Raw genomic sequence first — 57,671 nt, 5'->3', positions numbered from 1 at the left:
GTCTCTGAGCAAAAAGAGCGACCCTGGTGGTCGCTCTTTTTATTTGTCTGCTTTTTATGACTCTCCGCTGATCTTACGGCTGGATCACTCCTGCAGCCACATTCTGGCGCTGCGGGCGGGAATGGCGACCCGTACCCACTGGCTCTGCACGTTGACCACGGCGCCTTGGTCGAGCACGTCACGATAGTTGCGATACCAGTTCATCTCGAACCTGGCGGTATCGAGCCAGTACTCCTGCTCATAGTCGCACTTGTTGATACCGACCAGCCCCTGTTTGCCCCGTTTGAACAGCACGAAGCAGTCACCGCTGCCGACCAGCTGCATGGGTTGACCCTGCACCGCATTGTGGAAGCGGATCATCCCCTTGAGATCGGCTCGCTGGTAGTAATCCTGCCAGCGCAGTCCATCCTTGGCCTGGGTCTCGCCGTGATCCGAATAGACCAGTGGCGAGCCACCATCGCGCCCAAGCAGGTAGGCATAGGCCAGCTTCTCGTCAGTCTGGCTTAAGATCTGATAGCGGAAGCCGTCGTTGGTGGGGATGTCGTGGGTCACGGCAAAGGTGACGGCGCGATTGCCCGGTAGCGCCTGACCATAGGCGCCCGGATCCGCCAGCAGGTTCATGCTGCCACCGTAACTGAAGGCACCGCGCAGGGAGGCAAACAGCGGAAAGTCATAGGCTCCCTGGCCGCTGCTGTCGAGGTAGGGTTTGAGGAAGCGCTCGTAATCGGTGCTGCCTGCGCCCCCTGTGGTGATCACCTCGCCAAAGACATGCATCCCCTGTTTGATCTCGGGGGTGAACACGGCATTGATCTGGTAATCGCTCATGTGTTTGACCGCATCGACCCGAAAACCCTTGATCCCCATCCCCTTAAGCTCCTTGAGATAGGCCTGTTGCTGGCTCACTACCCAGTTGTTGGGATCCAGATCCGGCAGCCCCTTGTCACCGGCACCACCACAGAGTCGCCAATACTGGACATGACCCGGATCGCTCCAGTCGCTAATGCACCCTTCGGGATGAAAATCCTGACCGGAGAGGAAGTTTTGCCCGAGATCGCCAAACAGTTTCTGGCGCTCGAAATAGGCCGGGTTGCTGGCGTAGCTTTGCAGCAGCTCGTTGCCGGGATAGTTGAGATCGCTGCGTTTCCAGCTTTCGTTGGCCATGTGGTTGAGCACCACATCGGCATAGACGGCGATACCTCGCGCCTTCATGGCGGCGATCAGCTGCTCGAGATCCTGCTTGTTGCCAAGAGGGGAGTCGACAAGACGCAGATCCTGCGGCTGGTAACGAGCCCACCACTCGTTGCCTGATGACTTGAGAGGCGGCGAGATGAGTACCTGTTTGTAACCGGCTGACTTGATAAGATCGGCTTTGGCGGTCACTTCACTGTACTTCCAGTTGAAGGCGTGCAGTATGACGTCGGCGTGCGCCAAGGGGGCGATCAGCATACCTGCGATCGCCCATATTCCCGCTGTGTGTTTCATTATTGTGTCCCTGTTTTTATAGATGCCTGAATGGGCAACTCAGCTTTGGCGGGAACAGAGTGAGCTGCAATCAACAACCTGCAGATTTGTGACCGCTTTCAGTATGATTTCGCCGAATATGTGAACTGTTTCGGCTTTTCCTCGCCACCGCCAGTTGCCTTTTTACAAGTGATTTTTTTGTCATTTCCCTGTCATTACCAGCCGTTATCCTGCCGGGCGAGTGGTGGGTTGTTGCCATCACCTTCACCGTCAGGAGCTGCATATGACCAGTTGGATCACGTGGGAAATTTGGTGGAGCCGGGTATGGGGCGAGTCAGAGGTGCCACAGTATGAAGAGGATGAGCACGAAGTGGCTCATGAACCCTCGCGACTGCCGGTTGAAATGGTGCAACAGGGCCGGGATCAGCGCGCAGGCTAAGGCGTTAGCCTTCTCTTTACCGGGTAGCGCTTTCTTGTCGCGACATGACTACTTCGTTGGAAAATTCTGAAAAGCGGGGTTTCCACAGGATGTGTCGCGGCAGGTCTTCCTTTCAACCTCTTGGCACACCTGATGTGTGAAGGGCGTGAACAGGGGGATTAGAAGAGCGGCAGCTGCTCCCCGGGGCGGATAAACCCATCCAGTCTGAGCTGAATATGGCGTTTGCCCAGATCAAGTCGTTTGCTGATAAGGCGAAAGCGCTGGGCCAGCAGATCGGCAAAGTGCCCCTCACCGCGCATGCGGGTACCGAAGGCGGTACTGTTGAGCCCGCCACCGCGGCTGGCTCGCAACTGATTCAAAATAGCCTCCTTCTGGCCCGGATAGTGGGTATCGAGCCAGTCACCAAATAGCGGCGCCAGCTCGTGGGGCAGGCGCAGCAGAATGTAATCGGCGCAGCTGGCGCCAGCCTCGGCAGCCGATTTGATGATCTGCTCCAGCTCCGGCTCATTGAGCCGCGGGATCATGGGGGCGGCCAATACCCCCACCTGTATACCAGCGTTGGCCAGCTTCTCGATCACTTTCAAGCGGCCGGTGCCCGTGCTGGCGCGGGGCTCCAGCTGTCGGCGCAGGGTTTCGTTCAAGGTCGTCACCGACACCATCACCTGACACAGTCCCTCTCTGGCCAGCTCGGTCAACAGATCAAGGTCGCGCAAGATCATGGAGCTCTTGGTAATGAGCCCGACCGGATGGCGGTGGGCAAGCATCACTTCCAGCAACTGCCGGGTGAGGCGATAGCGCTGCTCGATGGGTTGATAGGGGTCGGTATTGGCGCCAATGAAGATGGTCTGTGGCTGATAGGCCGGTTTGGCAAACTCCCGGCGCAGCAGGTCGGCTGCATTGCGTTTGGCAAACAGCTTGCTCTCGAAATCAAGGCCAGGGGAGAGCTCCAGATAGGCGTGACTGGGTCTGGCATAGCAGTAGATGCAGCCGTGTTCGCACCCCTGATAGGGGTTGATGGAGCGACCAAAGGGGACATCCGGCGAGCTGTTGTAGCTGATGATGCTGCGTGCATCGATCTCCCGCACCTCGGTGCCAGGCACAGAGGGGGTGAATGCGGCATCCCAATCAGATGGTTGCCAGCCGTCATCGACCGCTTCGACAAGGGGGCCGCTAAAACGGTGATCGATATTGTGGGGGCTGCCTCGTCCTGCCATGGTGTGCACCGATACTGTTTATACATACAGTTATTTTGCAGGTGCACCGGATAAATGACAACAACTGCTGATCGACCGGGTGCAAAAAGGGTTGTCGCAGGGATCTCTTGCTTGATCGCAACGCTACATTTCGTTTACATAGACGAAATGAGAACTGGATCACGGAAATCATCATGAGCCCCACCACTTCCCGCTGGCTATTTATCGGTCTGATTGCGCTGGTTATCTGGCGTCTGCTTCCGCTCTCCACCGAGCAGGAGATGGCTGCTGCCAACCGTGCCTGGCGTACCGGTCATTTCGATGAGGCGACCCGGATCTGGTCGCCACTGGCCGATCAAGGCCAACCTCGGGCGCAAGCCTTGATGGGCTGGAGCCATGAAGTGGGGCAGGGGAGCGAGCAGGATATCCATCAGGCCATCACGCTCTATCGCCAGTCGGCGCTGGCAGGGGATCCCTTCGGCCAATATCGGCTGGCAGAGCTCTATCTGCGTGGTGTTGGGGTCAAGCGAGATCTGCGCCAAGCCTTTCACTGGATGGATCAGGCTGCCCGTAATGGTGATGTCCCGGCCATGCTGAAAGTCGGCGTCCTTCATCTGATGGGGGTCAGCGGCAGGGTCGATCTGCCTCAGGCGAAGCAGTGGCTCTATCAGGCGGCACAAAAGGGCAACAAGCTGGCGCTTCAGGTGCTGCAGGAGCTGGCGCTGGCCGAGGAGGGGAGCAGTGACTTTGATTTCAACTGGCAATCCCTGCTTGGTGAATAGTCGGCAGACGACTCATTTGACTGTAGAAAATATCTGCAAATCCGATACAGCACGCCCGACTTCTGGTAGCATGGGGCCGTTTTGGCTTGGTTTGTCACGTTAGACATGTGGTTTACGTGTCAGGCCGTCTTCGCAAAGTGCTGTGGAGAACCAAAACATCACCTTTTTGAATCTCTTTTCCATCCCGCATGTGACCTTTGGTAGGGGTCACCACTGTATAAGGAAACACATAATGCCAATCATTACTCTGCCTGACGGCAGCCAACGTCAATTTGCCCACTCTGTTTCCGTCATGGATGTGGCTGCGGACATCGGTCCCGGTCTCGCCAAGGCGTGCATTGCCGGTCGGGTAAACGGTGAACTGGTAGATGCGTGCGAGCTGATCGAAGCCGATGCTGCGCTGGCCATCATCACCGCCAAAGACGAAGAAGGTCTGGACATCCTGCGCCACTCCTGCGCCCACTTGCTGGGTCATGCTATCAAGCAACTCTGGCCCCAGACCAAGATGGCCATCGGTCCTGTCATCGACAACGGCTTCTACTATGACGTTGATCTTGACCGTACCCTGACCGATGAAGATCTGGCTGCCTTGGAAGAGCGCATGCTGGCGCTGGTAGCCAAGGATTACGACGTCATCAAGAAGAAAGTCTCCTGGCAAGAAGCGCGCGATGTATTCGAGGCGCGCGGCGAGTCTTACAAAGTCGAAATCCTGGATCAGAACATTGCCCGTGATGACCAGCCAGGTCTCTATCATCACGAAGAGTACATCGACATGTGTCGCGGCCCGCACGTGCCCAACATGCGTCACTGCCACCACTTCAAGTTGCTGAAGATGTCCGGCGCCTACTGGCGTGGCGACTCCAACAACAAGATGCTGCAGCGTATCTACGGTACCGCCTGGGCTGACAAGAAGCAGCTCAAGGCCTATCTGCAGCGCCTGGAAGAGGCCGCCAAGCGCGACCACCGCAAGATCGGCAAGCAGCTCGACCTGTATCACATGCAGGAAGAAGCACCCGGTATGGTGTTCTGGCACAACGATGGCTGGACCATCTTCCGTGAGCTGGAAACCTTTATCCGCGGCAAGCTCAAAGAGTACGACTATCAGGAAGTGAAAGGTCCGTTCATGATGGACCGCGTTCTGTGGGAGCGTTCAGGTCACTGGGAGAAATACGCCCAGGCCATGTTCACTACCCAGTCCGAAAACCGCGAGTACGCCATCAAGCCGATGAACTGCCCGGGTCACGTCCAGATCTTCAACCAGGGTCTGAAGTCCTACCGCGATCTGCCGCTGCGTATGGCCGAGTTTGGTTCCTGCCACCGCAACGAGCCGTCCGGTTCCCTGCACGGTCTGATGCGGGTGCGCGGTTTCACTCAGGATGACGCTCACATCTTCTGTACCGAAGAGCAGATCATGGAAGAGGTCTCCGGCTGTATTCGTATGGTCTATGACGTCTACGGTACCTTTGGCTTCGAAAACATCGTGGTCAAGCTCTCCACTCGTCCCGAGCAGCGTATCGGCTCCGATGAGATGTGGGATCGCGCCGAGAAAGCCTTGGCCGAAGCGCTGGAGCTCAACGGTCTGAAGTACGATCTGCAGCCGGGTGAAGGGGCGTTCTACGGTCCCAAAATTGAATTTACCCTGCACGATTGCCTTGATCGTGCGTGGCAATGTGGTACCGTGCAGCTCGACTTTGCCCTGCCTGGTCGTCTGGGTGCCACTTATGTGGGCGAAAACAACGATCGCCATGTACCTGTGATGATCCACCGGGCCATCCTGGGTTCTATCGAGCGCTTCATCGGTATTCTGACTGAAGAGTACGCCGGTCTGTTCCCGACCTGGTTGGCACCGACTCAGGCTGTGGTCATGAATATCACGGACAATCAGGCCGATTATGCGGTGAAAGTAGCCAAAGCATTGAATGATGCGGGCCTTCGCGCAAAAGCGGACTTGAGAAATGAGAAGATTGGCTTTAAAATCCGCGAGCATACTTTGAAGCGAGTACCTTTCATGCTGGTCTGCGGCGATAAAGAAGTTGAAGCCGGTAAGATTGCAGTACGGACTCGTAAAGGGGCTGACCTGGGCACTTATCCTGTTGAAGAGTTCATCGCTCTATTGACCCAGGAAGTTCAGACCCGCGGACAAAAGAAAGTGGAGGAATAAGCTATAAAAGGCGGAAAAAAACTGGGCAAGCAACCGCAAGCCCGCGCTCACCGGATCAATGAAGAGATCCGTCTGAAAGAAGTTCGTCTGACTGGTCTGGATGGTGAAGCCATTGGCATCACATCCATTCAGGATGCTCTGAACTTGGCCGCAGAGGCCGGAGTTGATCTGGTAGAGATCAGTCCAAATGCTGAGCCGCCCGTTTGCCGGATCATGGATTACGGCAAATTCCTCTACGAAAAGAGCAAAACAACCAAAGAACAGAAGAAAAAGCAGAAAGTCGTCCAGGTTAAGGAAATCAAATTCCGTCCTGGCACTGACGAAGGCGACTATCAGGTAAAACTACGCAACCTGGTTCGCTTTCTGGAAGACGGGGACAAGGCTAAGGTCACCCTGCGCTTCCGTGGTCGTGAAATGGCCCACCAGGATCTTGGTATCAAGGTTCTGGAGCGCGTCAAGAACGATCTGGAAGAGTTGGCCGTAGTCGAGTCGTTCCCGAAAGTCGAAGGCCGTCAAGCTGTGATGGTCCTCGCACCTAAGAAGAAATCTTAAGGCCCACAAGAAATTGACTCATGGGGCTTGCCTCATGACTTGGTTCGCCTTGCGATTTTGTTGTCACTCACAATGCGGAGTATGAAATGCCGAAGATGAAAACCAACCGGGGTGCTGCAAAGCGCTTCAAGAAGACTGGCTCGGGTCGCTTCAAGTGCAAGCACAACCACCTGCGTCACATCCTGACCAAGAAGAGCAGCAAGCGTAAGCGTCAGCTGGGACCGAAATTCATGGTTTCTGCTGCCGACCACAAACGTGTTGTCGCTTGTCTGCCGTACGCATAAGGGGGGATGTGAAAAATGCCAAGAGTTAAACGTGGTGTGACTGCTCGAGCTCGTCACAAGAAAGTAATGAAAGCCGCCAAAGGTTACTACGGCGCACGTTCCCGTGTTTACCGCGTAGCGGTACAAGCGGTAACCAAAGCTGGTCAGTATGCCTACCGTGACCGTCGCCAGAAAAAGCGTCAGTTCCGTCAGCTGTGGATTGCGCGTATCAACGCTGCAGCCCGTCAGAACGGTCTGTCCTACAGCCGTCTGATCAACGGTCTGAAGAAGGCTTCTATCGAGATCGATCGCAAGATCCTGTCCGATATCGCCGTTCACGACAAAATGGCTTTCACCGCCCTGGTTGAAAAAGCTAAAGCAGCTCTGGTTTAATCCAGTCCTGTTATAAACGCTAAAAGGAGGCTCAGGCCTCCTTTTTTGTATCTGTCATTTGCGGTTTTACATTACTTCTCCCTTTGTCCTATCCATATTCTGTCTACTGTTTTACACGTGCTACAGTTTTCTCCACACAAGGCGATATGTGCGAGATGCCCTGTTCTACAAATGCTTTATATGCCAACAAACTAAATGTTTGTTCCACTATTTCAGGAGTGGCGGTGAGCCGATGAGACTCGCTTGATATAACAAAATGATTTGTAGGGAGAAAAGCCCACCTTAGCTATGGTCAGCGAAGGGGCTTTTTTTGTATTATTCCCCTCTTGACCTTATTTAGCCTAAAGGCTCCTGTACCGGGAGTGGTGACGAGGAAGACATGCAACAGCTTGAAGAAGTAGTCGGCCAAGCCAGAGCCGAAATTGAGGGCGTGAGCGATATCGCGACCCTCGACGAAATCCGGGTCAAATATCTGGGTAAAAAGGGCTTTTTTACCGAGCAGATGAAGGGCCTGGGTGCCTTGTCTGCCGAAGAGCGTCCCGCCGCGGGCGCCGTGATCAACCAGGCCAAACAGCAGGTTCAGGATGCGCTGAACGAGCGTCGTGAAGCGCTCGAAGTCGCCGTGCTGAACCAGAAGCTGGCCGCCGAGACCATCGATGTCAGCCTGCCGGGCCGTCGCATCGAGAATGGCGGTCTGCACCCGGTAACCCGCACCATAGAGCGCATCGAGCGCCTGTTTGGCGAGATGGGCTTCAAGGTTGCCCGTGGTCCCGAGATTGAAGATGGCTTCCACAACTTCGATGCGCTGAACATTCCGGCTAATCACCCGGCGCGTACCGATCACGATACCTTCTACTTCAATCCTGATCTGATGCTGCGTACCCACACCTCGGGCGTGCAGATCCGCACCATGGAACATCAGCAGCCGCCGATCCGCATCATTGCACCGGGCCGCGTCTATCGTAACGACTACGACATGACCCACACCCCGATGTTCCATCAGGTTGAAGGTCTGCTGGTTGACGAGCATGCCAGCTTTACCGAGCTGAAGGGCATTCTGCACGACTTCCTGCGCAACTACTTCGAGGAAGACCTGACCATTCGCTTCCGTCCTTCCTACTTCCCGTTCACCGAGCCGAGCGCCGAAGTCGACGTGATGGGCAAGAACGGCAAGTGGCTGGAAGTGCTGGGCTGCGGCATGGTGCACCCGAACGTGCTGCGTTCGGTCGGTATCGATCCGGAAAAATACTCCGGCTTTGCCTTCGGCATGGGCGTTGAGCGCCTGACCATGCTGCGTTACGGGGTCAACGACCTGCGTGCCTTCTTCGAAAACGACCTGCGCTTCCTCAAGCAGTTCAAGTAAGGGCGAGAGAACATGAAATTCAGTAAATCCTGGGTGATGGAGTGGGTCCGCACCGAGTTGAGTGACAACGCACTGGCCGAGCAGATCACCATGGCCGGTCTGGAAGTGGACGCCGTGGACGCGGTGGCTGGCCAGTTCAACAATGTGGTTGTGGGTGAAGTGGTCGAGTGCGCCCAGCATCCGGATGCCGACAAACTGCGTGTGACCAAGGTCAACGTGGGCGAAGCCGAGCTGCTGGACATCGTCTGCGGCGCGCCAAACTGCCGTCAGGGCTTGAAAGTGTGTGTGGCCAAAGTAGGGGCGACCCTGCCGGGTGATTTCACCATCAAGAAAGCCAAGCTGCGTGGCCAGCCGTCTCACGGCATGCTTTGCTCTTTCAGCGAGCTGGGTATCGACGTTGAAGCCGATGGCATCATTGAGCTGCCGGCCGATGCCCCCATCGGTACCGATATTCGCGACTACCTCAATCTGAACGACGTATCCATCGATGTGGATCTGACTCCGAACCGCGCCGATTGCCTCGGTATCGCCGGTCTGGCCCGTGAAATTGGCGTGCTCAACAGCGTGGACGTGGTCGAGCCGACCTGGGCACCAGCTGTTGCAACCATTGATGCAACTTTCCCGATCCGGGTTGAAGCAACCGCCGATTGTCCACGGTATCTGGGGCGCGTCATCAAGGGGCTGAACTTGCAGGCCCAGAGCCCGCTCTGGATGCAAGAGAAGCTGCGCCGTGGCGGCATTCGTTCCATCGACGCCATTGTCGACATCACCAACTACCTGCTGCTGGAATACGGTCAGCCGATGCACGCCTTCGATCTGGCTACCCTGGAAGGGGAACTGGTGGTGCGTCGTGCCCACGCTGACGAGCCGATGACCCTGCTCGATGGCAACGAAGTGAAGCTCAAAGAGACCACCCTGGTGATTGCCGATGCCAAAGGTCCTGCCTGCATGGCCGGTATCTTCGGTGGCAACCGCACCTGTGTATCCGAGACCACCACCGACATCCTGCTGGAGTGCGCCTTCTTCGCGCCGCTCTCCATCACAGGTCGTGCTCGCGCTTACGGTTTGCACACCGACTCTTCCCACCGCTTCGAGCGCGGGGTGGATCCGCAGCTGCAAGCCAAGGTGATGGACAGAGCCACCCGTCTGCTGCTGGATATCTGCGGCGGTGAAGCGGGTCCGGTCATCGAGGTCAAATCCGATACCCATCTGCCCAAGGCTGCCCCCATCAAGCTGCGTCGCGCCAAGCTCGACAAGGTGATCGGTATCAGCGTGGCTGACGCTCAGGTGGTCGAGATCCTGACCCGCCTTGGCATGCAGGTGACTGTGGATGCTGACGGTTGGACTGCGCTGGCACCCTCCTGGCGTTTCGATATCGCCATCGAGGAAGACCTCATCGAGGAAGTGGCCCGCATCTACGGCTACAACAACATCCCGAACCTGAAACCGGCTGCCTCTCTGGCGATGGTTGAGCAGGCAGAAGGGCAGGTGACCTTGAAGCGCGTACGCGACCTGCTGGTTGACCGCGGTTTCCAGGAAGCGATCACCTACAGCTTCGTCGATCCCAAGACCCAGCAAACCCTGTTCCCGCAGAGCGATGCCATCGTACTGCCGAACCCGATCTCGGTCGAGATGTCCGCCATGCGCGTCTCTCTGTTCCCGGGTCTGGTGCAGGCCGTTGTTTACAACCAGAACCGTCAGCAGCCGCGTGTGCGTCTGTTTGAACAGGGTCTGCGTTTCATCAAGGATGAAAGCGCCGAGAACGGCATCCGTCAGGAGCCGATGCTGGCCGGTATCATCACTGGCAACCAGAGCGACGAGCACTGGGATATCAAAACCCGCGCAGCCGACTTCTTTGATTTGAAAGGGGATCTGGAAGCGGTGCTCGACTTGACCGCCGAAGGTGCCACCTTTAGCTTCGAGCGTACCGAGCACAGCGCCCTGCATCCGGGTCAGAGCGCAGCCATTCTGCGCAATGGCGAGATCATCGGCCACATCGGCGTGATCCACCCGAGCCTCGAGAAGAAGCTGGGCCTCAAGAGCCGCGCGGTGATGTTTGAGCTGGAGCTGGACAAGCTGACCCCGGCCAAGGTGCCTGTGGCAGCCGAAGTTTCCAAGTTCCCGGCGAACCGTCGCGACATCGCCGTCGTGGTCGATCGTCAGGTTCTGGCAGGTGATGTGCTTGCGGTAATTAAAAAAGTTGGCGGAAATCAGGTAGTTGGAATAAACTTGTTTGACGTATACCAGGGTGCTGGTATGGCAGAGGACAAGAAGAGCCTGGCCATCAGTCTTGTATTGCAAGACACCCAGCGTACCCTGGAGGAGAAAGAGATTGCCGAGACCGTAGACAATGTCGTGCGGGCCCTTGGTGAAGAGTTGAATGCATCCTTGAGGGATTGATCTATGGCGCTTACCAAAGCCGACATTGCAGAGCACCTGTTCACCCAGCTCGGGATGAGCAAGCGTGAAGCCAAAGATATGGTGGAAGCCTTCTTTGAGGAAATCCGACAGGCGCTTGAGCGTGGTGAACAAGTCAAGATTTCAGGCTTCGGTAACTTTGACCTTCGTGAGAAGAATCAGCGTCCCGGACGCAACCCCAAGACGGGCGAGGATATTCCTATCAGCGCCCGCCGCGTGGTGACCTTCCGGCCTGGCCAGAAGCTCAAGGCCAGGGTAGAAAATGTTGAACCCAACGAGTGATAAAAAGCCAGGCAGATGCCTGGCTTTTGTTTTCATATGACCAAATTCCCCATTTTTCTTCTGGGTGCCGCACTGGCACTGCCATTGCACGCCAAGCCTTTGCAGACCACAGTGCTGCCGTTGGAGCCGGCGACCCAAGCTTATGTAAATTCACTGAGTCAGCTTTCGCTCTGCTATCCTGCGACGCTTCCTCCACCATACCTGATGGCCGAGGGGGGTCTGCTCAAGGATCGTCTCGCCCGGTTGCAGGAGCTGTTCCCGATTCCGCTGGTGCTCAAAGAGCTGCCCGATTGGCAGACATTGCGCAACGGGCTCGCAGAGGGGGAATGCGACATCATTCCCTATGTCGGAACCCGCAAGAAGGCCGTGGAGGGCATGCGGTTAAGTCGTCCGATGATGGAGACCGATGCCGCCATCCTCTACAAGGGTGAAAATCTCAAACAGGCCCGCTTTCTGGTCTACTCGGTGGCAGACTCTGCCCGCCTGCTGCACGAGCTATATCCACAGGCGCGCATTATTTCCCTAAAAAGCGGAGAGAAGGTCTACGACGCGCTGCAGAGCGGCAAGGGTGATGCCTATCTGGGGGACTATCTGCAACTGCGCTATCTGATGCGCGAGTTTCCTGCCGATGGGTTGCGCCTGCGCCGCCTGTTTGGTGAGGATCGGATCATCAGCTATCGCCTGATGATGCGCGATCAGCCTGAGTTGGCCAATCTGGTGGACACCCTGATCCGTCATATGCCCGCCGGTACTATCTATACCGATCTGGCTCGCTATCTCGATCAGGGGTCGCTCTACGTCAACCAACCCCACTTCAGCGATACCGAGCAGGCCTGGTTATCCGGCCGCGGTCGCACCATTCGCCTAGTGGTCAATCCCGAGTTGATGCCCTATAGCGGCGTCAATGATCTGGGGGAGGCGAAAGGGTGGAGCGCGGATGTGCTGCGCTGGGTCACCCAGGAGACCGGCCTGAAATACAAGCTGGTGCCTGCCGCCAGCAAGGCGGAGGCCGTAGATAAGCTGCGCCGTGGTGAGGCGGATATGATGGCCGGCTTGCCGGAATCCCCGGCATTGACGGATCAGTTCATTTTCAGTCGGACGATCTCAACCAACCGCTTTGCCTTGATCAGCAAGCGCAAGCTGGCTGCCGATCGCATCACCCAACTCAAGCGGCAGCGTATTCTGGTGCCGGAATCCCTCTATGATCCCTCCTTGCTCGCCCTGCTCGGTGATCAGGAGTGGCTTCGCACCGACGGCCTTGAGCAGGGGCTTGCAGCGATCAAACAGGGCAAGGCTGACGCCATGCTGAGCGAGCTATATCAGCTGCAATATCCCCAGCGTACCAACTTGCTGGAAGGGCTCGATATCGAGGAGCTGGAAGATCGCTTCAGTCTTGGCTTTGCCATCAACAAGAGTCAGACCGAACTGGCCGGGGTGATGGATCGCAACCTGATGGCGCTGACCAGCACCCAGATCGACGAACTTAACCAGCGCTGGCGCCGCTTGCTCGTCGTGCAGCAGCCCGGCGTGAGCTACGCCGCCTGGTTTGGCTCCATTGCCATGGCACTGCTGATCAGCGGCATTGTCATCGGCGGGATCTGGCGCTCTCGCCAGCAACTGGCACGGGAAGTGGCCCAGCGTCACGCCGCCGAGAAGGCGCTGGCCATCGAGAGCGAGCTGCGGGAAACCATGTTTCAGGCGTTGCCGGTGCCCGTCTATCTGCGCAATAGCCAGGGCAAGGTAATCAAATCCAATAAACAGGGGCGACGTCTGGCCCTGCGCTATTCGCAGCAGTTGATGCTGCCGCCGGTACAGCCGCAAAAGAGCGAAGGGGAGCTGGTGCTGGGGGATCAGGTCTTCGCCTATGCCCAGCATCCGCTGCGGTTGGACAAGCAGGCACCTGCCACCGATCTTATCGCCCTGTCGGATATCAGTGTGCTGCGTGAGCAGGCCCGTTTTTTGCGTCAGGCAGAGCGCCGCCTGCGCGCCCTGACCAATACCGTGCCCGGCGTGGTGCTGCAGTTTATGTTCGAGCGGGGACGGGTAGGGGGGATCGAGTTTATCAGCCGGGGCTGTTACGAGCTGCTGGGGCTTGCGAGCCAGCAGATCCGTCGTGAGCCCAAACGGGTGCTCATTATGCTGGAGCGCGAGGATCGCCGTCGGGTACGCCGTGAGATGTTCGCCATGCTGCAGGCAGGCAAACCCTTCGCGTTCACCATGCGCTATCACCATCCGACCAAGGGTGTGCGCTGGTTGCAGCTCTATGGCCGTGGCCGCAGTCAGCCGCAGGGTTGGCGGATCTATGCGGTGATGCAGGATGCCACTATCAGGGTCGAGCAGGATCAGGCATTGCAGCACTCCCATGAGCAGGCGCAACAGGCAGTTCTGGCCAAGGGGCGCTTTTTGGCCGCCATCAGCCACGAGATCCGCACGCCGATGAACGCCATGCTCGGCTTGCTGGAGTGGCTGGCCAGCACTCCTTTGTCGAGAGAGCAAGACTCTGCGCTGGCGCGGGTGCGTCAGGCGGGGGATGAGCTGCTCGGCCTGCTCAACGATGTGCTCGACTTTAGCCGCAACGAAAACAGCAAACTCTCCCTCTCGCCGCAACCCACCGATTTTGCCGAGCTGTGTGAGCACGTGGCGGCAGTGCACTGGACCAAGGCGCGGGCCAAGGGATTGCAACTGCGCCTTAAGTTGGACCCGGCTCTGCCAGCCCTGCAGACCCTCGACCCTCACCGGGTACGGCAAGTGCTCCACAACCTGCTCTCCAATGCCATCAAGTTCAGCCTGCGTGGGGAAGTGGTGTTGTGGGCCGAGGTGGTCGCATCGACCTTGCGCTTCGGTGTGGATGATCAGGGACCGGGGATCACCGCCAAGATGCGCACCACGCTCTTTATGCCGTTCGAGCAGTTTGCCGTTGAAGGGCAACTGCGGGCGCCGGGCACCGGTCTTGGTCTGGCGATCTGCAAGCAGCTGGTCGAGCAGATGGGTGGTCTTATCGATGTCGAGGGGCGCGTCGGTGGCGGTAGCCGCTTCTATTGCGAGTTGCCCCTCAAGCGGGTGCAGCAGGAGCCGGACTGGCAGCCCAATGTGCGGCAGCTGGCACTCTCTTTACCCCACGATGAGGCGCAAGCGCTGTCGCCCTGGCTCAGCCGATTGGGGATCGCCACCGTCAGCAACGCCGTTGATACGCTGCAAGCGGAGGTGGACGAGAAGGGGCTCTACTATTGGGCCTGGCAAGGGGAGTCCTGGGTGCCCGGGACCATCATCACCCTGCTGCAGCCACGGCTGACCCAGGATCAACCGGTCGCAGGCACCCAGCCAGGGCTTGGCATGCGGGTACTGCTGGTTGAAGATCACGATGTCAATCGCGAGCTGATCAGCCTGCAACTGGGGCAACTTGGTGCCAGCGTTATCACTGCCGCCAACGGGCAGCTGGCGCTGGAGATGCTGGCGCAGCAGGAGGTGGATTTTGTGCTGACCGATCTGCAGATGCCGGTGATGAACGGGGCCGAGCTGTGCAGGCAATTGCGCCAATCCGCCCGTTGGGCCCGTCTGCCGGTCTATGTGATCACCGCAGATCTCAGTGATCAGGCGGCAAGGGAGCTGCAATCCTGCGGTTGCGATGGCCATCTGGACAAGCCGGTCGCCCTGAAGGAGCTGGCGACCTTGCTGCGCCATATTGCCAAAGAGGGGAGCAATGTTGTCGCCCCGACACCGGTTGCCTCGCTGCTGACCGATGAGCTGGCCGCCCTTTATCTGAAGGCTACCCGTGATGATTTGGCCGAACTTGAGCGCTGCAGCACAGAAGAAGATGAAGTTGGCGTGAATGCTGCTTTACACAAGTTGAAGGGGGCCGCCAGAATGGTAGGGGCGACTGCGTTGGTGGCGGCCATTGAAGAGTGGCAACAGGCGCCCCATCCGATGCTGCAAGCCAGATTGAACCGGGCACTGGATGAGTTCAGCCAGCAGTTTTCAAAGAGGGCTCAAGATGATCATCACTGATGAAGAATTACTGGCGTTGCTCGATTCGGAAGAGCAAGAGGCGGCAGGATTTTGCCCCATTGTGCTCTATGCCCTCGACAGCACCGCCCATGAGTTGGCCAGCACCATGACATTGCCCTCCTATGTCACGCTGCACCGTACCCGACCGGATGCCTGCTGGCAGTGGGAAGGGTTGTTTGCGGCAGGTGCCATTGCCCTTTACGACCCCGCCGCTCATCAGCAGGCGGACTATTTCCCCCAGTTGCAGCAGCATGAGGGGATCTACGCTATCGGCGAGGATTGGCTGGGGGGGCTTGCCGCCAGTTACCGTAACTGGTGCAACTGGCTGGCCGCTAACAAGGTGCTGCTGCTCGAGGATCACCCGTTTCAGGGGATGCAACTGCAACAGACCATCGCCGGGTTGGGGCTCTCCTGTCAGTGGGTACAGGATGAATCGGCCTGCCTTGCGGCATTGTCGGCGGGCGACATCAGCCTGCTGGTGTGCGATCTCAGTCTGGTGGAGCAAGATGCCATCAGTCTGCTGATGAACCAGCCCCAGTTGCAGGAGGCCGGGCTGCCCATCGTGCTGCTCTCGGCCCATGAGCAGACGCTGATCGACGGTGCCCGCCGCCTGCTGCACGATGCCGGTTTCAACATTCTGGCGGCACTGGCCAAGCCGCTTGATTGCGACGAGCTGCTCAGGTTGCTGCGTCGACTCTATCTGGGCCCGCTGCGTCAACAGCGCTTGAGCGGCCAGCGCCGCTCTATTCGCCGTTGGCAGGGGGAGGTGCAGGGTCAGCTAGGGCTGCTCTCCAGTCCCGCGACCCCTCATCCGGTCTGGCTGGCGGTGACGGGTTTGCCCAGCCGCTGGGAGGCGCTCAAGGATTGGCTGACGGAGCAGTCGCGCACCCCAGCCGAACTGACCCTGCTTATCCACCGTCGTGACCACCTGCTCGGCAACGCCGATCGCTTCGCGCTGGTGCTGCAAGCCAGTCTGGCGGGGAGCAAGCTGGCGCTGCTGCTCGATAACAGCCAGCATCTGCCATTCGATCTGCTGGAGCGTTTGCCGCTGCAAGCCTTGCTGCTGGGGCAGGGGATCTTGCCAGAGATGGAGTCCTTGACCGGTGACTCCCTGCTGGGGCGTTTTATGGCCCGGGTTCGGGAGCTGGGGATCGCCGTCTATCTGGATGATCCTTACAACCTGCTCGACGTCGAGGTGTGGCGAGAGCGCGGTATGACGGGGCGCTGGTAAGCCATGCCGCGCTACCTCTGCTGGCCCATGCACCGGGAGCGCCTTGACAAAGGGCTGGATGGCTGGCCTCATCTGGTTTCCCGGGCCGCGCTGCCACTGGCGATGGAGGTCTCCGGGGTGCCTTGCCTGCTGCGCGAGCTGCATGGTGTGGCGCCTGCCCGCATGCTGGCCGCTTACGATGCATTGAGTGAAGAGAGCATCTATCTGCGCTTTATGCGCCCGAAACGGACGCCGCCACCGGAACAGGTGGCCCAGTTTCTCAATTACCATCCCGAACAACAGATCTCGCTGTTACTGACCGATCTGGCCGGTGAGCCGCTGGCTCAGGCGCAATCAATCCGCCGCCGCCTTCATCCCGATCGGGCGGAGTTTTCTTGCATCGTAGCGGATCACTTTCAGCACAAGGGGGCGGGGAGGCGCATTCTGCTGGCGCTGGCACTGCTGGCCAGGGCAGACGGGATCCGGGAGTGGACGGCGGAAGTGCTGGCCCAGAACCGGCCCATGCTGACCCTGCTCAAGCGCCTTGGTTTGCCGCTGACCCTGGTGACCGGGCGGGAGATGGTCTTTGTCAGGCTGGATCTGTCGGTACTGGATGCCTGGTTACCCGCACCGCCAGCGGCGCCGCTTAAGACCAAGGGCGAATAGTGACACTATTTTCCCTGTGCTAAGGTCACATTTATTGTGCGGGGATAGACGGAGCAGCTTATGGCGCAGTCATATAAACATATCGTGATCCTGACCGGCGCGGGGATCTCTGCCGAATCCGGCATCAAGACTTTTCGTGCCTGCGACGGTTTGTGGGAAGAGCACAAGGTCGAGGATGTGGCGACCCCCGAGGGGTATGCCCGGGATCCTGAACTGGTGCTGCGCTTTTACAACTCCCGCCGCACACAGCTGCAACAGCCCCAGGTTCACCCCAATCCGGCCCACTATGCGCTGGCCCGCCTCGAGCGACTGCTGCCCGGTTCGGTGACTCTGGTCACCCAGAACATCGACAATCTGCACGAGAGCGCTGGCAGCAAGAACCTTATCCATATGCACGGGGAGCTGCTCAAGGCCCGCTGCCCGGAGTCCGGTCAGGTGATCGAGTGGCGTGGCGATCTCCATCAGGACGAGCTCTGCTCCTGCTGCCAGTTCCCCCAGCCGATGCGTCCCCATGTGGTCTGGTTTGGCGAAATGCCGCTCGGGCTGGATCGCATCTACAGCGCGCTGGCCCAGTGCGATCTCTTTATCTCCATCGGCACCTCTGGCGCTGTCTATCCGGCCGCCGGGTTTGTCCATGAAGCGGGATTGAACGGGGCGCACACCATCGAGCTCAATCTCGAGCCGAGCGAAGTGGGCAGCCAGTTTGACGAGAAACGCTATGGCCCAGCCTCCCTGCTGGTGCCCGCCTATGTCGATGAGTTGCTGGAGGCGTGCGGCATTCATCAACCGAGGCAAGTCGAGGGGCACAACTGGATGGAGATGCGCGGTCCCTGAGCTACTGTGCGACGGGACAGTTGCAATGGTTCGGTGAAATCGCCACACTGGCAACCATTTAAAAAATGGGACGCAGTTGGCGCAAATTACCATGACCGCAGTAAAGCAATGGATCGCTTTTTTTCTCCTGATGCTGGCCAGTGCCAGTGCATCGGCCTCCATCCCCCTGATGACCCTGGTACTGCCAGATGGCCAGCAGGTGAGCCTCGATGAGTCGGCCCTCTCCGTCTTGCCACAGACCGAATTCACTACCACTACCCCCTGGACTCAGGGCGCCCACCACTATCGCGGGCCTACCCTGTCAGCCGTGCTTGCGGCGCAAGGGATCCTGGATGCTCGCAAGATCGCCGTCTCGGCCCTCAACGGCTATCAGCAGGTGGTGGATCTGGCCCTGTTCGACGGCGTGCCGCTGACCCTGGTGCGTCAGGAGGACGGCAAACTGCTGACCCGGCGCAACAAGGGGCCGCTCTGGCTGCTCATCCCGTTCACCACCTATCCCAAGCTGGACGTCCCTGCCATTCACAACTGCATGGTGTGGCAGGTGACCCGCATCGAGATCGTCGATTGATGGGGCTATCCCGCCAAAATCTGCTGTTGGTTGCGGTGTCGCTGCTGTTTCTGCTCTCGTCGGGCAGCAGCCTCTATCTGCAATATCGGCAGGAGCAGCTGGTCGATACCTTCTACCGCAATGTCCACTGGAACATCAGCCAGGTGATGCTCGAATCCCAGCGTTTCCTCTACGACCTGCAGCTCTATCGGGCTGGCAGACAGTCGATGGAGACCCTGAGCCTTGATTACGATCTGCTGTGGAACCGGCTCGATATCTTCCTCATCAGCAGTGAAACCGCCGAGATGCGCCAGCGGCACGGGCTCGGCAAGGTGCTTGCCACCCTGTTCGAGCAGATCAAGCAGCTCGAACCCCAGATGGAGGCAGGTGCGCTGCGCGAGGGGGCTGAGCTTGCCCGCTTGCAGGAGGCGATCGCCAGCCAGACCCGTCTCGTCGAACAGATAGGGGATCAGATCCTCTCCGGCCAGGAGCGGGAGCATTCGGTCAGCCAGATCCGCAACAGCCTGTTCTGGCTGCAGATCTGGCAACTGATCCTGTTGCTGACCGGTGGCGCTCTGGTCGCAGCCCTCATTCGCGCCAATCTGGCGAACCGTCGGCTTGCCCTGCTCGATCCCCTGACACAGCTTGGCAACCGCCGAGCCCTGCAGGAGCAGCTCTCTCGCGCTCTGCATGCCGATGATGTGAGCGCCCTGGTGGTGCTCGATCTCAAGCGCTTCAAGCAGGTCAATGATTTGCTGGGTTATCAGGTCGGTGATCGGTTGTTGCAGATGGTGGCCAACAAGCTGCAACAGGCTCATGGCAGCCACGCTTACCGGCTCGGCGGAGATGAATTTGCCGTGGTGCTGACCAAGGCGAATGATGCGCTGGAAACCGCCATTCATGAGCTGGTGGATCTGCTCCATTTCGAGTTCGTGACGCGGGAGTGCAGCTTCGATCTGGCCTGTCGGCTCGGGGTCGCCAAGGCGCAACAACAGGATGCCGCCCGGCTGCTGGATCAGGCCATCCTGGCCCTTAACCAGGCCAAGCGTAGCCAGGAGGGGGCGATCAGCTGGTTTGAGCCCGCCATGCTGCAGCAGTTGCAGTTGAGTCAGCAGCAGCTTCATCAGCTGCGAGAGTGGCTGGCCGGGCGCGAGCCTGCACCGCTGCGAGTGGCATTGCAGGCGCTGACGGACGGACAGGGCAACGAGATGTGGCAATTGGCACTTGAGTGGCGTGAGCAGGGGGCGCCCTGCCACATGCGCTGGCTGCAGGAGTGCGGTGTGCTGGGGCCCGTGCTGGCCCGTGTGCTGCAAGCGCACGAGGCACAGTATGCCGATGGTCGGGCACTGCTGGTCCCGCTCGACAACCAGGCCCAGCTGACCCATCTACTGGCCTATCTGCAGGAGGCTTCCCGTACGCCGCTGGTGTTGCTGATACCGACGCTGCAGCAGGATAGTGCCTTGCTGGCAGGATTGCGGCAGCAGGGTTGTACTCTGGCGCTCAGAGAGATTGGCAGCACCACCTCGGCGCAGCTGGCAGCCGGCTGGCCTGTCCGCTACTGGCTGCCGCAGGGTGATGATGATGGCGAGTTGTTGCAACCGCTGGCCCGACGATTGGGGTTGGTGCCACTGCAAGTGCTGGCAACCAGGGAAACGAGGTCGCTGCCCTGAGGGCAAAAAGCGGTATTGCACCGGCAAGAGACAGAATGAAACAAGGCGACCTCGGGGTCGCCTTGTTCTTTTGTTGCCCCTGAAAATCAGGGGCAGGGCGCGCAAGATTGTCTGATCACCAGGTCGGGGTCGACGGTGATCAGGTGGTTCTCCACCACTTCGCCGTTGATCCGCGCCAACAGGCGGGTGACGGCGAGGCGTCCCAGCTCCTCTTTGGGCTGGTTGACGGTGGTGAGCGGCGGCGACATAAATTCGGCCAGCGCCACATTGTCGTAGCCGACGATGGAGAGGTCGCGCGGGATCACCAGCCCCGCCTGATGGGCGGCACTGATGGCCCCCATCGCCATCATGTCGTTGCAGACAAAGAGGGCGGTGGGACGCTCGGGCAATGCCAGCAGACGAGTCATCGCCTGATGGCCGCTGGCGCAATCAAAGTCCCCCTCCTGGATCCAGTCAGGATTGAGCGTGAGACCTGCCTCCTGCAACGCCTGCTCAAAGCCAGCTTGGCGCTGGTTGGCGGGGGCGCGGCTGTGGGGGCCTGTGATACAACCGATGGCGGTGTGGCCCAGCTCAATCAGATGGCGGGTCGCGAGATAACCACCGTGGAAGGAGTTGTCGGCGATAAGATCCACATCCTCGCTAACCAGCCCCCAATCCATCACCACCACCGGCAGGCTCTTGAGCCAGTCGAGCTGGTTGAACACCTCCTGTTGGCCCTCGCTGCACATGATCAGCAGGCCATCGACCCGCTTGCGCAGCATCATCTTGAGGTAGGAGAGGGCGGTTTCTGCCTGCCCTTCGGTGTTGCCCAGCATCAGGTTGTAGCCCTGCTCGAAGCAGTAGCGTTCCACCCCGCGTACCACCTCGGCAAAGAAGGGGTTGCTGGAGGTGGTGACCAGCATGCCGATACTGTTGGTCTCCTTCACCTTGAGGCTGCGGGCCACCAGACTCGGGGCATAGTTGAGATCACGCATGGCGGTGAAGACCCGCTCGCGGGTCTCCTCGGCCACAAAACGGGTCTCGTTGATGACGTGGGATACGGTGGTGGTAGAGACCTGGGCCCTCGCCGCCACCTCCTTGATATTGGCCATCAGTGCCCCTTCGCAGTCTGCTCAAGCAGGAAGGCGTCGACCTCCTGTTTGCTCGGGATGGAGCTCTGGGCACCGAACCGAGTGACGGAGAGTGCCGCCGCCCCGTGGGCAAAGCGCACCGCGCTGTGGAAATCGGCACCGGCCAGTTCCGCCGCCAGCAGAGCGCCGTTGAAGGTATCGCCCGCGGCAGTGGTATCCACCGCCTTGACCCGAAAGCCCGGGATCAGCTGTTGCTGCTGGGCGTTGCTGCAATAGACCCCCTGCGACCCCAAGGTGATCATCACGTCCGCAATCCCCATCTGGTGGAAACGGGCAGCCGCCTCTCGGGCGCTCGATTCATCGGTGACTTTGACGCCGGTCAGCAGCTCGGTCTCGGTCTGATTGGGGGTGACAAGGTCGACCAGCGCCAGCAATTCGCTCGAGAGCGGACGGGCAGGGGCGGGGTTGAGCACCACCCGGGTGCTGTGGGCGCGAGCCAGCCGTGCAGCTTCATGGACGCTCTCCAGCGGCACTTCCAGCTGCAACAGCAGGGTGTGGGCGTCGGCGATCATCGCTTCGTGGTTTTTCACCACGGCAGGGGTGATGGCCCCGTTGGCTTCGGCGGAGATGCCGATGCTGTTCTCCCCCTCATCGCTGACATAAATGATGGCGATGCCTGTCGGGAGCTTGGGATCGAGCTCGACGGCGCTGACGTCGATGCCATCTTTGGCAAAGCCGGCTTTCATCTGGTGGCCGATGGCGTCATCACCGATGCGGGCGATAAAGGAGACGGGGGCGCCAAGGCGGGCGGCAGCGACTGCCTGATTAGCCCCCTTGCCACCGGGCACCACCTGATAGCTGTGGCCGGTCAGGGTTTCACCCGGGCGAGGAAAGTGGGGAACGCGCAGCACGTGGTCTGCATTGACACTGCCCAGAACGACGAGACGATTCATGTTGACTACTCCTGATGCATCTTGGCTTGAACACTGTGATTGAGTGAGCTCAAGCCGGGAGGCACCTGAACGAGAGGAAAAAGGGGAGGCGAGCCTCCCCCTTCAGATTTATTTGCTGACCACTTGCAGCGGTACCGGAATGGATTTCTCGACCGGCTGACCTTTCAGCACCTTGTCGGCAGTCTCGACGCCGATGGCACCAATCAGGGCAGGTTGCTGGGCCACGGTGGCGGCCAGTTTACCCTTGGCAACGGCGGCTTTGCCATCGTCAGTACCGTCGAAACCGACGATCATTACCTCTTTCCCGGCAGCCTGCACCGCGCGGATGGCACCCAGCGCCATCTCGTCGTTCTGGGCAAAGACTGCTTGAACGGTCGGGTGGGCTGCCAGCAGGTTTTCCATGACGTTCAGGCCCTTGGTGCGGTCAAAGTCGGCCGGCTGGGAAGCCAGCACCTGCAGCTTGTTGGCCGCCACGGCCAGGGCAAAACCTTCGCCACGGTCGCGGGCGGCGGAGGTACCGGCAATCCCTTCCAGCTGGATCACCTTGGCACCGGTACCCAGTTTCTCGGTGATGAAGTCACCGGCCAGCTTGCCGCCTGCCACGTTGTCGGAGGCGATGTGGGCCTTGACCTCACCCTGCGCGGCGCCGCGGTCCAGGGTCAGCACCGGAATGCTGGCACGGTTGGCCAGACGAATGGCGTTGCCGACCGCTTCGGAGTCGGTGGGGTTGATCAGGATGGCGCCGACCTTGCGCACGGTGAGATCTTCCATGTTGGAGAGCTCTTTGGCCGGGTCATTCTGGGAGTCCAGTACCACCAGCTCGTAGCCAAGCTCCTTCGCTTTGGCTTCGGCACCCTCTTTCATGGTGACGAAGAAGGGGTTATTGAGGGTGGAGACCACCATTGCCAGGGTTTGATCGGCGGCCTGGGCGGTGCCCAGCACGGACATGATGGCGGCAGCGAGCAGGGTATTGAGCTTTTTCATCATTTCATTCCTTGTGTGTGGCTTGTCTTATCAACGATTGCTTTTGTTATCGATCATCACGGCAAGCAAGATCACGCTGGCCTTGGCGATCATCTGGTAATAGGAGGATACGTCGAGCAGGTTGAGGGCGTTGTTGAGGAAGCCGATGATCAGCGCCCCTATCAGGGTACCCATGATGCGGCCCTTGCCGCCCATCAGGCTGGTACCACCCAGCACCACCGCAGCGATGGCATCCAGCTCGTAACCCATGCCCGCCGTCGGCTGGGCAGAGGAGAGGCGAGAGGTAACGATAAGCCCTGCCAGCGCCGAGAGCGCGCCGCACAGACCATACACCGCCAGTTTCACCCGATCCACATTGATACCGGAGAGGCGGGTAGCCGATTCGTTGCCACCCAGCGCGTAGATATAGCGACCGAGGCGGGTATGGTTGAGCATGAACCATGCGAGCAGGAAGACGATAGCCATCAGCCAGATGGGCACCGGCAGACCGAACAGGTAACCGGTACCGAGCCAGGCGAAATGATCGGCGCCGTCACTAAAACCGGTGGAGATGGGGCGACCCTCGGTATAGACCATGGTGATGCCGCGCAGGGCGGTCATGGTGACCAGAGTGGCGATAAATGCCTGCACCTTGCCCTTGGCAATGATGAGACCGCTGACGCCACCCAGCAGGGCACCGACACCCAGAGTGAGGGGCACCACCAGCCAGATGGGCAACTCCATGGCGACCATGGTGGCGGCCAGCGCGCCGCACAGGGCCAGTACCGAGCCGACCGACAGATCGATACCGGCGGTAAGGATAACCAGCGTCATGCCGACCGCCATGATGGCGTTGACCGAGGTCTGGCGCAGGATATTGAGGAGGTTGTCGGCGGTGAAGAAGTTGGGGCTCAGAAAGGAGACCACACCAATCAGGACCAGCAGCGCGACCAGGGATTTATTCTCGATCCACCACGCCTTGCTCATAACGCCACGGCGGGAAAGGGTTTGGGTTGTCATTGGGATGCCTCTTGCTCTGCTTGCCACTGTTTACCGACTGCCGCCGCCATCAGCTTCTCCTGATTGGCATCGCGGGTGTTGAACTCTGCGCTGATGCGCCCTTCGTGCATCACCATGATGCGATCACTCATGCCGAGCACTTCCGGCATCTCGGAAGAGACCAGAATGATGCTCATCCCCTCCTTCTTGAACTGGTTGATGAGCTGATAAATTTCCTTCTTCGCCCCCACGTCGACGCCGCGGGTCGGCTCGTCGAGGATCAGCACCTTGGGCCGGGTCAGCAGCCCTTTGGCGATGGCCACCTTCTGCTGGTTGCCGCCGGAAAGCAGCTTTATCAGCTGATCCTGACTCGGGGTCTTGATGTTGAAGAGGCGCACATAGTCGCTCACCGCCTGCCGTTCGGCCTTGCCGTCGATCTTGCCGTTGCTGATGAACTCGTCGAGGGCGCAGAGACTCATGTTTTCGCGCACCGACAGCTCCAGCACCAGCCCATCCCCCTTGCGATCTTCGGAGATATAGGCGATGCCTGCGGCCAGACCATCCGCCGGACTGGTTGGCACCAGCGCGTGGCCATCTACCGTGATTTCACCGCTGCTGATAGGGCTGGCACCGTAGATAAGCTTCATCAGTTCGGTACGGCCGGAGCCCATCAGGCCGCTAAAGCCCAGAATTTCCCCCTGACGCAGGGAGAAACTCACACCGCGCACGCCGGGACCGGCCAGATCTTTCACCTGCAGGCTGACGGGGCCGAGCTCGCGCTCAAGACGCGGGTACTGCTCTTCCAGCCGGCGGCCCACCATCATCTCGATGATCTTGTCTTCATCCAGATCGCTCACCGCCTTCTCGCCGATCCACTTGCCATCGCGCAGCACAGTGACCCGATCGCAGATCTCGAAGATCTCTTTGAGGCGGTGGGAGATATAGACGATGCCGCAACCTTGCTCACGCAGCTCGCGGATCACCTTGAACAGCTGTTCGGTCTCGGTATCGGTCAACGCATCGGTCGGCTCGTCCATGATGATGACGCTGGCATCGAACGACAGCGCCTTGGCGATCTCCACCATCTGCTGTTCGCCGATGGAGAGATCCCCGAGTCGGGTATCCGGCCCGTGTTTGACGCCAAGTCGCGCCAACAGGCCACTTGCCCGCTCGCGCAGCTGTTTGTGGTCGATGCTGCCAAAACGGGTACGCGGCTCGCGCCCGAGGAAGATGTTGGCGGCAATCGACAACTCCGGCAGCAGGTTCAGCTCCTGATGGATGATGCTGATCCCCTGATCCTGAGAGTCGCGGGGGCCCTTGAAGTGGACCGGCTGGCCGCGGTAGCTGACGCTGCCCGCATCGGCCTGATAGATACCGGTCAGCACCTTCATCAGGGTGGATTTACCGGCGCCATTTTCACCGAGCAGGGCCATCACCTGGCCCGGATAGACCCGCAGACCCGCTTCGTCGAGGGCGCGCACACCGGGGAAGGTCTTGACGATCCCGGTCAGCTCCAGAATGGGTGAGAGGGGGGAGGTTGTGCTCATTTGCAGCTTCCTTGAAGAGGCCTTCTTTGAAGAATGTCAGAACGCCACACCGGCGCAGAGGATCAGGTTGGCGTAGGGAGTCACCTCGCCGCTGCGCACGATCGCCTTGCTCTGGCGGGAGCGGGTTTTGAACTCTTCGTGCAGGTAGTATTCGATGGCGATGGGCTTGCCCTGGGCGGCTGCGTGCGCCTCAAGCTGATCGACCAGTGCCTGATGGGCGGCGGGGCTGATCTGCTTGATCTCGCTTGCCATGATCGCTTTCTCCACCACCAGATCGGTGAGCAGGGCGGTCAGCACGGTTTCGAGGCTGGGGGTGCCCGCCATCAACGCCAGATCAATCCGCTCCGGCCCTGCCGGAATGGGCAGCCCCGCATCGCAGACGGTGATCTCGTCGGTGTGGCCCATCTGTGCCACCAGAGCACTCAGGGGAGCATTGAGCAGTACGCCTCGTTTCATACAGCACCTCATCAGGCTTTCGCCATCGCAGTTTCTTATCAGGCAACCGGTTACGCAACCGGTTGCGTTATGACGCAAAGATAGGCTTTTTAGGATGGAAGGGCCACGGCAAAACCACGGAAATGTGAAAACGATCTCAAAGGCGGGGGAGGAAAGAGATAGAAGGGTGCCAGCAGAGCCTCGGCACCCTTTCTATTGATTTTTTACTTAGTTGGAGAGGACTTTGTTGACCGCCGGACGGGTCAGCATTCGGCGATAATGATCGGCCACTTTGGGGAATTCACTGATCTCGACCCCATCGCTTTTCAGCCAGCCCGCGACCACGAACAGATAGATGTCCGCCACGCTGAACTGCTCGCCCAGTACCCAGGGGCCAGCCAGATAGTGCTGCTCAATCTGGGCAAAGCCATCGCGCATATTGCTGGCGACTTTCTGCTGCATGGCGGCAATGGCCTGCTCGTCATCAGCCCAGCGGCTGCCACGGCGGCCGTGGGCGTGGGAGACATGCACAGTGGAGGCGAGGAAGCTGTTGACCTCCTGCATGCGGGCCAGCAGGAACGGGTTGTCCAGCGGCGCCAGTTTGGCATCGGGGAAGCGCTGCGCCACATAGAGCAGCAGGGCCGGGGTCTCGGTCAGGGTGCCCTGATCGGTGACAAGGGCAGGCACCCGTCCTTTGGGGTTGATGGCAAGATACGCAGGATCACGCTGCTCACCGGCGGCGAGGTTGACGAGACGGGGTTGGAACGGGGCATTCGCTTCCAGCAGGGCAATCTGCACGGCCATGGCACAAGTGCCGGGAGCGAAATAGAGGGTCAGATCGGACATGAATACTCCTGATTGGCTCAGGCCACCCGCGATATCGGCGAAAGATTACTTCGCGTAGCACCACGGGCAGTCATGAAAAAAGAGAGGGGGCAACGTTTGCCCCCAACCAATCTACACCCCTAAGGGGTAATGAAAAAGCGCAGAATTAATCGGCTTTGGCCACCTCGGCTATCCATATGTAATATTTTTAGTGGCAACCACAATAATGATAGGGGACACCACTCCGACAGAAACACTTTCTTAAGGCTTTACCTGTAACCAAGCATTTTAAACTTAATATTGCCCCATTTTTGTCCACTGGGCCTAATGGGTTGTCCCAGATGATATATGGTCTTTCACGGATTTTTTCTAGAAACGCTTTAGGCGGATATGGATTGGCCACAACAATAACACAGCCTTGTGGAAGAGAGTCTATTATTTTATCGATTTCTGGTCTATCACATTCGAAGTAAGATATTCCAATAAATAAACAGTAGTCACTGGTTTTTAGCTTATTTTCAAACCATTGATTAGCAGGATCGACCCATTGATATGAAGCGTATTTGTTAGCTTCATTTGGAATTATGCATAGAGCTTGTCTCCTCGGAGACATAAGTTCATGTTGCTCAAGCCTGATAATTCCAGTGTTGTTTAGATCAATAAAATTATTTAATGGATATTGAGGTGTATAAAAAATACTATTTGGTGTGATTTCAAAGTCCACAGAACCATGTGGTTTAACTAATGGAATCCCGTAACCATGGTGATTTACTTGAAGAGAATAGTATTCACGTTTTAGTCTATCTAAAGAAGTTTCAAGCAGTAGATCATAGTTCAACGAAAATGCAGCTGTAATTTCGGATTTATGTAATTTCAACCATCGAAACCAAGCCCAATCGGTAGAAAATAGATCACGTTGTTGCTGGCTATACATTGAAAATGCAAGCGTTAAGAAATGTCTCGACTCTAGTGTCGTTTTGAAGCTGTCTAAACCAATGCTTTGGCAATAGCCCTCGTCCAAGGCCAATTTAAATACGTCAAAGTGAGGTTTATCTGAGTTCAATTTATACAAAGTGTCTAATCTATACAGGCTAGTTAAGAGGTTTTTTCCCGTTGAAGGGCAAGTAACATCCCAAGTGATAGGCTCCTGTGAGTTAAATTTATGCGCTAACCCTGAAAATTTTCCAAAGCTAATCGAAAAACCATTACCTACGACTAAGGAAATTTTTGGCATTCTAACCTCAAAAAAATCTAATACACGCTTAAGGGGCTGACAACGCTACCGTCAATTTTTCATATAATTCCGTAACCACAAAACCTACGCATAGTAGAACTACTAAATAACTGATCCCAATAGTGCTACACCTTCGCTGTGCCATAGCTATTCCCGGGGAAAGGAGACACGGTATCCATGAAGTGTTTCACTCGAGCCAGCAGGTTGGCCATTCCTCTGCATTGATGATTGCGTGTGATGGTTTCATGTAACTTGTGCCACAGCCGTTCGATGTGATTAACCCAAGGACTGTAAACTGGCTGGAATACCAGGCAGAACTTGGGATTCTTCTTCAACCATCGCTCGGTCTGTTTGCTTTTGTGAATGATGTAGTTATCGAGGATCAACGTGATGGTTTTGGCTCGTCGGTAGTGGCGACGCAGCTTTTCCAGCATGGCGATAAACAGGGATGAGTTTTTCTTTATCCCGCTGACGTAAAGCACTCTTCCGTTGCCTGCATGGAGAACACCTGCCAGGTAATGTTTCGCGTTCTGTCCCGGTGTGACAACCCGCTTTTGCTGCGCTCTGAACATCCAGTCGGCCCCTAATTTGGGATTGAGGTCTATATCAACTTCATCCTCATAAAACACCGGATGATCGGCATCACAGCGGGCCAGCGCCGCGTCGATATCCGCCATTTTCTCCTGATAGGCTGGGTCTTTTATCCGCAAGGTCGGCACGGGTCTTCGCCAGACAATACCCATACGAGGTAACCATCGGCGGAGTGTGGAGGCTGCCATATTGAGGCCTGTTAACCGATTGATTTTGATAGCCAATAGTTCGGTACACCAGCGGCTGCGCTGATAACCAAAATCTTGCGGAGAAAACTGCATGAGCAGCACCAGTAAGGTGACAATCTTGGCGACAGGTAAGACCGGGGCACGGCCAGCCGGTAAGGCTTCTAGCGCCCCCACACCTTCATCCCGATACCACCGAAGCCAACGGCCGATGGTCGAACGAGCAGCGCCGGTAAGGTGATGAACATCAGTGATCGTGCGGCCTTCATGTAACAGCAAGATGGCCATCAAGCGACGAGCATGCCCTTTATCACGCGTGGCATGGATGATTTTGTGAATGCGGCGCCGTTGTGGTCGTGGCAGGGGTGGTAGGATAGGCATCAACTCAGTCCTTTGGGTGTGGCTTGTTTTGTTTGGCGACTAATGAGATCGCACAAACTGGACTGAGTTCCCTTCCTCCAGAGATCTACTATTCGGAACAGCTATTTAGGTGTTATCGGTTTCGATAATACAGTACTGTCATTGCTGATAAATGCATCTATTGTGCCTATATCTGCACAATGGGGCAACTCTGAATCTGAATGGAATGACCCACATTCACTGCTCGCCCCCTAAAAATTTTTATGCAGCTGGCTGCTTGGGGGGACTTACAAGGATTGTTGCGTTGAGAAAAGGGGCTGGTGGTGAAAATGAGAAGGGGGCGATTGCCCCCTTTATCCATTAACCCCGTCAGGGGGAATTAACCGCCGATTTAACCCGCTTTGGCCACCATGGCTTTCAGCTGCAGGAAGTACTGCTCGTAGAGGCGGGAGGCATCCCCCACATCGGACTGGAACTCGCCCTTGCGCTTGATCTCGTCGCTCGGGAAGACCATGGGGTTATTGCGAAACGCCGGGGTGAGCAGGGGAATGGCATCCTTGACCGGCGTGGGGTAGCCAATCGCCTCGGCCACCTTGGCGGCCACATCGGGGCGCATCAGGAAGTTGATCAGGGCGTGGGCCTCTTTCACATGCTTGGCCTTGGCCGGGATGGCGAGGTTGTCCATCCAGAGTACCGCTCCCTCTTCGGGATAGGTCATCTGGATGGAGGGGTATTCGCGCTGGGCGCCGTAGGCCGAGCCGTTCCACAGCATGCCGATATTGACCTCACCGGCGATAAAGGGATCGGCCGGGTTGTCGGAGTTGAACGCCTTGACGTTGGGCATCAGCTTTTTCAGGTATTCGAACGCTTCGGCAATTTGCGCCTTGTCCTGGGTGTTGGGGCTGTAGCCCAGCTGCACCAGCGCGATATGGAACACCTCGCGGGCATCGTCCATCAGCAGCAGGCTCTCTTTCCACTCAGGTGCCCAGAGCTGCTTCCAGCTGGTAACCGGCTGTTCGATGATATCGGTGTTGGTGCCGATCCCGGTTGCGCCCCAGATATAGGGGATGGAGTAGCGGTTGTCCGGGTCGTACTCGTGGTTGAGCAGGGTAGGGTCGAGGTGCTTGAAGTTGGGCAGCTGGGCGCGATCCAGCGGCTGCAGCATTCCCTCCTTGGCCATTTTCGAGATGAAGTAGGTGCTGGGCACCACCACGTCATAGCCGTCGCCATGGGTTTTCAGCTTGGCGTAGAGGGTCTCGTTGGATTCGTAGGTGGAGTAGATCACCTTGATGCCGGTCTCTTGCTGGAACTGCTCCAGCAGGCCATCCGGCACATATTCCGACCAGTTGTAGAAGTAGACCACCTTGTCGTCGGCCGCGTGAGCGCTCTGGCTCAGCAGCGGGGTGGTGAGGGTGAGGGCGGCTGCCAGCAGGGCGCCGGCCTTGTGTTGGATTGTCATCAACAACTCCTTGGGGTTATGGGGCCTTGCGGCCCACCGTGACAGAGTTCGCCAAAGATGGCGGGGACGAAACGGGCAGGGTTAACCCTGCCGTTTACGCAGTAACAGTTGCGCCAGCAGCACCATCCCAAGGGAGGCAACCAGCATCAGGGTGGCCAGGGCGTTGACCTCGGGGGAGACCCCCACCTTGACCATGGAGTAGATCTTGAGCGGCAGGATCTCGTAGGCCGGGCCGGTCACAAAGGAGCTCACCACCACGTCGTCCAGCGACAGGGTAAAGGAGAGCAGCCAGCCCGCCATCACCGCCGGCAGCGCCAGCGGCAGTATGATGCGGCGCAGGATGATCCACTCGCCAGCCCCCAGATCCCGTGCTGCCTCCAGCATCCGCACATCAAAACCGCACAGCCGCGAGTAGACGGTGATCACCACAAACGGCAGGCAGAAGGTGATGTGGGCAATCAGTAGCGACCAGAAGCCGAGCGCAATGCCGGTCACTACAAACAGGGTCAGCAGTGAAATGGCCATCACGATATCGGGGGACATCATCACCACGAACAGCATGCCGCTCACGTACTGCTTGCCCCGAAAGCGATAGCGAAACAGCGCCACGGCGGTGAGGGTGCCGATCAGGGTGGCCGCGGTGGCGGTGAGGGCGGCGATGGTCAGGGAGTGCTGGGCCGCCTGCATCAGGCTGGCGCTGGCAAACAGCTTCTCATACCAGCCAAGGGTAAAGCCGCGCCAGTCGATGCCATATTTCGACAGGTTGAAGGAGTTGGCGATCAGCACCCCGATGGGCACATAGAGATAGCCAAACACCAGTAGCAGAAACAGAGCTTTCAGTGCGCGCATCATGCCAGCTCCCCCTTCTTGCTCAATAGCTTGCCTGCCCGCCAGTAGCAGTAGACCAAGAGCGCCATCAGCACCGTCAGCATCACGCTGATGGCAGCACCAAAGGGCCAGTCACGGCTGTTGAGGAACTGGGTCTTGATCAGGTTGCCGATCAGCAGGTGCTTGGCGCCTCCCAGCAAGTCGGAGACGTAGAACATCCCCATGGCGGGCAGGAACACCAGCAGACAACCGGCGATGATGCCTGGCAGGGTGAGGGGCAGGATGATCCGTACCAGCCGCTGCCAGCCGTTGGCGCCAAGATCTCGCGCCGCCTCCAGCAAACGGCCATCCAGCTTCTCGATGCTGGAGTAGAGCGGCAGCACCATAAAGGGGAGCAGCACATAGACCAGCCCGATGATGACGGCCACCTCGGTATACATCATCTGCAGCGGCCGCTCGATAAGCCCCAGATCCAGCAGCCAGCCATTGATCAGCCCCCGGGTGCCGAGCAGCACTTTAAGCGCATAGGTGCGGATCAGGGAGTTGGTCCAGAACGGCACCACCACCAGAAACAGCAGCAGCGGGCGGATACGCGCTGGCAGATGGGCCAGCAGCCAGGCAAAGGGGTAGCCCACCAGCAGGCAGATGGCGGTGGCGAGCAGCGCCAGCCAGAGGGAGTGGAGCAGCACTTCGAAATAGAGGGGGTCCAGCAGGCGGCCATAGTTGCTCAGGGTAAAGAGCGGCGCGATAAGCTCGGACTCGTCACGGGTCAGGAAGCTGACGCCGATGATCATCAGGTTGGGCAGGAAGACAAACAGCGTCAGCCAGCCGAGGATCAGCGCGATGGCCCCGTTGCGAAAGCCGTTGTGGGCAAAGCTGTGCGCTACCCGCAGATTAGTGAGGCTCATAGGGCAGCACCACCTCCCAGCTGTCGACCCAATGGATCGCCACCTCCTGACCGAGACGGTAGTCAAAGTCGGGGTCATCCTCGTCGAAGAACTCGGAGATAAGCAGCTGTTTGCCACTTTCGAGCTCGATCACCGAATCCAGCGTTGCCCCCTTGTAGTTGCGCTCGCGGATATTGCCCCGCAGCGCACCGCTCTGATCGTCATCCTGATCGAGAATGCGCAGATCTTCCGGGCGCAGCAGCACCAGCACCTTGTCGTCTGGCTGGAACGGCAAGGCGGTATGGAGCAGGCATTCGCGCCCCTCTACCTCGGCCAGCCAGATACCGGGTTCGCGCTGGCTGATCAGCTTGCCATCCATCACGTTGATCTCGCCGATAAAGCGGGCCACGAACAGGTTGGCTGGCGATTCGTAGATATCGCGCGGCGTGCCGCGCTGGATGATCTTGCCCCCCTCCATCACCAGGATGCGATCAGACATGGTGAGCGCCTCTTCCTGATCATGGGTAACGAAGACAAAGGTGATGCCAAGGCGACGTTGCAGCGCCTTGAGCTCGCTCTGCATCTGTTTGCGCAGCTTGTAGTCGAGCGCCGAGAGGGATTCGTCGAGCAGCAGCAGGCGGGGCTTGTTGACCACGGCGCGGGCGATGGCGACCCGTTGCTGCTGGCCGCCGGAGAGCTGATCCGGGCGGCGATTGGCCAGCTCGGTGAGTTGCACCATGGCGAGAGTCTCCTCGACCCGCTGGCGGATCTCGCTGGCCGGTACTTTCTGCATCTCGAGGCCAAAGGCGACGTTTTCAAACACCGTCATATGAGGGAAGAGCGCATAGCTCTGGAACACGGTGTTGATGTGCCTGTGTTCGGCGGGGATACGGGTGATCTCGTCACCGGCCAGATGGATGGTGCCACCGTCTACCGATTCTAGCCCGGCCAGCAGGCGCAGCAGGGTGGTCTTGCCACAGCCGGAGGGGCCTAGCAGGGTAAGAAATTCACCATCGTAGATTTCAAGGTCAAGGTCACTCAGGATCACCTTGCCATCGTATTTTTTGCTGATCTTGTTCAGCGCGACAATTACCTGTGGATTGTTCATCATCCGCCAGTCTCACCCCAGCCAGTGGCCATCGTGTTGAAAGAGGGCCGCATTCTATGCAGCCGACACATGAAATTAAAGGCTTTTTGGCCCGAAGTAGCCGCAACTGCGCAGGAAAAACGGCTACGAATAGCAGACCAAATCGCTATAATGTGCCACCTGATTTGGTCGTTTTCGATATTGGATAGTCAATTGAGTAATAAAATGCGTATTGGCGGCTCCCTTGAGCAGTCTCTGAACCAGGGCTACCGCCTTGACCTGAAAGGGGTCATCCAGGAGGGATGGCAACAGACCCGCCGTACCGGATTTGGCCTGCTGCTGGCGATTGTCGGGGTGACGGCGATCTGGATCCTGCTAAGCAATGTGCTGCTGTTGCCCTATCTGGGGGATGACAGCCAGATGAATGTGGCCATGGTGCTGAGCCTGCTGATGACGGTGGTGATGGCCCCCATGACCAGCTCCCTCGATATGCTGGGGTTGCAGCAGTCGGTCGGGGTGCGCGCCCGTGCCAACCAGGTGTTCGACTTCTTCCGCCACTTTGTACGCCTCGGCATGTTGAGCCTGCTTGGCAGTCTGCTCACCAGCCTGTTTGGCCCGCTATTCGATCTGCTGGGATTGCCTGCCGTACTCTCATTCATTCCCTCGGCCCTGATCGGCATGGGGCTGCTCTTTACTGTCCCGCTGGTGCTGGAGCGCGGTCTGACGCCGCCCCAGGCCATTCTGGTCTCTCTCAAGCTCTTTGCGCGCGGCTGGCCCAGCATTGTGCTGTTCCACGGCGTGATGACCGCGCTCTTCTTCCTGGCTCTGATCCCCATGGGGTTGGGGCTTATCTGGGTGGCACCGCTCTATTTCAACTGCAAGGGGATCCTCTATCGGGATCTCTGCGGGGTGGGGGTAGAGGTTAACGAGGTGACAGAAGGCCCCAACCATTTCAATGCATGATGCAAAAGGATGTTGAATGACCCGTCGATATGGAGTGACCAAGGCTGTGCGCCAGAGTCTGCTGGCCACGCTCTTGCTGCCAGGGCTGGCGCTGGCTGAGCCGGTGCTGGATCTGCAATACAGCACCTTCTACAGCCAGATGAAGACCTTTGCCAAAGGGGAGTTTGGTCACGCCAGACTGGGGTTTTATCTGACCGATCCGCAAAATGGTCAGCGCTGCGGCCTCACCTTTGCCCGGGTTGCAACCGACAGCAAGGAGGTCGCGGGCGAGGTAACGGTCGATAGCGAACTGCGCCTGCCTTTTGATGAGGATCTCAACCTCGACAAGGGGATCGTGACCGTCGGCCTGAAAGAAGAGCACGCCACTTGCGATATGACGGTACAGGTGATGGCCGACGCACCGAATGGCCCCGAACTGCCGCTGGCGGAGCTGGCGGCCCGTCAGCAGCAGATGCAGTTGCTGCTCGACAAGATGGCGGGCATGGTCGGCAAGCACTTCCTGCCGAAGATGGAAGGGGTACGCATTACCCTGGTGCAGCAGAGCGGAACAGCTTATCTGATTGATGGCGCCCGTCAGGAGGCGCTGCCCTGGCAGGAAGGCCATCTGCTGCTGAGCAATGAGCAACTGGCCGCGTTCGCCACCGGGCAACTGCGCCTGCAGGGTGAGGTGCTGCGACTGACCCCCTGGTTGCATAAAGGGTGAGATCGGTCGCGCTGTCACCGCAGTGACAGGCCAATCCAGAAAGCAAAAAGGAGCGATGATCGCTCCTTTTTTTATTGCGTGGCGTTTGCCCTGTGAGCGCGGCTTAGCGCACTTCAATCACATCCAGCATGTCCATCTCGTCGATATCCAGCAGCGGCGCCTTTGGCATCTCGGGCGGATCAAACGCCTTGTCGCCGCCATCAATGATGCCGGAGTCGCGGTTGATGCTCTTGAAGTCAAACAGCTTGTGGTCGAGCAGGTGGCTCGGGATCACGTCCTGAATGGCGGTGAACATGGTCTCGATACGACCGGGGAAGCGGCGATCCCAATCCTGCATCATCTGCTTGATGGCCTGACGCTGCAGGTTCTCTTGCGAGCCGCACAGGTTGCACGGAATGATGGGGAAGGCTTTGACGTCGGCGTAGCGGATCAGATCCTTCTCTTTGCAGTAGGCCAGCGGGCGGATCACCACGTTCTTGCCATCATCGCTCACCAGCTTGGGCGGCATGGACTTGAGCTTGCCACCGTAGAACATGTTGAGGAACAGGGTCTCGAGGATGTCGTCGCGGTGGTGGCCAAGGGCAATCTTGGTGCAACCCAGCTCCTGGGCGGTGCGGTAGAGAATACCGCGGCGTAGCCGTGAGCAGAGGGAGCAGGTAGTTTTGCCTTCCGGTACCTTCTCCTTGACGATGGAGTAGGTATCCTCTTCGACAATCTTGTACTCGATGCCGAGGGAGTCCAGGTACTTGGGCAGCACATGCTCGGGGAAACCGGGCTGCTTCTGATCCAGGTTGACGGCAACCAGATCGAAATGGATGGGGGCACTGGCTTTGAGGCTCATCAGTATGTCGAGCATACCGAAGCTGTCCTTGCCGCCGGAGAGGCAGACCATGACCTTGTCGCCCTCTTCAATCATGTTGAAGTCGGCAATGGCCTGACCCACGTTGCGCCGCAGGCGCTTCTGCAGTTTGTTAAAACTGTATTTTTCTTTGGCGTTCAGCTCTTCTAGCATGCTCGTAAAACCCGGGACACAAATAAGCGCGTTATTATAGCCATGTCCCGGGGGAGGGCAAGGTGCCAGGCACCTTATGATTGATTGCGACGACTGTCGACCGGGCAGCTGTAGTCCGCCGGTTTGAGGATCAGGATGTCGCAGGAGAGGCGGTCAATCACATGTTCGGCGGTATTGCCGAGCAGAGCAGCAGAAAGCCCGGTACGGCCGACGCAGCCCATGATCATCAGGGTCGCCTTGAGCTCTTCGGCCATATCCGGCAACACCTCTTCCGGTAGCCCCTCTGCTACCCGGGTCCAGAGATGACCGATCCCGAACTTGTCGGCATGGCTCAGCAGCAGGCTTTCGTGGTGTTTGCGGATCGCTTCATTGTAGGCGTTGGGATCAAACTCCGGCAGCTCGATGGCCACGTTGACCGGGGTGCCAGGGTAGGTGTTGACCAGATAGAGGTTGGAGCCCAGTAGTTCGGCGATGTCGCTTCCCTCCTGGGTGATCCGTTCGTTGAGCAGTTTCTGATCCGGATCGTCGCTTGAGCAGTTGATGGCGGCGATGATGTTGCCGCCCCGTTGCCAGTGACCCTCCTTGACCAGCAGCACCGGACAGGGGCATTTGCGCAGCAGGTGCCAGTCGGTGGGGGTAAAGATGAAAGTTTGCAGGAAGCTGTGGTGGTGAGTGGCTTTGACCACCAGATCGTGGCGCTGCTCCAGCACTTCCTGAATGACACACTCGAAGGGGCGATTGTGCCAGACCACCTTCACTTCGCATTCGATCCCCTGTGCCCGATAGGGGGTCAGGATCTCGTCCAGCCACTCACGTCGCTGTGAAATGACGCCGTCGCGCATCTCTTGCCGCTCGTCCACCGAGAGCATGGCGGTCATTTCATACGAGAAGTCATAGATGGTGAGCAGCAGGGTCAGATGGGCGTTTTCGTCCAGCTCGGCGACTTTGACTGCCCGTTCGAGGGCGATTTGACGCTCCTCTTCTGGATTGATAACCACCAGAATATTCTGATATTTGACCATCTTCTCCTCCTTGGAAAAGTCCAATGACAGCAGAATCTTAGCCATTACAGCTTAGCGCAGGAGGAGGGTATGGGGAACGTACCGGATCACATTCCAGAGGAAAGGATCCGGCAGGGAAAGCAGGAGAAAAGCTGGAGGGTAAGCGGAAAAATCAGCCGCAGGGCGGGCGAGTGGCTCCGGCCATCATGCCAAGGGCGACCTGATCCAGCACGGTAATGTATTTGCCTTTAACGCTGATGAGACCGGACTTCTGGAAACGGCCGAGCAGACGACTGATGGTCTCAACGGTCAGCCCCAGATAGTTGCCAATGTCACCACGGGTCATGGAGAGACGGAACTCCTTGGCGGAGAAGCCGCGTTCGGAGAAGCGTACCGACAGATTGTGCAGGAAGGCGGCGAGGCGCTCTTCGGCATTCTTCTTGGAGAGCAGCAGGATCATCTCCTGATCGCCCATGATTTCGTTGCTCATCAGACGCATGATCTGCTGGCGCAGCTTGGGCATCTTGCCGGAGAGATCATCCAGCACTTCAAAGGGGATCTCGCACACCATGGCGGTTTCCAGCGCCTGGGCGAAGGAGGGGTGTGCTTGTTTGTGGATGGCATCAAAACCGACCAGATCGCCAGCGAGGTGGAACGCGGTGATCTGCTCATCCCCTTGCTCGGTGATGGTGTAAGACTTGATGGTCCCGGAACGGATGGCATAGAGCGATTTGAACTCATCGCCAGCCTTGAACAGCTCTTCACCCTTCTGGATCGGCTTCTTGCGCTCGATGATGCTGTCCAGCTGATCAAGCTCGTTGTCGTTCAGAGTGAAGGGAATACAGAGCTGACTGATGCTGCAATCCTGGCAATGAATTGCACAGCCACCGCTCTGGATACGTCTGCCAGGTTTCTTTTCCGGGATCATAGGCTCATACGAATAATTGATTTATATCAAACAAGTTTACCATCAACTCATCCGTTTTGGATAGGGTTTCAAAAGGAAGCAATGCCAATCCAGAAGGTATGCACCCCGAACAAAATGAGCAGCAGGGCACCGCCAAGGCGCAAACTGCGCAGGGTGAGCCAGTATCTCAGGCGATCGGCGAGCCCGCCCAACGCAAACAGGGTGGGCAGGGTGCCGAGGCCAAAAAATAGCATGATGAGCGCCCCGCCACTGGCCGAACCCGCCGCTGCGCTCCAGGTCAGCATGGAGTAGACCAGCCCGCAGGGGAGCCAACCCCACACCATGCCAAAGGGCAGTGCCTGCACAGGTGAGGTGAAGGGGATAAATTTGCCCGCCAGCGGTTTGATACGTGGCCAAAATCTGGCGCCGAGCCGCTCCAGCAGCAAGATCCCTTGCCACCAGCCCGCCAGATAGAGACCAAGCGCAATCATCAATAGCGCTGCCACGAGACGCAAGCCGGCAATAGCGTGTTTGCCAGCGCCCAGCTCACTGGTGGTGGCGAGCAGGCCGCCCACCAGTGCACCTGCAATGACATAGCTCAGGATCCGGCCGAGGTTGTAGTTGAGCAGATAGGCGAGCCGCCCCCAGAAGTGTTGTTTGTTGGCGGGGATTGCCATGGAGAGCGCGGCGGAGACGCCACCACACATGCCGATGCAGTGGGCGGAGCCTGCCAGTCCGACCAGCAGGGCGCCGGCCAGATCAAAGTTGTGGGTCATGGTCATCAGGCTTTACGGGTTTGTGGGCAGGTTGCTCTTCGTCAAACAGGATGTTGGAACCCTGCCGGTCGAGATCTTCAAACTGCTCGGAGCGAATGGCCCAGAAGAAGACGACCCCGGCGATGATCACAAACAGAATAGCGATGGGGATCAGGACAAAAATTATGTTCATGGGAGGTACCTTGGCATTCATCCGTGGCAAGCGTCCCCTATGGTAACCCTGTTCGGGCAGGGGGCCAGCCGCTATAAGTGAGAAATGTGGCCTGCATCGGAGGCAGACCACATTTTCAGCTATTTTCCGCCACCGGTCTCATCGGTTGAGACGCATGGAGTTGGTCACCACGATGAGTGAACTGAGCGACATGCCCGCCGCCGCCAGATAGGGGGGCAGCCAGCCGCAGGCCGCCAGCGGCAGCACCAGCAGGTTGTAACCGATGGACCAGGCGAAGTTCTCGATGATGATCTTGCGGGTACGCATTGCAAGCACTCTGGCCTCGAGCAGTCGGCTCAGGTCATCGGCCAGCAGGATGGCATCGGCGCTGTTTTTCGCCAGATCGGTGCCACCAGCCATGGCAAACGAGGCGTGAGCGCCAGCCAGTACCGGCGCGTCGTTGATGCCATCGCCCACCATGATGCTGATATCCCCCTGGGCTTCCCGGGCCTTGAGGTAGGCCAGCTTGCCATCGGGCGAGACCCCCTTGACCAGCTCATCCACGCCCAGCTCGCGGGCAATCTCGTCTGCCTGCAAAGAGCTGTCGCCAGTCAGCACGGTAGTTTGCAGACCGGCCGCCTTGAATGCCGCGATCAGCGCCCTGGCATCGGGGCGCAGAGTATCTTCCAGATTGAAGCGGGCCAATACCTGCTGCTCGTTGGCCAGATAGATAGCCAGACCGCGGCCGCGCTCTTGCGCCGGATCCAGCCCAAGCCAGCGGGCACTGCCGATGCGGTAGCGTACGCCATCCACCAGAGCTGTGATGCCGTGACCGATGACCGGGGTGATCTCGCGGGCGGATGGCAGCACACTGATACTGTCGGTGGGTAGCCGGAAGGCGCGAGCTATGGGGTGCTCGGATTGCGCCTCCATGGCCCGGGCGATGGCGAGGCATTGCGTCTCGTCCATCTCTGCCAAGGTGGTGGTGCCGGTCAGACTGATCTCACCTGTGGTCAGGGTGCCAGTCTTGTCCATCACGATCCGGTTTGCCTTGGTCAGCACGTCCAGCACATGACCACAGCGCAGCAGAATGCCGTTGCGGGTCAGATTGGCGGTGGCCGAGGTTAGCGCCGTCGGGGTGGCCAGCGACAGGGCACAGGGGCAGGTTGCGACCAGCACGGCGAGAGTGACCCAGAACGCCTGATCCGGTTGATGGAAGTGCCAGAAAGTCCAGACCGCGGCGGCAATGATCAGTAGCACCAGAATAAAGTGGCGCGACAGCTGATCCGCCATCTGGGCGATGGCTGGTTTGTCATCGAGGGCGTGATCCTGCAGCCGCATGATCTGGGCGATCCGCGACTCTTCGATGCGGTGGCTGACCCGGATCTGCAGCGGCGCATCCGTGTTGATGGTGCCGGCATAGACCTGATCACCGCGCTGTTTGAGCAGGGGCAGCTGTTCACCGGTCAGCATGGATTCGTTGAGGCTGGCTTGCCCTTCGACAATGATGCCGTCCGCCGGCAAGGTGGCGCCGGCCAGCACTCGTACCCGATCGCCGACCTGCAAGGTCTTGGCCGCTACCTCATGCTCCCCTTCATCATCGATGCGGGTCGCCATGATGGGCACCAGTCGCGCTAGGTTGGAGCTCGATTCCGACGCCTTGCGCCGGGCCCGCAACTCGAGAAAGCGCCCCAGCAGCAGGAAGAAGACGAACATGGTGATGGAGTCGTAATAGACCTCACCGGTATTGAACACGGTGGCCCACATGGAAGCGATAAAGGCCCCGATCAGCGCCAGCGACACCGACACATCCATCGACAGGTGACCCTGTTTCAGGCTGCGCCAGGCACCCACATAAAAGGGCTGGGCCGAGTAGATCATGATGGGGGTGGAGAGCAGCAGGCTTATCCACTTGAAGTAGACCATGAACTCATCTTCAACGCTGATGAAGAGATCCATGTAGAGGGCCACGGCGCACATCATCACCTGCATCGAGCCAAGCCCTGCCAGTGCCAGCCGGAACATATAGCTGCGGACCTCTTTGGCGTAGAGCGCCTCCTGTTGATGGGTCTGAAACGGGTAGGCGCGATAGCCGATCTGGGCAAATCCCTTGAGGATGTCACTCAGGGAGAGCAGCTCCGGATCCCACTTGATGCGGGCCCGGTGGGTGGTGGTGTTGACATTGATGTAGCGCAGGCCCGTCAGTGTCATCAGGTGGCGTTCGATAAGCCAGGCACAGGCGGCGCAGGTGAGCCCTTCAACTGTCAGCTGGATTTCGCGAAGGGTACCGCTGTCGGTGACAAAATCCTGTTGCACTTCTGCCAGATCGTAGTGGGTGAGGGCGGCCAGCTCCTCGGGTACCAGATCCCCCTTGGTTCCGGGGGCGGTGCGGTGATCGTAGTAACTGGCGAGGCCGCACTCCATGATGGTTTCCGCCACCGCCTGACAACCGGGGCAGCACATGGGGCGAACAATCCCCTTTATCTCGAGGGAATAGCCACTATTAGCGGGTACCGGCTCGCCACAGTGAAAGCATGGGGTCATGATTGATGCCCCCCTGAATGCAGAATGCAAGCTGCAGGGGCGCTGGCGAACACCGGCTCGCCACAGTGAGAACAGCCGGTCATGGCTTAGCGTCCTTTCGGGTCGAGTTCGACAGGGGCCAGGGTGGGCAGCTGGACGGTCTCTTGCAATCGCCACTGATGATCGAAGGCATCGACCCGAATGTGCCACTTGCCGACCAGCGGCTTGTCGAAATGGAGGCGATAGGTGCCGCTCGCATCGGCGGTGATCATGTGTTCGCTGTCCTGACCGGTCAAGGTCGGGTGGAACAATGAGAGATAGAGAGCTTGCCCGGCAGGAATGTCACCGCTGATGGGTTTGAGAGTCAGCTCGTTGCCGTCAACCTCCAGCCCAAAGCGGATATTGAGCGCTTCGGAGCGGTCAAACTTGCTCAAGTCCTGATTGATCTCTTTCCCTTGTTTGTAATAGTCCTCGGCCACCAGATTGACCCCATCCTTGCTGGCGATGATGGCGGTGGCGATGCTGCCGACAACGGCGGCAGTGGGGAGGGCGATGATAAACCAGGGCCAGAATTGGCGATACCACGGTTTGGATAGAGGTTGGGTCATGATTGCTACTGCCATGAAACGAATGATTAACGTGGAAGATGGTTTTTACGCAACACAAGATAACAAAAAGCCTCGAGGAGTCGAGGCTTTTTGCTGTGTAATCACGTGTTTATCACATGTTACAACGTTACGGGCGAACCTTATTTGGCAGACTGTTGATGAGACAGGCTGTAAACGTAGGAGGCCAGCAGGTGAACCTTGTCCTCACCCAGAATATCTTTCCAGGCTGGCATCACGCCGTGACGACCGTGGGTGATGGTTTGTACCACCACTTCGCGGGAGCCACCATAGAGCCAGGTGTTGTTGGTCAGATCTGGCGCACCGACGGCAATACCGCCCTTGGCATCGGCCCCGTGACAAGCTGCGCAGATGGCAAAGCGTGCTTCACCTTTCTTCGCTTCCACCAGGTCGACCTTGCGACCGGAGAGGCTCAACACATAGGAGGCCACTTCCTGAACGCCATCTTTGCCGAGGATTTCACCCCAGGCAGCCATGATCCCCTGACGACCGCCCATGATGGTGGTCTTGATTTGATCAGGCTGGCCGCCCCATTGCCATTCGCTGTCGGTCAGGTTCGGGAAGCCGCGGCCACCACGGGCATCGGAGCCGTGGCACTGGGAGCAGTTCTGCAGGAACAGACGCTGACCCACTTTCAGGGCTTCCGGATCCTTGGCGATCTCGGTGATGGCACGATAGGTTTTGCCATCCGCTTCGTAGGTGAGTTCACGGAACTTGGCGCCGTAGATCTCGTCAGCCTTGGCGACCTCACGGTCATACTCCACCGCGCGACCTTCAGCCTTGGCCGATTCGGTTGCAGCCTTGGACTCGGCCAGCGAGCGCACGTCCTGGTTGGAACTTTGCCAGCCCAGCAGGCCTTTGAAGTTGCCAAGCCCCGGGAAGGCGACCAGATAGACCAGACCGGTGACGATGAAGAAGAGGAACATGTAAGTCCACCACTTCGGCAGCGGGTTGTTGATCTCCTCGATGCCATCGAAGGAGTGACCCATCGATTTGCCTTCTTCAACACCCATCTTGTCCTTGCGGCACCACATCAGTAGCAAGAAGCAGCCGAGGATGGTTCCCAGACTGATGACAGTCACAAAAATGCTAAACAGAGTGCTCATTATTGTTTCGCTCCTGCGTTCTTTTTATCAGCACCGGGTTGCTCATCATCGGCAAAAACCAGATTGGCAGCCTCGTCGAAAGAGGTCTTGCGGCGTTTGCTGTAGGCCCAGACGATGATGCCAATCATGATGGCCATCAACAGCAGGGTATACAGACCGCGAAATGTGCCGTAGTCCATCTTCGCCTCCTTATTTCAGGGCATGACCCAGTGATTGCAGATAGGCCACCAGCGCATCCAGCTCGGTTTTGCCCTTGACGGCTTCGCCAGCACCCTGAATATCGGCGTCGGTATAGGGCACACCGAAGTGATCGCGGAACAGAGCCAGCTTCTTGGCGGTCATCTCGCCGGTCAGCACATTGGTATCAAGCCAGGGGTAGGCGGGCATGTTGGATTCCGGTACCACATCGCGCGGGTTGATCAGGTGAACCTTGTGCCATTCGTCGGAGTAGCGGCCACCAACACGGGCCAGATCCGGACCAGTACGCTTGGAGCCCCACAGGAAGGGGTGCTCCCAGACGCTCTCACCGGCGACCGAGTAGTGACCGTAACGCTCGGTTTCGGCACGGAACGGACGGATCATCTGGCTGTGGCAGTTGGTGCAGCCTTCGCGAATGAAGATGTCGCGTCCTTCCATCTGCAGAGCGGTGTAGGGCTTGAGGCCCTCCACCGGCTCGGTGGTCTGCTTCTGGAAGAACAGCGGAGTGATTTCAACCAGGCCCCCCAGACTGATGGCGAAGATGATGCCGACCACCAGCATGGGAACGCTTTTTTCAAATATTTCGTGACGGTTATTGTTGCTCATGGGGTGACCTCTTCAATCATGCTGGCTGGGCGACAGGTTCCAGAGAACCTTTGGGCGCAGTGATGGTGCGATAGGCGTTGTAAGCCATCAGCAACATGCCGGTGACGAAGAAGCAGCCACCCAGGAAGCGCACGAAATAGAAGGGATAGGATGCCTGCAACGCTTCAACGAAGCTGTAGGTCAGGGTGCCGTCTTCGTTGACTGCACGCCACATCAGGCCCTGCATCACGCCGGAAATCCACATGGCAACGATGTAGAGCACGGTGCCCACGGTCGCCAGCCAGAAGTGAACGTTGATCAGCTTGACGCTGTACATCCGGCCCTGGCCGAACAGGTTCGGGATCAGGTGATAGACGGCACCGATGGAGACCATGGCAACCCAGCCCAGCGCACCGGAGTGCACGTGACCGACGGTCCAGTCGGTGTAGTGGGAGAGGGCGTTGACAGTTTTGATCGCCATCATCGGGCCTTCGAAGGTCGACATGCCGTAGAAAGAGAGGGAGACGATCAGGAAGCGCAGGATGGGGTCATAACGCAGTTTGTGCCAGGCACCGGAGAGGGTCATGATGCCGTTGATCATGCCGCCCCAGGAAGGTACGAACAGGATCAGGGACATCACCATGCCCAGTGACTGGGCCCAGTCAGGCAGTGCGGTGTAGTGCAGGTGGTGCGGACCGGCCCAGATATAGAGGGAGATCAACGCCCAGAAGTGCACGATGGAGAGGCGATAGGAGTAAACCGGACGACCCGCCTGCTTGGGCACGAAGTAGTACATCATCCCCAGGAAGCCGGCGGTCAGCAGGAAGCCCACCGCGTTGTGGCCATACCACCACTGCACCATGGCGTCCATGGCGCCGGAGTACATGGAGTAGGACTTCATGCCGGAGAGCGGCACTTCCATGTTGTTGACAATGTGCAGCACCGCAACGGTGATGATGAAGGCGCCGAAGAACCAGTTCGCCACATAGATGTGGGAGGTGGTGCGCTTCATCAGGGTGCCGAAGAAGACGATGGCATAGGCGACCCATACCACAGTGATGGCGATATCAATCGGCCACTCCAGCTCGGCATACTCTTTGGCGGAGGTGTAACCCAGCGGCAGAGAGATGGCGGCAGAGAGGATGATCGCTTGCCAGCCCCAGAACACGAAGGTTGCCAGCGGGCCACCAAACAGTCTGGTTTGACAGGTGCGCTGAACCACGTAGAAGGAGGTGGCCATCAGTGCACTGACGCCGAAGGCGAAGATCACTGCGTTGGTATGGAGGGGCCGCAGACGACTGTAAGTCAGCCACGGGGTCTCGAAGTTGAGGGCAGGCCAGATCAACTGGGCTGCGATCAGTACGCCAACCGACATGCCGACAATTCCCCAGACAATCGTCATGACGGTAAACTGGCGAACAACGGTGTAGTTGTACTCAGGATGGTTAGTTGTATGGCTAATCGTTATATTCCGCTTCCGATGCTGCTGTTGTTTGGTTTTGTATCCGGAGGACCGGACTGGCTTCATCAGCCACCGCCGACCAGTTGTTAACATCTGTTAACGAAAGGAAAAGCAAAAGATGGCTAAATGAAAACTGCATGGGAATGATACTGAACTGACAGGTAAAATAACAGTATAAACAGTGATATATTTGGCTCCGTCCGGTCTCGATATGGCAGTTTTTTACCTTGTTCGAGATCACAAAAAACCATTTTAATTGCATCTTAATCGGGCTGTTTTTGATGAAAGAGAGACTTACCGCACGTAAAGTTTTGCACCTCGTACTGGTATTGGCGCTGTTATTGGCGCTGATGGCTTATCGCACCTGGTTTTCGGCCGATAACAGCGTCTCTGCTGACCAGAAAAAAGATCAGATTTGTGATCTTTCCCACACCCCTTGCAGCGCGCTGATTGGTGACAAGCCGCTGACGGTCGCCATCAAGGAATTACCGCTGCGCGCTGAACATGACTTTGCCATCGCTATTACCGGCGGCGATCCGGCCATCAAACCGGTGAAAGCGACACTCGAAGGCAAAGATATGTTTATGGGCACCATTCCGGTGAGTTTTGAACAAATAGACGGACAGTGGCAGGGGGTAACCCAGGTGGGGAGCTGTACATCACCCGTCATGATCTGGTTGTTAAATATCGAGTGGAGTAATGGCCAACGCCAGCAATTGGCGCTTTCCGTTGCCCGGGAATAACGGCACAAGAGATGGGGAGTGGAAAAAATATTTGAAATTTCCCGGCCAGGCGTTACCTTCCCCAAACCATCAGGGAGTGAAGTTCATTTAATCATGATTGAAAAACAACCGTTTTATCGCACCCTCAACCAGCAGGCCAAGGCGCTGCTGGAGGGGGAAACCGATCTTATTGCCAATCTGGCCAACCTCTCCGCGCTGCTGAATCAGGAGCTGGAGCAGATCAACTGGGTCGGTTTTTATCTGTTGCAGGGCGAGACCCTGGTATTGGGGCCATTTCAGGGCAAACCAGCCTGCGTGCGGATCCCGGTCGGCCGTGGGGTGTGTGGTACGGCAGTGGCAGAGGGGAAAACCCAGCTCATTGACGATGTCCACCAGTTCGATGGTCACATCGCTTGTGATGGCGCGAGCAACTCGGAAATCGTGATCCCGGTGCGCCGTGGTGGCGAGATCATCGGGGTACTCGATATCGACAGTCCGATTTTTAACCGTTTCGACCAGGAAGACCGGATTGGCCTCGAAGAAACGGTGCAAATTTTGGAAAGCATGCTCTAAGTCATTGCTAGATGGTTCGCAAAAGGCCCCAAGCTCTCTATAATGGGGCCTTTGTTGTGCTCGGGACGTGCCCGTGCGTTTATATGAAAGCCAAGGTTATACATGGAAAACACTGAGAAGCTGAAGAACAGTAAAGAGATCGTTGCCTACCTGGTCGAGAAATTCCCGGCCTGCTTCGTTGCTGAAGGAGAGGCCAAGCCGCTCAAGATTGGCATCTTCCAGGATTTGGCCGAGCGTCTTGCTGACGATGCCAGAGTCTCCAAGACCATGCTGCGTTCCGCACTGCGTCAATACACCTCCAGCTGGCGCTACCTGCACGGTCTCAAAGCTGGCCAGGCTCGCGTTGATCTGGATGGCAACCCGGGCGAGCTGCTGACCGAAGAGCACATCGAGCACGCCAAGCAAGCTCTTAAAGAGAGCAAAGAGCGCGTATTCGCCAGCCGTCGTACCAATACCAAAGAGAAGGATGAGAAGGCCAAGAAGCCCCGTCGTCCTGCTGTGCGCAAAACCGAGAAAGCTGATGTAGCTGCCAAGCCGAAAGCTGCCGCCAAGGCACCGGTCGCTGACGCTCCGCTGGTTAAAGTGGATGCCGCTACGCTGAAAGTGGGCCAGGATGTGCGCGTCGTTATGGGTAAATTCCCGGTTCCGGCAACCATCAAGGAAGTAACCAAGGACGATGTACAGGTCCAACTGCAGACCGGCATGATGGTGCGGGTCAAATCAGAGCACTTGGTTCTCTAAGGAGACAAATGTTGAAGCATGGCGTAATTCGTTTTTCCCTCGTTGCCTGTAGCCTGGCGCTTGCCGGGCTTGCACAGGCCATCGAGCCGGTGCTCAAGGAGAGTGATTTGCCTGTGTTGGCTCAAGAGAGCCAACATGCTACGGCCAGCAAGCGAATTACCAATCTGTTTACCCGCTCGCACTACAAACAGTTCAAGCTGGACGATGCCTTTTCCTCCGTGATTTTTGATAAATATCTGGAGAATCTGGACTACAGCCGCAACCTGTTTTTGGCCTCTGATATCAGCCGTTTTGAAAAGTACCGTAACGGTTTTGACACCGACCTCGAAAGAGGCCGTCTGGCTCCCGCCTACGAGATGTTCAACCTGAGTCAGCAGCGGCGTTATGAGCGGTTCGAATACGCCCTCAAACTGCTTGATACTCCTTTCGATTTTACCCAGACCGACAACTATGTGTTTGATCGGGAAGGGGCGGCTTGGCCCAAAGATGAAGCAGAGCTCAACGAGCTGTGGCGTCAGCGGGTCAAGTTCGATGCCCTGAGCCTCAAGCTCAGTGGCAAGGAGTGGCCCGAGATCAAGGAGCTGCTTGGCAAGCGTTACAACAATGCCATCAAGCGGATGTCCCAGACCGAGAGTGAGGATGTCTTCCAGCTCTTCATGAACTCCTTCGCTCGCGCCATCGAACCGCACACCAGTTACCTCTCACCGCGCAGTGCCGATCGTTTCAACACCGAGATGAACCTTTCGCTGGAGGGGATCGGTGCCGTGTTGCAGGCGGAAGATGACTTTACCGTCATCCGTTCTTTGGTGCCCGGTGGCCCGGCTGCCAAATCCAACCACCTCAAACCCGATGACAAGATCACCGGGGTAGGGCAGGAAGATGGCAAGATTGTCGATGTGATCGGCTGGCGTCTCGATGACGTGGTCGAGCTGATCAAGGGGCCCAAGGGGAGCAAGGTCAAGCTTGAAATTCAGCGCGGCAAGGGCGCAACCGCCAAGACCGAGCAGATCGAGCTGACCCGCGACAAGGTGCGCCTTGAAGACAGAGCCGCCAAGTCCAAGGTGATTAACGCCGAAGGCAAGAAGATTGGTGTCATCGAGATCCCGAGTTTCTACGTCAATCTGCATGACGACGTGATCAAGGAGCTCTCCAGCCTCAACAAGCAGAAGATCGATGGTCTTATCATCGATTTGCGCGGTAACGGCGGTGGCGCCCTGACTGAAGCCTCTGCCCTGAGTGGTCTCTTCTTTGGCAGCGGTCCTGTGGTTCAGATCCGTGATCATATGGGCCGTATCACGGTCAACGGTGACGACGATGGCAACGTCTATTACGGCGGTCCCATGTCGGTGCTGATCGACAGATACAGTGCCTCGGCCTCCGAGATCTTTGCTGCCGCCATGCAGGATTATGGGCGAGCCCTGATCCTTGGGGAAAACTCCTTCGGCAAGGGGACAGTGCAGCAGCATCGCAGCCTCGCCAAGGTCTATGACTTCTACGAGCAGCCGCTGGGTCACGTGCAGTACACCATCGCCAAGTTCTACCGGATCAACGGTGGCAGTACCCAGAACAAGGGCGTTGCGCCGGATATCAGCTTCCCGACACCGGTTGCGCCGGAAGAGACGGGTGAAAGCCGTGAGTTCAATGCGCTGCCGTGGGACAAGATAGCCTCTGCCAACTATCAGACTCTGGGCAATTTCACTACTCTGCTGCCCAAGCTGCAGGCGGCTCATGATGCCCGCATCGCCAAGGATCCCGAGTTCGCCTACGTGATGCAAGATATTGCCGACTACAAGGTGGAGAAGGAGAAGAAGTCGGTCTCCCTCAACGAGGCGGAGCGTGTTGCCGAGCAGGCGAAACAGGATGAGCAAGCGCTCAAACGCACCAACGAGCGGCTGGCTCGCCTTGGCAAACCGGCGGTGAAGAGTCTGGACGAACTGCCTGCGGATTTTGAGGCGCCCGATGAGTATCTTATCGAAGCAGCTAATATCACGGCGGATCTGGCCAAGATCAGCAAACCCAGCTGACAAGGCGACTCTAATACACAAGGGCGACTGCGGTCGCCCTTTCTTTTTGTCTGGCACATCTGACGTCATGCAAATTGTTTGACCCCGCCAGTTGGTTGTGACAGCCTCTTTCTCGCCTTTAACAAGCGTGGAAGCAGACAATAATGACCGATCACTCCCAGGCCATGACGGCCAAATATCGCCAGGATTATCAGGCGCCGCTCTACTGGATCGACACTATCGACCTCGATTTCCAACTGCAGGAGCCGCTGACCCAGGTCACTGCCATCACCCGCATTCGCCGCAACGGCGAGCACAATGCGCCGCTGGTCCTCGATGGCGAGCAGCTGACCCTCAAGAGCATTGCCATCGATGGCATTCCCTGTGACCACTACGAGCAAGGCGAGAGCAGTCTGACCCTGTTCAACCTGCCGGCCGAATGTGTGCTGACCATTGTCACCCTGCTGGATCCGGCCGCCAACACCGCACTCGAAGGGCTTTACAAGTCTGGCGATGCCTACTGCACCCAGTGTGAAGCTGAGGGCTTTCGTCGCATTACCTATTATCTGGATCGCCCCGACATTCTGGCGCGCTACAGCACCCGCATTACCGCCGACAAAGCCAAATATCCCTTCCTGCTATCCAATGGCAACAAGGTCGACAGCGGTGATCTGGATGGCAGCCGTCACTTCGTGCAGTGGCAGGATCCTTTCCCCAAACCGAGCTACCTGTTTGCGCTGGTGGCCGGTGATTTCGATGTGGAGCGCAGCCACTACACCACCAAGAGCGGCCGCAAAGTGGCCCTCGAGATCTTCGTCGACAAGGGCAACCTCGATCGCGCCGGTTTTGCCATGGAGAGCCTCATCAACTCCATGCGCTGGGACGAGCAGCGTTTCGGCCTCGAGTACGATCTCGACATCTACATGATCGTCGCGGTGGACTTCTTCAACATGGGCGCCATGGAGAACAAGGGGCTAAACATCTTCAACTCCAAATTCGTGCTGGCCAATCCTGCCACCGCTACCGACAGCGACTACCACGGTATCGAACGGGTGATCGGTCACGAATATTTCCACAACTGGACCGGCAACCGCGTCACCTGCCGCGACTGGTTCCAGCTCAGCCTGAAAGAGGGGCTGACGGTATTCCGGGATCAGGAGTTCTCCTCCGATCTGGGCTCCCGCGGCGTCAACCGCATTAACAACGTGCGTACCGTGCGCGGCCCGCAGTTTGCCGAAGATGCCGGCCCCATGGCGCATCCGATCCGCCCGGATGTGGTGATCGAGATGAACAACTTCTACACCCTGACCGTCTATGAGAAGGGGTCGGAAGTGATCCGCATGATGCACACCCTGCTAGGTGAAGAGGCCTTCCAGGCCGGTATGCGCCTCTACTTCGAGCGTCACGACGGCTCGGCCGCCACCTGCGATGATTTCGTGCAAGCGATGGAGGATGCGTCCGGTGTGGATCTCGGTCGTTTCCGCCGCTGGTACAGCCAGTCCGGCACGCCCGAGCTGACTGTGACCGACGAGTACGATGCCGCCAGTGGTATCTATCGCCTCCATGTGAGCCAGCACACCCCGCCGACTCAGGATCAGCCGCAGAAGCTGCCGCTGCATATCCCCCTCGACATCGAGCTCTATGACGAGCAAGGTGCCGTCATTGCACTGCAATATCAGGGCAAGGCCATCGGCAACGTGCTCGATGTGCTGGAAGCGAAGCAGACCTTCGAATTCGATCAGGTGCCGGTCAAGCCGGTGCCCTCCCTGCTGCGGGACTTCTCCGCACCTGTCAAACTGCACTATGACTACAGCGATGAAGCGCTCGCCTTCCTGATGCGCTTTGCTCGCAACGAGTTTGCCCGCTGGGATGCGGCCCAGATGCTGATCAACAAGGCGGTCATCGACGGGGTGGCACGGGTCCAGCACGGGCAGGGGGTTGAGCTATCCCAAACCCTGCTTGCTGCCTTCGTCGCCATTCTGGACGACAGCGATCTCGATTTGGCCCTCAAGGCGGAGATCCTGGCGCTGCCGGGTGAAGCGACCCTGGCCGAGTTGTTCGAGGTGGCCGATATCGATGCCATCCATCAGGTGCGCGACGCGATCCACACCCGTCTTGCCGAGGCCTTTGGCGCGCGCCTGGCGACTTCCTATCAGAGCCTGCGTCTGAACGGTTATCATGTGGTGCACGCCGACATGGCCAAACGGGCCCTCAAAGGGGTGGTGCTCGGCTATTTGGCGGCGCTGGATGCGGAGCATGCCGATGCGCTGGCGCGCGAGCAGTACGCAACTGCCGACAACATGACCGACACTCTGGCGGCGCTGCAGGTGGCCAACGGTTATCTGTTGCCATGCCGTGCCGCGCTGCTGGCCGACTTTGAAGGCAAGTGGGCCAAGGATGGACTGGTGCTGGACAACTGGCTGCGGCTGATTGGCAACAAACCGGCTGCCGATGTACTGAGCGAAGTGAAACAGGCGATGAATCACCCCACTTTCAGTATTCGCAACCCGAACCGGCTGCGGGCGCTGATCGGCAGTTTCGCCATGAGCAATCAGGTGCAGTTCCATGCGGTGGATGGCAGCGGTTACCGCTTCCTGACCGATCTGCTGATCGAGCTCAACGAGGTCAATCCGCAGGTGGCCTCCCGCCTCATCACGCCGCTTATCCAGTTCAAGCGATTGGATGAGGCGCGCAAGGCCCTGATCCGCGCCGAGCTGACCCGTCTTGCCAACCTTGAGGGGCTGGCACGGGATCTGTTCGAGAAGGTCAGCAAGGCGCTGCAGCAGTAAGTATCGACGGGGCAGGGGCGTGAATGCGCCTGCCCCTATTGTGTGATTTGTCGTGTGTCAGGAGCAAGCGTGAAGCAGTTTACTTTTCGGCTCTCATTGAATAGCGATGAGGTGATGCTGATGTATCAGGGCCATGCCAGACGGCTGGTGGTGCGCAGCGAACAGGGATTGACCCTGGAACTTGGCATAGAAAAAATACGCCCCTTTGTCGCCATCAATGGTGTGCATGGCTACTTTCGGCTGAAAACCCAGGACGATTACCGCTTTATCAGTCTCGAACGCATAAATTAACAAAAATCGAACAGATTACCGACTGTTTATCTGCTTTGTGTCACTATCTATCCGGTAAACTGGCACAAAGGTAGTGGGAATTTCTGTATTTTTGGTTATTTGCAAAATTTATCACAGTTTAAGCCGTGATCTGTACCTTGTTTTTAACATCTCGTTAGCACCTTTCCTCGCCTTCCCTTATCCAAGCCATTACACTTCGCAACAACTCTGCACCAGCGGGTAACCAGGGTGGTTGCCTCTGCGTCGGTGGTTAATGTCGTCCGATAAGGAATATAAAAATGGCATTGAAAGACGCCCCTACCTCAGTTCTGCTCGAAAACGTTCTCAGCCTGATCCATCAGAAGTTGCCCAAAAACAGTGCCTCTTTGGTCGAGCGCTTCGTTGCCAAGTTCTACGGCAATATGGCGAGCTCCGACCTGCACGATCGCAATGACAGCGATCTCTATGGAGCGGCCCTGAGCCTGTGGAATGCCCTCAATCAGCGCAGCGGTACCGATCCCTACATCCGGGTCTACAATCCCGAGCTGACCCGTCACGGCTGGCAATCGCCCCATACCATCGTCGAGGTGATCCTGCAGGACTCGCCCTTCCTGGTGGACTCCATCCGGATGGCGCTCAAACGGCTCAATATCACCGCCCACATGATGCTGCACCAACCGCTGCACCTCATTCGTGGTGCGGATGGCAAGATTGACGCCATTCTGGAACTCGACAACACCGACGGGCAGACCTCGGTTGAAACGGCATTCCTTATCGAGATCGATCACCTCACCAGCGAGGAGCAGATGGCCGCGCTGGCTACCGAGCTCAACTCCGTGGCCGGTGAAGTGGCGCTGGCAGTCGGCGACTGGCAGCCCATGCTGGCCAAGCTCAATGAGATCATCGACGAACTGCCCAAGCGCAAGCACCCGGTTAGCAAGGAGGAGGTGGCCTCCTGCGTTGCTTTCCTTAAATGGGTGGCTGCCCACAACTTTACCCTGATGGGCTATCGTCGTTACGACGTCAAGGCAGTGGAGGGGGATCACGAGATCCTGCCGCAGGCGAGCTCCAGCCTTGGGCTGATGAAAAACTCCATCAAGGAGGTAGGTCAGCGCCTTGGCAACATGCCAGCCAGCGCCCGTCACGCCGCTCTGAGCTCTGACCTGCTGATCCTCACCAAATCCAACAGCAAGTCCCGGGTGCACCGTCCGGCTTATGTGGATTACATCGGCATCAAGCGCTTTGACGAGCATGGCAAGGTGATCGGGGAAGATCGCTTCATCGGCCTCTACGCCTCTTCCATCTACAACACCAGCGCGACCCAGATCCCGCTCATCAGCCATCGTCTCGAGCGCATTATGGCCGCCTCCGGTCACGAGAAGGGCTCCCACGCCTACAAGGCGCTGCTGAACGTATTGGAAACCTACCCCCGTGACGAGCTGATCCAGGCTCGTGAAGAGGAGCTGTTGGCCACCGGTCTTGGGGTGCTGGAGATGCAGGAGCGTGACATGTTGCGGCTGTTTGTGCGCCGCGACGTCTATGGCCGTTTCTTCTCCTGCATGGTCTATGTCACCAAGGAGCGCTACAACACGGCGCTGCGGATCAAGACCCAGCAAATTTTGCAGAAATATTTTGGCAGCAACGAAGAGGTGGAGTTCAACGTCTACTTCACCGAAGGCGTGCTGGCGCGGACCCACTACATAGTGCGGGTCAACAACAACAACGTGGATGTGGATGTGAACGAAGTACAGAACAACCTGATTGAAGCGGCCCGCAGCTGGGACGACAGACTCGACTCCGTGCTGCTTTCCCATTATGGCGAGGCTCGTGGCAACGAGCTGCGCCGCCGTTTCAGTACCGCCTTCCCTCGCGCTTACAAAGAAGATGTGCTGCCTGGCTCGGCCGTGGCCGACATCATGGCGCTCGATAACCTGAGCGAAGCCGAGCCACTCGGCATGCTGTTCTACCGCGCGCAGGAGGAGGAGAACGACCGTCGGGTACGGCTCAAGCTGTTCCACCGCACCGAACCCATTCACCTCTCCGATGTGCTGCCGATGCTGGAGAACATGGGGCTGCGGGTGATCGGCGAGACCCCGTATCAGGTTCGCACTCCGGGGGGGGATCTGTTCTGGATCCTCGACTTCTCCATGTTGCTGCACGGCGAGCAGCCCTTTGATCTGGCCCAGAGTCAGCAGCGCTTCCAGCAGGCGTTTGCCGCCATTTGGAGCAAGCAGCTGGAAGATGATGGCTTCAACCGGCTGGTATTGGGGGCGGGCCTCACTGGCCGCCAGGTGTCGGTGCTGCGCGCCTATGCCAAATACATGCGCCAGACCGGCGTCTCCTTCAGCCAGTCCTATATCGAAGAGACTCTGACCCGCTACCCCGACATCGCCCAGTTGTTATTTGCTCTGTTCGAACAGCGCCTCGATCCAGCCGGTAAACAGGACGCCAAGGTACAGGCCAAGTTGCACGAGGAGCTTGCCGCCAAGCTGGATCAGGTGGCCAACCTGGACGACGATCGCATCATTCGCCGCTATGTGGAGATGATCGACGCTACCCTGCGCACCAACTACTACCAGCTGGACAAGGCGGGCAACATCAAGCCCTACATCTCCTTCAAACTGGCTCCCTCCAGCATTACCGACATGCCGCTGCCGCTGCCGAAATTCGAGATCTTCGTCTACTCGCCGCGGGTGGAAGGGGTGCATCTGCGCTGGGGCAAGGTCGCCCGTGGCGGTCTGCGCTGGTCCGATCGCAAAGAGGACTTCCGCACCGAAGTGCTGGGTCTGGTGAAAGCCCAGCAGGTGAAGAACACCGTCATCGTGCCGGTGGGGGCCAAGGGCGGTTTCTACTGCAAACAGATGCCGGTGGGGGCGCCCCGCGCCGTCATTCAGGAGGAGGGTAAGGCCTGTTATCGCCTGTTTATCCGCGGCCTGCTCGATGTGACTGACAACATCATCGGCGGCGAGGTGATCCCGCCGAAATCCGTGGTACGCCACGACGAGGATGACTACTACCTGGTGGTCGCTGCCGACAAGGGGACCGCCACTTTCTCGGATATTGCCAACGAAATAAGCCTCGAATACGGCCACTGGCTCGGCGATGCATTCGCTTCCGGCGGCTCGGTCGGTTACGACCACAAGAAGATGGGCATCACCGCCCGTGGCGCCTGGGAGTCGGTCAAGCGCCATTTTCGCGAGATTGGCGTCAACTGCCAGACCACCGACTTCACTTGCGTGGGGATTGGGGACATGGCCGGCGACGTGTTCGGCAACGGCATGCTGCTCTCCGAGCACACCCGGCTGGTGGGCGCGTTCAACCACATGCACATCTTCGTTGACCCGACCCCGGATGCGGCCAAGAGTTTTGTCGAGCGCCAGCGCCTGTTCGATCTGCCGGGCTCCAGCTGGGATGACTACAACCGCGAGCTGATATCACAAGGGGGCGGCATCTTCCTGCGCTCGGCCAAGTCCATCAAGTTGAGCCCCGAGATCCAGATCCTGCTCGGCACCGACAAGGCCAGCATGGCCCCGAACGAGCTTATCAAGGCGCTGCTTTGCCTCAATGTCGACCTGCTGTGGAATGGCGGCATTGGCACCTATGTGAAGAGCGCTCGCGAGAGCGATGGGGAAGTGGGCGATCGCAGCAACGACGCACTGCGGGTCAATGGCCGCGATTTGCGGGCCCGCATCGTGGGCGAGGGGGGTAACCTGGGCTTTACCCAGCTCGGTCGGGTGGAGTACGCCAGTCAGGGCGGTCGCATCAATACCGATTTTACCGACAACGTCGGCGGGGTGGACTGCTCTGATAACGAGGTGAACATCAAGATCCTGCTGAACCAGTTGGTGGCCGCAGGGGATCTGACCCTCAAGCAACGTAACCAGATGCTGTATGAGATGACCGACGACGTGGCGCAGATCGTGATCACCAACGCCTATCGCCAGTCCCAGTCCATCTCGGTCACCAGCTTCCGCGGCTCTGAACAACTGAAAGAGCAACAGCGCTTTATTCAGGGGCTGGAGCGGGAAGGCAAGCTCGATCGTGCGCTCGAGTTCCTCCCCTCTGACGAGGAGCTCTCCGAACGGATGGCGGCAGGGCAGGGGCTGACCCGCCCCGAACTGGCGGTGCTGGTGGCCTACGGCAAGATGGTGCTGAAAGAGCAGCTCAACTGCCCGGAAGTGACCGACGAGCCCTTCCTCGCCAACATGCTGGTCACCAGCTTCCCGGCCAAGGTGCAGCAGCAGTTTGGTACCCAGCTGGCCGATCACCCGCTACGCAGCGAGATCATCGCTACCCGGGTGGCCAACATGCTGGTCAATGACATGGGGCTCAACTTCGCCAGCCGGATGAAGGACGAGACCGGTGCCTCGGTCGCCGAAGTGGCCTGCTGCTTCGCCATGGCCCGCGAAGTGTTTGGCATGAACCAGCTGTGGCGCGATATCGAAGGGTGCGACAACCTGGTGGATGCCCAGACTCAGCTCGAGCTGATGTTCTACAGCCGCCGCATCGTGCGCCGTGCCACCCGCTGGTTCCTGCGCGCCCGCAATCGCAGCTGGAGCATCAGCGAGAACATCGCCTTCTTCCGTCCGGCGTTCGAGACCTTAGGGAAGCACCTTTACGAGGTGATGGATGAGAGCGAAGTGGCCGAGCATCGTCAGGCTGTTGCCAAGTGGATGGAGAAACAGGTGCCTGAAGCCATTGCCCGTCAGGTCGCCCATATGAGCAGCCTCTTCTCCAGTCTGGATCTGGCGCAGATTGCCGCCGAGCACAAGACCGATATCCTGCGTGCCGCCAATGTTTACTATCGCCTCGGTGCCAAACTGGATCTGCACTGGTTCCTCGACCAGATCAACCATCAGCCGGTCGGCAACCACTGGCAGGCGATGGCGCGAGCCTCC

50 protein-coding genes (1 of these 50 running past the window's edge) are annotated in these 57,671 nt (G+C 58.2%); 24 read left to right on the top strand and 26 right to left on the bottom strand.

Features of this window, described 5'->3' with window-relative positions; translation table 11 throughout:
- Nucleotides 1-84 precede the first annotated feature (84 nt).
- Complete coding sequence (locus ACTG2J_RS11135) at nucleotides 85-1,482, bottom strand: alpha-amylase family protein (RefSeq protein WP_439988634.1); 1,398 nt, start codon at nucleotides 1,480-1,482, stop codon at nucleotides 85-87.
- Between the two features lie 262 nt (nucleotides 1,483-1,744).
- Between ACTG2J_RS11135 and ACTG2J_RS11130 the strand changes: the two genes are divergently transcribed.
- Nucleotides 1,745-1,900, top strand: a complete 156-nt coding sequence (locus ACTG2J_RS11130) for a hypothetical protein (protein ID WP_005336695.1) — start codon at nucleotides 1,745-1,747, stop codon at nucleotides 1,898-1,900.
- Nucleotides 1,901-2,058: 158 nt separating this feature from the next.
- Here the strand turns inward: ACTG2J_RS11130 and ACTG2J_RS11125 are convergent, their stop codons facing one another.
- Nucleotides 2,059-3,114 carry a PA0069 family radical SAM protein gene (locus ACTG2J_RS11125; RefSeq protein WP_439988635.1) on the bottom strand — a complete coding sequence of 352 codons (1,056 nt, stop codon included), beginning with the start codon at nucleotides 3,112-3,114 and terminating at the stop codon, nucleotides 2,059-2,061.
- Nucleotides 3,115-3,287: 173 nt separating this feature from the next.
- Between ACTG2J_RS11125 and ACTG2J_RS11120 the strand changes: the two genes are divergently transcribed.
- From ACTG2J_RS11120 to ACTG2J_RS11055, 14 genes are all read left to right on the top strand, one after another.
- Nucleotides 3,288-3,875, top strand: coding sequence for a tetratricopeptide repeat protein (locus ACTG2J_RS11120; RefSeq protein WP_439988636.1), 588 nt, complete (start codon nucleotides 3,288-3,290; stop codon nucleotides 3,873-3,875).
- A gap of 232 nt (nucleotides 3,876-4,107) precedes the next feature.
- A complete protein-coding gene (thrS, locus tag ACTG2J_RS11115) occupies nucleotides 4,108-6,036 on the top strand; it encodes a threonine--tRNA ligase (RefSeq protein ID WP_005336690.1) in 1,929 nt (642 codons plus the stop codon).
- A gap of 3 nt (nucleotides 6,037-6,039) precedes the next feature.
- Nucleotides 6,040-6,588, top strand: coding sequence for a translation initiation factor IF-3 (gene infC / locus ACTG2J_RS11110; protein WP_026034907.1), 549 nt, complete (start codon nucleotides 6,040-6,042; stop codon nucleotides 6,586-6,588).
- 86 nt (nucleotides 6,589-6,674) lie between these two features.
- Complete coding sequence (gene rpmI / locus ACTG2J_RS11105) at nucleotides 6,675-6,872, top strand: 50S ribosomal protein L35 (protein WP_005336688.1); 198 nt, start codon at nucleotides 6,675-6,677, stop codon at nucleotides 6,870-6,872.
- Nucleotides 6,873-6,887: 15 nt separating this feature from the next.
- The gene (rplT, locus tag ACTG2J_RS11100; protein WP_005336687.1) at nucleotides 6,888-7,244 is read left to right on the top strand and encodes a 50S ribosomal protein L20; all 357 of its coding nucleotides are present in this window, start codon (nucleotides 6,888-6,890) and stop codon (nucleotides 7,242-7,244) included.
- Between the two features lie 379 nt (nucleotides 7,245-7,623).
- On the top strand, nucleotides 7,624-8,607 hold the full coding sequence (gene pheS / locus ACTG2J_RS11095; protein ID WP_439997495.1) for a phenylalanine--tRNA ligase subunit alpha: 984 nt from the start codon (nucleotides 7,624-7,626) through the stop codon (nucleotides 8,605-8,607).
- 12 nt (nucleotides 8,608-8,619) lie between these two features.
- Complete coding sequence (gene pheT / locus ACTG2J_RS11090) at nucleotides 8,620-11,007, top strand: phenylalanine--tRNA ligase subunit beta (RefSeq protein WP_439997494.1); 2,388 nt, start codon at nucleotides 8,620-8,622, stop codon at nucleotides 11,005-11,007.
- A 3-nt stretch (nucleotides 11,008-11,010) separates the two neighbouring features.
- Complete coding sequence (gene ihfA / locus ACTG2J_RS11085) at nucleotides 11,011-11,307, top strand: integration host factor subunit alpha (protein WP_005300715.1); 297 nt, start codon at nucleotides 11,011-11,013, stop codon at nucleotides 11,305-11,307.
- Between the two features lie 15 nt (nucleotides 11,308-11,322).
- The gene (locus ACTG2J_RS11080) at nucleotides 11,323-15,312 is read left to right on the top strand and encodes a response regulator (RefSeq protein ID WP_439997493.1); all 3,990 of its coding nucleotides are present in this window, start codon (nucleotides 11,323-11,325) and stop codon (nucleotides 15,310-15,312) included.
- Nucleotides 15,299-16,543, top strand: a complete 1,245-nt coding sequence (locus ACTG2J_RS11075) for a response regulator (RefSeq protein WP_439997492.1) — start codon at nucleotides 15,299-15,301, stop codon at nucleotides 16,541-16,543. The genes ACTG2J_RS11080 and ACTG2J_RS11075 overlap by 14 nt, the downstream gene beginning before the upstream one ends.
- A gap of 3 nt (nucleotides 16,544-16,546) precedes the next feature.
- Nucleotides 16,547-17,188 (top strand): GNAT family N-acetyltransferase, encoded by a 642-nt coding sequence (locus ACTG2J_RS11070; protein WP_439997491.1) that lies wholly within the window; start codon nucleotides 16,547-16,549, stop codon nucleotides 17,186-17,188.
- 60 nt (nucleotides 17,189-17,248) lie between these two features.
- Nucleotides 17,249-18,022, top strand: coding sequence for a Sir2 family NAD+-dependent deacetylase (gene cobB / locus ACTG2J_RS11065; protein ID WP_042083156.1), 774 nt, complete (start codon nucleotides 17,249-17,251; stop codon nucleotides 18,020-18,022).
- Nucleotides 18,023-18,113: 91 nt separating this feature from the next.
- Nucleotides 18,114-18,590, top strand: coding sequence for a hypothetical protein (locus ACTG2J_RS11060; protein ID WP_439997490.1), 477 nt, complete (start codon nucleotides 18,114-18,116; stop codon nucleotides 18,588-18,590).
- Nucleotides 18,590-20,239, top strand: coding sequence for a diguanylate cyclase domain-containing protein (locus tag ACTG2J_RS11055; RefSeq protein WP_439997489.1), 1,650 nt, complete (start codon nucleotides 18,590-18,592; stop codon nucleotides 20,237-20,239). Before ACTG2J_RS11060 ends, ACTG2J_RS11055 begins: the two co-directional genes overlap by 1 nt.
- 86 nt (nucleotides 20,240-20,325) lie before the next feature.
- On the opposite strand, the gene ACTG2J_RS11050 is transcribed toward ACTG2J_RS11055, so the two are convergent.
- The 13 genes from ACTG2J_RS11050 to potA form a co-directional block, all read right to left on the bottom strand.
- The gene (locus tag ACTG2J_RS11050) at nucleotides 20,326-21,330 is read right to left on the bottom strand and encodes a substrate-binding domain-containing protein (protein WP_439997488.1); all 1,005 of its coding nucleotides are present in this window, start codon (nucleotides 21,328-21,330) and stop codon (nucleotides 20,326-20,328) included.
- Entirely contained in the window at nucleotides 21,330-22,262 is a 933-nt protein-coding gene (gene rbsK / locus ACTG2J_RS11045; RefSeq protein ID WP_439988638.1) for a ribokinase, read from the bottom strand. Before rbsK ends, ACTG2J_RS11050 begins: the two co-directional genes overlap by 1 nt.
- A 108-nt stretch (nucleotides 22,263-22,370) precedes the next feature.
- Entirely contained in the window at nucleotides 22,371-23,246 is an 876-nt protein-coding gene (rbsB, locus tag ACTG2J_RS11040; RefSeq protein WP_005360585.1) for a ribose ABC transporter substrate-binding protein RbsB, read from the bottom strand.
- 30 nt (nucleotides 23,247-23,276) lie between these two features.
- Nucleotides 23,277-24,245 carry a ribose ABC transporter permease gene (gene rbsC / locus ACTG2J_RS11035; RefSeq protein ID WP_151286004.1) on the bottom strand — a complete coding sequence of 323 codons (969 nt, stop codon included), beginning with the start codon at nucleotides 24,243-24,245 and terminating at the stop codon, nucleotides 23,277-23,279.
- On the bottom strand, nucleotides 24,242-25,771 hold the full coding sequence (rbsA, locus tag ACTG2J_RS11030) for a ribose ABC transporter ATP-binding protein RbsA (protein ID WP_201979177.1): 1,530 nt from the start codon (nucleotides 25,769-25,771) through the stop codon (nucleotides 24,242-24,244). Before rbsA ends, rbsC begins: the two co-directional genes overlap by 4 nt.
- A gap of 36 nt (nucleotides 25,772-25,807) precedes the next feature.
- Complete coding sequence (gene rbsD / locus ACTG2J_RS11025) at nucleotides 25,808-26,227, bottom strand: D-ribose pyranase (RefSeq protein ID WP_439988639.1); 420 nt, start codon at nucleotides 26,225-26,227, stop codon at nucleotides 25,808-25,810.
- Between the two features lie 207 nt (nucleotides 26,228-26,434).
- Entirely contained in the window at nucleotides 26,435-27,052 is a 618-nt protein-coding gene (locus ACTG2J_RS11020; RefSeq protein WP_439988640.1) for a glutathione S-transferase family protein, read from the bottom strand.
- A gap of 187 nt (nucleotides 27,053-27,239) precedes the next feature.
- Nucleotides 27,240-28,265: a hypothetical protein gene (locus ACTG2J_RS11015; RefSeq protein ID WP_439988641.1), complete on the bottom strand. Its 1,026-nt coding sequence runs from the start codon at nucleotides 28,263-28,265 to the stop codon at nucleotides 27,240-27,242.
- Nucleotides 28,266-28,390: 125 nt separating this feature from the next.
- On the bottom strand, nucleotides 28,391-29,422 hold the full coding sequence (locus ACTG2J_RS11010; protein ID WP_439997233.1) for an IS630 family transposase: 1,032 nt from the start codon (nucleotides 29,420-29,422) through the stop codon (nucleotides 28,391-28,393).
- A gap of 370 nt (nucleotides 29,423-29,792) precedes the next feature.
- The gene (locus ACTG2J_RS11005) at nucleotides 29,793-30,860 is read right to left on the bottom strand and encodes an extracellular solute-binding protein (RefSeq protein ID WP_005345409.1); all 1,068 of its coding nucleotides are present in this window, start codon (nucleotides 30,858-30,860) and stop codon (nucleotides 29,793-29,795) included.
- Nucleotides 30,861-30,941: 81 nt separating this feature from the next.
- On the bottom strand, nucleotides 30,942-31,712 hold the full coding sequence (potC, locus tag ACTG2J_RS11000; RefSeq protein WP_005336644.1) for a spermidine/putrescine ABC transporter permease PotC: 771 nt from the start codon (nucleotides 31,710-31,712) through the stop codon (nucleotides 30,942-30,944).
- Nucleotides 31,709-32,596 (bottom strand): spermidine/putrescine ABC transporter permease PotB, encoded by an 888-nt coding sequence (potB, locus tag ACTG2J_RS10995; protein WP_019446371.1) that lies wholly within the window; start codon nucleotides 32,594-32,596, stop codon nucleotides 31,709-31,711. Before potB ends, potC begins: the two co-directional genes overlap by 4 nt.
- Nucleotides 32,583-33,686 carry a spermidine/putrescine ABC transporter ATP-binding protein PotA gene (gene potA / locus ACTG2J_RS10990; RefSeq protein ID WP_439997487.1) on the bottom strand — a complete coding sequence of 368 codons (1,104 nt, stop codon included), beginning with the start codon at nucleotides 33,684-33,686 and terminating at the stop codon, nucleotides 32,583-32,585. Before potA ends, potB begins: the two co-directional genes overlap by 14 nt.
- 201 nt (nucleotides 33,687-33,887) lie before the next feature.
- Between potA and ACTG2J_RS10985 the strand changes: the two genes are divergently transcribed.
- A complete protein-coding gene (locus tag ACTG2J_RS10985; RefSeq protein WP_005351939.1) occupies nucleotides 33,888-34,625 on the top strand; it encodes a hypothetical protein in 738 nt (245 codons plus the stop codon).
- 16 nt (nucleotides 34,626-34,641) lie between these two features.
- Entirely contained in the window at nucleotides 34,642-35,328 is a 687-nt protein-coding gene (locus ACTG2J_RS10980; protein ID WP_429195337.1) for a DUF2987 domain-containing protein, read from the top strand.
- Between the two features lie 103 nt (nucleotides 35,329-35,431).
- Here ACTG2J_RS10980 and ttcA read toward each other — a convergent pair whose 3' ends face one another.
- The 11 genes from ttcA to ccoN all read right to left on the bottom strand — a co-directional run bounded on the left by ttcA (nucleotide 35,432) and on the right by ccoN (nucleotide 45,675).
- The gene (ttcA, locus tag ACTG2J_RS10975) at nucleotides 35,432-36,340 is read right to left on the bottom strand and encodes a tRNA 2-thiocytidine(32) synthetase TtcA (protein WP_113739526.1); all 909 of its coding nucleotides are present in this window, start codon (nucleotides 36,338-36,340) and stop codon (nucleotides 35,432-35,434) included.
- A gap of 74 nt (nucleotides 36,341-36,414) precedes the next feature.
- On the bottom strand, nucleotides 36,415-37,362 hold the full coding sequence (gene uspE, locus ACTG2J_RS10970) for a universal stress protein UspE (protein ID WP_005345417.1): 948 nt from the start codon (nucleotides 37,360-37,362) through the stop codon (nucleotides 36,415-36,417).
- Between the two features lie 151 nt (nucleotides 37,363-37,513).
- Nucleotides 37,514-38,269, bottom strand: a complete 756-nt coding sequence (locus ACTG2J_RS10965) for an FNR family transcription factor (protein WP_005336632.1) — start codon at nucleotides 38,267-38,269, stop codon at nucleotides 37,514-37,516.
- 68 nt (nucleotides 38,270-38,337) lie between these two features.
- Nucleotides 38,338-39,024, bottom strand: coding sequence for a sulfite exporter TauE/SafE family protein (locus ACTG2J_RS10960; RefSeq protein WP_439997486.1), 687 nt, complete (start codon nucleotides 39,022-39,024; stop codon nucleotides 38,338-38,340).
- Complete coding sequence (gene ccoS / locus ACTG2J_RS10955; RefSeq protein ID WP_439997485.1) at nucleotides 39,008-39,196, bottom strand: cbb3-type cytochrome oxidase assembly protein CcoS; 189 nt, start codon at nucleotides 39,194-39,196, stop codon at nucleotides 39,008-39,010. Before ccoS ends, ACTG2J_RS10960 begins: the two co-directional genes overlap by 17 nt.
- Before the next feature lie 138 nt (nucleotides 39,197-39,334).
- Complete coding sequence (locus ACTG2J_RS10950; protein ID WP_439997484.1) at nucleotides 39,335-41,719, bottom strand: heavy metal translocating P-type ATPase; 2,385 nt, start codon at nucleotides 41,717-41,719, stop codon at nucleotides 39,335-39,337.
- An 86-nt stretch (nucleotides 41,720-41,805) separates the two neighbouring features.
- Nucleotides 41,806-42,306: a FixH family protein gene (locus tag ACTG2J_RS10945; RefSeq protein ID WP_439997483.1), complete on the bottom strand. Its 501-nt coding sequence runs from the start codon at nucleotides 42,304-42,306 to the stop codon at nucleotides 41,806-41,808.
- 140 nt (nucleotides 42,307-42,446) lie between these two features.
- The gene (gene ccoP, locus ACTG2J_RS10940) at nucleotides 42,447-43,430 is read right to left on the bottom strand and encodes a cytochrome-c oxidase, cbb3-type subunit III (RefSeq protein WP_005336622.1); all 984 of its coding nucleotides are present in this window, start codon (nucleotides 43,428-43,430) and stop codon (nucleotides 42,447-42,449) included.
- Nucleotides 43,430-43,609 (bottom strand): CcoQ/FixQ family Cbb3-type cytochrome c oxidase assembly chaperone, encoded by a 180-nt coding sequence (locus ACTG2J_RS10935; RefSeq protein WP_005336620.1) that lies wholly within the window; start codon nucleotides 43,607-43,609, stop codon nucleotides 43,430-43,432. Before ACTG2J_RS10935 ends, ccoP begins: the two co-directional genes overlap by 1 nt.
- Before the next feature lie 10 nt (nucleotides 43,610-43,619).
- On the bottom strand, nucleotides 43,620-44,234 hold the full coding sequence (gene ccoO, locus ACTG2J_RS10930) for a cytochrome-c oxidase, cbb3-type subunit II (RefSeq protein ID WP_005336618.1): 615 nt from the start codon (nucleotides 44,232-44,234) through the stop codon (nucleotides 43,620-43,622).
- A 16-nt stretch (nucleotides 44,235-44,250) separates the two neighbouring features.
- Nucleotides 44,251-45,675, bottom strand: a complete 1,425-nt coding sequence (gene ccoN / locus ACTG2J_RS10925; RefSeq protein WP_005336616.1) for a cytochrome-c oxidase, cbb3-type subunit I — start codon at nucleotides 45,673-45,675, stop codon at nucleotides 44,251-44,253.
- A gap of 281 nt (nucleotides 45,676-45,956) precedes the next feature.
- Between ccoN and ACTG2J_RS10920 the strand changes: the two genes are divergently transcribed.
- From ACTG2J_RS10920 to ACTG2J_RS10890, 7 genes are all read left to right on the top strand, one after another.
- The gene (locus tag ACTG2J_RS10920; protein ID WP_267529354.1) at nucleotides 45,957-46,418 is read left to right on the top strand and encodes a hypothetical protein; all 462 of its coding nucleotides are present in this window, start codon (nucleotides 45,957-45,959) and stop codon (nucleotides 46,416-46,418) included.
- 93 nt (nucleotides 46,419-46,511) lie between these two features.
- A complete protein-coding gene (locus ACTG2J_RS10915) occupies nucleotides 46,512-46,970 on the top strand; it encodes a GAF domain-containing protein (protein ID WP_421332109.1) in 459 nt (152 codons plus the stop codon).
- Between the two features lie 102 nt (nucleotides 46,971-47,072).
- Complete coding sequence (gene proQ, locus ACTG2J_RS10910) at nucleotides 47,073-47,711, top strand: RNA chaperone ProQ (RefSeq protein ID WP_005351923.1); 639 nt, start codon at nucleotides 47,073-47,075, stop codon at nucleotides 47,709-47,711.
- Nucleotides 47,712-47,719: 8 nt separating this feature from the next.
- On the top strand, nucleotides 47,720-49,735 hold the full coding sequence (gene prc, locus ACTG2J_RS10905; protein ID WP_227342895.1) for a carboxy terminal-processing peptidase: 2,016 nt from the start codon (nucleotides 47,720-47,722) through the stop codon (nucleotides 49,733-49,735).
- Between the two features lie 143 nt (nucleotides 49,736-49,878).
- Nucleotides 49,879-52,503, top strand: a complete 2,625-nt coding sequence (pepN, locus tag ACTG2J_RS10900) for an aminopeptidase N (protein WP_439997482.1) — start codon at nucleotides 49,879-49,881, stop codon at nucleotides 52,501-52,503.
- Between the two features lie 69 nt (nucleotides 52,504-52,572).
- On the top strand, nucleotides 52,573-52,794 hold the full coding sequence (locus ACTG2J_RS10895; RefSeq protein ID WP_005351919.1) for a DUF2835 family protein: 222 nt from the start codon (nucleotides 52,573-52,575) through the stop codon (nucleotides 52,792-52,794).
- Nucleotides 52,795-53,072: 278 nt separating this feature from the next.
- On the top strand, nucleotides 53,073-57,671 hold the 5' portion of the coding sequence (locus tag ACTG2J_RS10890) for an NAD-glutamate dehydrogenase (protein ID WP_439997481.1). The gene runs 240 nt beyond the window's last position; 4,599 of the gene's 4,839 nt are visible here — the first part of the coding sequence; the start codon lies at nucleotides 53,073-53,075; the stop codon falls past the right edge of the window.

This window comes from Aeromonas sp. 6P, assembly GCF_051919525.1.
GTDB lineage: Bacteria > Pseudomonadota > Gammaproteobacteria > Enterobacterales > Aeromonadaceae > Aeromonas > Aeromonas veronii.
The sequence above is the reverse complement of the archived record's forward strand: the minus strand, read 5'-3'. Positions and strand labels throughout refer to the sequence as shown.

What these genes read in the sequence shown, in the direction of transcription:
- ACTG2J_RS11120 (WP_439988636.1), top strand. Translation starts at nt 3,288, where the DNA reads ATGAGCCCCACCACTTCCCGCTGGCTATTTATCGGTCTGATTGCGCTG.
- ACTG2J_RS11010 (WP_439997233.1), bottom strand. Translation starts at nt 29,422, where the DNA reads ATGCCTATCCTACCACCCCTGCCACGACCACAACGGCGCCGCATTCAC.
- ACTG2J_RS11080 (WP_439997493.1), top strand. Translation starts at nt 11,323, where the DNA reads ATGCCTGGCTTTTGTTTTCATATGACCAAATTCCCCATTTTTCTTCTG.
- ACTG2J_RS11130 (WP_005336695.1), top strand. Translation starts at nt 1,745, where the DNA reads ATGACCAGTTGGATCACGTGGGAAATTTGGTGGAGCCGGGTATGGGGC.
- ACTG2J_RS10960 (WP_439997486.1), bottom strand. Translation starts at nt 39,024, where the DNA reads ATGACCCACAACTTTGATCTGGCCGGCGCCCTGCTGGTCGGACTGGCA.
- ACTG2J_RS11055 (WP_439997489.1), top strand. Translation starts at nt 18,590, where the DNA reads ATGGGGCTATCCCGCCAAAATCTGCTGTTGGTTGCGGTGTCGCTGCTG.
- ACTG2J_RS11135 (WP_439988634.1), bottom strand. Translation starts at nt 1,482, where the DNA reads ATGAAACACACAGCGGGAATATGGGCGATCGCAGGTATGCTGATCGCC.
- cobB (WP_042083156.1), top strand. Translation starts at nt 17,249, where the DNA reads ATGGCGCAGTCATATAAACATATCGTGATCCTGACCGGCGCGGGGATC.
- ACTG2J_RS11125 (WP_439988635.1), bottom strand. Translation starts at nt 3,114, where the DNA reads ATGGCAGGACGAGGCAGCCCCCACAATATCGATCACCGTTTTAGCGGC.
- pheT (WP_439997494.1), top strand. Translation starts at nt 8,620, where the DNA reads ATGAAATTCAGTAAATCCTGGGTGATGGAGTGGGTCCGCACCGAGTTG.
- thrS (WP_005336690.1), top strand. Translation starts at nt 4,108, where the DNA reads ATGCCAATCATTACTCTGCCTGACGGCAGCCAACGTCAATTTGCCCAC.
- ACTG2J_RS11020 (WP_439988640.1), bottom strand. Translation starts at nt 27,052, where the DNA reads ATGTCCGATCTGACCCTCTATTTCGCTCCCGGCACTTGTGCCATGGCC.
- ACTG2J_RS11050 (WP_439997488.1), bottom strand. Translation starts at nt 21,330, where the DNA reads ATGGCCAATATCAAGGAGGTGGCGGCGAGGGCCCAGGTCTCTACCACC.
- ACTG2J_RS10945 (WP_439997483.1), bottom strand. Translation starts at nt 42,306, where the DNA reads ATGACCCAACCTCTATCCAAACCGTGGTATCGCCAATTCTGGCCCTGG.
- ACTG2J_RS10935 (WP_005336620.1), bottom strand. Translation starts at nt 43,609, where the DNA reads ATGGACTACGGCACATTTCGCGGTCTGTATACCCTGCTGTTGATGGCC.
- ACTG2J_RS10985 (WP_005351939.1), top strand. Translation starts at nt 33,888, where the DNA reads ATGCGTATTGGCGGCTCCCTTGAGCAGTCTCTGAACCAGGGCTACCGC.
- ACTG2J_RS11015 (WP_439988641.1), bottom strand. Translation starts at nt 28,265, where the DNA reads ATGCCAAAAATTTCCTTAGTCGTAGGTAATGGTTTTTCGATTAGCTTT.
- pheS (WP_439997495.1), top strand. Translation starts at nt 7,624, where the DNA reads ATGCAACAGCTTGAAGAAGTAGTCGGCCAAGCCAGAGCCGAAATTGAG.
- rbsD (WP_439988639.1), bottom strand. Translation starts at nt 26,227, where the DNA reads ATGAAACGAGGCGTACTGCTCAATGCTCCCCTGAGTGCTCTGGTGGCA.
- ACTG2J_RS11070 (WP_439997491.1), top strand. Translation starts at nt 16,547, where the DNA reads ATGCCGCGCTACCTCTGCTGGCCCATGCACCGGGAGCGCCTTGACAAA.
- ccoP (WP_005336622.1), bottom strand. Translation starts at nt 43,430, where the DNA reads ATGAGCACTCTGTTTAGCATTTTTGTGACTGTCATCAGTCTGGGAACC.
- potB (WP_019446371.1), bottom strand. Translation starts at nt 32,596, where the DNA reads ATGAGCCTCACTAATCTGCGGGTAGCGCACAGCTTTGCCCACAACGGC.
- rbsK (WP_439988638.1), bottom strand. Translation starts at nt 22,262, where the DNA reads ATGAATCGTCTCGTCGTTCTGGGCAGTGTCAATGCAGACCACGTGCTG.
- ttcA (WP_113739526.1), bottom strand. Translation starts at nt 36,340, where the DNA reads ATGCTAGAAGAGCTGAACGCCAAAGAAAAATACAGTTTTAACAAACTG.
- prc (WP_227342895.1), top strand. Translation starts at nt 47,720, where the DNA reads ATGTTGAAGCATGGCGTAATTCGTTTTTCCCTCGTTGCCTGTAGCCTG.
- potA (WP_439997487.1), bottom strand. Translation starts at nt 33,686, where the DNA reads ATGATGAACAATCCACAGGTAATTGTCGCGCTGAACAAGATCAGCAAA.
- rbsC (WP_151286004.1), bottom strand. Translation starts at nt 24,245, where the DNA reads ATGACAACCCAAACCCTTTCCCGCCGTGGCGTTATGAGCAAGGCGTGG.
- rplT (WP_005336687.1), top strand. Translation starts at nt 6,888, where the DNA reads ATGCCAAGAGTTAAACGTGGTGTGACTGCTCGAGCTCGTCACAAGAAA.
- ACTG2J_RS11060 (WP_439997490.1), top strand. Translation starts at nt 18,114, where the DNA reads ATGACCGCAGTAAAGCAATGGATCGCTTTTTTTCTCCTGATGCTGGCC.
- ACTG2J_RS10920 (WP_267529354.1), top strand. Translation starts at nt 45,957, where the DNA reads ATGAAAGAGAGACTTACCGCACGTAAAGTTTTGCACCTCGTACTGGTA.
- pepN (WP_439997482.1), top strand. Translation starts at nt 49,879, where the DNA reads ATGACCGATCACTCCCAGGCCATGACGGCCAAATATCGCCAGGATTAT.
- ACTG2J_RS10915 (WP_421332109.1), top strand. Translation starts at nt 46,512, where the DNA reads ATGATTGAAAAACAACCGTTTTATCGCACCCTCAACCAGCAGGCCAAG.
- ACTG2J_RS11075 (WP_439997492.1), top strand. Translation starts at nt 15,299, where the DNA reads ATGATCATCACTGATGAAGAATTACTGGCGTTGCTCGATTCGGAAGAG.
- proQ (WP_005351923.1), top strand. Translation starts at nt 47,073, where the DNA reads ATGGAAAACACTGAGAAGCTGAAGAACAGTAAAGAGATCGTTGCCTAC.
- rpmI (WP_005336688.1), top strand. Translation starts at nt 6,675, where the DNA reads ATGCCGAAGATGAAAACCAACCGGGGTGCTGCAAAGCGCTTCAAGAAG.
- rbsB (WP_005360585.1), bottom strand. Translation starts at nt 23,246, where the DNA reads ATGAAAAAGCTCAATACCCTGCTCGCTGCCGCCATCATGTCCGTGCTG.
- ACTG2J_RS10965 (WP_005336632.1), bottom strand. Translation starts at nt 38,269, where the DNA reads ATGATCCCGGAAAAGAAACCTGGCAGACGTATCCAGAGCGGTGGCTGT.
- ihfA (WP_005300715.1), top strand. Translation starts at nt 11,011, where the DNA reads ATGGCGCTTACCAAAGCCGACATTGCAGAGCACCTGTTCACCCAGCTC.
- ACTG2J_RS11005 (WP_005345409.1), bottom strand. Translation starts at nt 30,860, where the DNA reads ATGACAATCCAACACAAGGCCGGCGCCCTGCTGGCAGCCGCCCTCACC.
- uspE (WP_005345417.1), bottom strand. Translation starts at nt 37,362, where the DNA reads ATGGTCAAATATCAGAATATTCTGGTGGTTATCAATCCAGAAGAGGAG.
- ACTG2J_RS10980 (WP_429195337.1), top strand. Translation starts at nt 34,642, where the DNA reads ATGACCCGTCGATATGGAGTGACCAAGGCTGTGCGCCAGAGTCTGCTG.
- potC (WP_005336644.1), bottom strand. Translation starts at nt 31,712, where the DNA reads ATGATGCGCGCACTGAAAGCTCTGTTTCTGCTACTGGTGTTTGGCTAT.
- ccoS (WP_439997485.1), bottom strand. Translation starts at nt 39,196, where the DNA reads ATGAACATAATTTTTGTCCTGATCCCCATCGCTATTCTGTTTGTGATC.
- ACTG2J_RS10950 (WP_439997484.1), bottom strand. Translation starts at nt 41,719, where the DNA reads ATGACCCCATGCTTTCACTGTGGCGAGCCGGTACCCGCTAATAGTGGC.
- rbsA (WP_201979177.1), bottom strand. Translation starts at nt 25,771, where the DNA reads ATGAGCACAACCTCCCCCCTCTCACCCATTCTGGAGCTGACCGGGATC.
- ccoO (WP_005336618.1), bottom strand. Translation starts at nt 44,234, where the DNA reads ATGAGCAACAATAACCGTCACGAAATATTTGAAAAAAGCGTTCCCATG.